At 48.1% G+C, this 57512-nt stretch carries 57 protein-coding genes and 1 pseudogene (1 of these 58 running past the window's edge); 38 read left to right on the top strand and 20 right to left on the bottom strand.

From position 1 onward, the window contains the following. Positions 1-262: 262 nt before the first annotated feature. Both ACXAFQ_RS03050 and ACXAFQ_RS03045 read right to left on the bottom strand, forming a co-directional pair. Positions 263-736 (bottom strand): low molecular weight protein-tyrosine-phosphatase, encoded by a 474-nt coding sequence (locus ACXAFQ_RS03050; RefSeq protein WP_474818103.1) that lies wholly within the window; start codon positions 734-736, stop codon positions 263-265. 170 nt (positions 737-906) lie between these two features. Next, positions 907-1596, bottom strand: a complete 690-nt coding sequence (locus tag ACXAFQ_RS03045; protein WP_474818101.1) for an SDR family NAD(P)-dependent oxidoreductase — start codon at positions 1594-1596, stop codon at positions 907-909. A 216-nt stretch (positions 1597-1812) separates the two neighbouring features. Between ACXAFQ_RS03045 and gdhA the strand changes: the two genes are divergently transcribed. Next, positions 1813-3159, top strand: coding sequence for an NADP-specific glutamate dehydrogenase (gene gdhA / locus ACXAFQ_RS03040; RefSeq protein WP_474818100.1), 1347 nt, complete (start codon positions 1813-1815; stop codon positions 3157-3159). A gap of 24 nt (positions 3160-3183) precedes the next feature. Here the strand turns inward: gdhA and ACXAFQ_RS03035 are convergent, their stop codons facing one another. Then, a complete protein-coding gene (locus ACXAFQ_RS03035; protein ID WP_474818099.1) occupies positions 3184-5124 on the bottom strand; it encodes a winged helix-turn-helix domain-containing protein in 1941 nt (646 codons plus the stop codon). Between the two features lie 136 nt (positions 5125-5260). Here ACXAFQ_RS03035 and ACXAFQ_RS03030 point away from each other — a divergent pair, with 136 nt between their 5' ends. After that, complete coding sequence (locus ACXAFQ_RS03030; RefSeq protein WP_474818098.1) at positions 5261-6358, top strand: serine hydrolase domain-containing protein; 1098 nt, start codon at positions 5261-5263, stop codon at positions 6356-6358. A gap of 83 nt (positions 6359-6441) precedes the next feature. Then, complete coding sequence (locus tag ACXAFQ_RS03025) at positions 6442-6729, top strand: hypothetical protein (protein ID WP_474818097.1); 288 nt, start codon at positions 6442-6444, stop codon at positions 6727-6729. 17 nt (positions 6730-6746) lie between these two features. On the opposite strand, the gene ACXAFQ_RS03020 is transcribed toward ACXAFQ_RS03025, so the two are convergent. Continuing rightward, entirely contained in the window at positions 6747-7718 is a 972-nt protein-coding gene (locus tag ACXAFQ_RS03020; protein ID WP_474818405.1) for a Gfo/Idh/MocA family protein, read from the bottom strand. A gap of 31 nt (positions 7719-7749) precedes the next feature. Further along, positions 7750-8577, bottom strand: coding sequence for a LytR/AlgR family response regulator transcription factor (locus ACXAFQ_RS03015; protein ID WP_474818096.1), 828 nt, complete (start codon positions 8575-8577; stop codon positions 7750-7752). A gap of 167 nt (positions 8578-8744) precedes the next feature. On the opposite strand from ACXAFQ_RS03015, the gene ACXAFQ_RS03010 reads away from it, so the two are divergent. Further along, positions 8745-9905, top strand: a complete 1161-nt coding sequence (locus tag ACXAFQ_RS03010; RefSeq protein ID WP_474818095.1) for an acyltransferase family protein — start codon at positions 8745-8747, stop codon at positions 9903-9905. A 67-nt stretch (positions 9906-9972) separates the two neighbouring features. Then, positions 9973-10689: a dipeptidase PepE gene (pepE, locus tag ACXAFQ_RS03005; protein WP_474818094.1), complete on the top strand. Its 717-nt coding sequence runs from the start codon at positions 9973-9975 to the stop codon at positions 10687-10689. On the opposite strand, the gene bioD is transcribed toward pepE, so the two are convergent. The 4 genes from bioD to bioB are packed head-to-tail and all read right to left on the bottom strand — an operon-like array spanning position 10666 to position 14488. Continuing rightward, positions 10666-11343, bottom strand: a complete 678-nt coding sequence (gene bioD / locus ACXAFQ_RS03000) for a dethiobiotin synthase (protein ID WP_474818093.1) — start codon at positions 11341-11343, stop codon at positions 10666-10668. The two genes, pepE and bioD, sit on opposite strands and share 24 nt — an antisense overlap. Further along, on the bottom strand, positions 11344-12222 hold the full coding sequence (locus ACXAFQ_RS02995) for a methyltransferase domain-containing protein (protein WP_474818092.1): 879 nt from the start codon (positions 12220-12222) through the stop codon (positions 11344-11346). It abuts the gene before it with no gap. Then, on the bottom strand, positions 12219-13376 hold the full coding sequence (locus ACXAFQ_RS02990; protein WP_474818090.1) for an aminotransferase class I/II-fold pyridoxal phosphate-dependent enzyme: 1158 nt from the start codon (positions 13374-13376) through the stop codon (positions 12219-12221). The genes ACXAFQ_RS02995 and ACXAFQ_RS02990 overlap by 4 nt, the downstream gene beginning before the upstream one ends. Beyond that, complete coding sequence (gene bioB / locus ACXAFQ_RS02985; RefSeq protein WP_474818089.1) at positions 13376-14488, bottom strand: biotin synthase BioB; 1113 nt, start codon at positions 14486-14488, stop codon at positions 13376-13378. The genes ACXAFQ_RS02990 and bioB overlap by 1 nt, the downstream gene beginning before the upstream one ends. A 98-nt stretch (positions 14489-14586) precedes the next feature. On the opposite strand from bioB, the gene bioA reads away from it, so the two are divergent. Both bioA and ACXAFQ_RS02975 read left to right on the top strand, forming a co-directional pair. Then, a complete protein-coding gene (gene bioA / locus ACXAFQ_RS02980) occupies positions 14587-15858 on the top strand; it encodes an adenosylmethionine--8-amino-7-oxononanoate transaminase (RefSeq protein ID WP_474818088.1) in 1272 nt (423 codons plus the stop codon). Positions 15859-15867: 9 nt separating this feature from the next. Continuing rightward, positions 15868-16398 carry a DUF2937 family protein gene (locus ACXAFQ_RS02975; RefSeq protein WP_474818087.1) on the top strand — a complete coding sequence of 177 codons (531 nt, stop codon included), beginning with the start codon at positions 15868-15870 and terminating at the stop codon, positions 16396-16398. Positions 16399-16440: 42 nt separating this feature from the next. On the opposite strand, the gene ACXAFQ_RS02970 is transcribed toward ACXAFQ_RS02975, so the two are convergent. Together ACXAFQ_RS02970 and ACXAFQ_RS02965 are read right to left on the bottom strand one after the other, a co-directional pair. Then, positions 16441-17988: a DHA2 family efflux MFS transporter permease subunit gene (locus ACXAFQ_RS02970; protein ID WP_474818086.1), complete on the bottom strand. Its 1548-nt coding sequence runs from the start codon at positions 17986-17988 to the stop codon at positions 16441-16443. Positions 17989-18000: 12 nt separating this feature from the next. Further along, the gene (locus ACXAFQ_RS02965; RefSeq protein ID WP_474818085.1) at positions 18001-19101 is read right to left on the bottom strand and encodes an HlyD family secretion protein; all 1101 of its coding nucleotides are present in this window, start codon (positions 19099-19101) and stop codon (positions 18001-18003) included. Between the two features lie 142 nt (positions 19102-19243). On the opposite strand from ACXAFQ_RS02965, the gene ACXAFQ_RS02960 reads away from it, so the two are divergent. The 3 genes from ACXAFQ_RS02960 to ACXAFQ_RS02950 all read left to right on the top strand — a co-directional run bounded on the left by ACXAFQ_RS02960 (position 19244) and on the right by ACXAFQ_RS02950 (position 20920). Then, positions 19244-19891, top strand: a complete 648-nt coding sequence (locus tag ACXAFQ_RS02960; RefSeq protein ID WP_474818084.1) for a TetR/AcrR family transcriptional regulator — start codon at positions 19244-19246, stop codon at positions 19889-19891. 176 nt (positions 19892-20067) lie between these two features. Next, a complete protein-coding gene (locus tag ACXAFQ_RS02955) occupies positions 20068-20472 on the top strand; it encodes a DUF1801 domain-containing protein (protein WP_474818083.1) in 405 nt (134 codons plus the stop codon). 160 nt (positions 20473-20632) lie between these two features. After that, positions 20633-20920: a hypothetical protein gene (locus tag ACXAFQ_RS02950; protein ID WP_474818082.1), complete on the top strand. Its 288-nt coding sequence runs from the start codon at positions 20633-20635 to the stop codon at positions 20918-20920. Between the two features lie 258 nt (positions 20921-21178). Here the strand turns inward: ACXAFQ_RS02950 and ACXAFQ_RS02945 are convergent, their stop codons facing one another. The 4 genes from ACXAFQ_RS02945 to ACXAFQ_RS02930 form a co-directional block, all read right to left on the bottom strand. Continuing rightward, entirely contained in the window at positions 21179-21646 is a 468-nt protein-coding gene (locus ACXAFQ_RS02945) for an NADAR family protein (protein ID WP_474818081.1), read from the bottom strand. Between the two features lie 157 nt (positions 21647-21803). Beyond that, the gene (eat, locus tag ACXAFQ_RS02940; protein ID WP_474818080.1) at positions 21804-23207 is read right to left on the bottom strand and encodes an ethanolamine permease; all 1404 of its coding nucleotides are present in this window, start codon (positions 23205-23207) and stop codon (positions 21804-21806) included. Between the two features lie 12 nt (positions 23208-23219). Continuing rightward, positions 23220-24059 (bottom strand): ethanolamine ammonia-lyase subunit EutC, encoded by an 840-nt coding sequence (gene eutC / locus ACXAFQ_RS02935; RefSeq protein WP_474818079.1) that lies wholly within the window; start codon positions 24057-24059, stop codon positions 23220-23222. Next, positions 24059-25462, bottom strand: coding sequence for an ethanolamine ammonia-lyase subunit EutB (locus ACXAFQ_RS02930; protein WP_474818078.1), 1404 nt, complete (start codon positions 25460-25462; stop codon positions 24059-24061). Before ACXAFQ_RS02930 ends, eutC begins: the two co-directional genes overlap by 1 nt. Positions 25463-25676: 214 nt before the next feature. Between ACXAFQ_RS02930 and ACXAFQ_RS02925 the strand changes: the two genes are divergently transcribed. After that, a complete protein-coding gene (locus ACXAFQ_RS02925) occupies positions 25677-26654 on the top strand; it encodes a helix-turn-helix domain-containing protein (protein WP_474818077.1) in 978 nt (325 codons plus the stop codon). 48 nt (positions 26655-26702) lie between these two features. Here ACXAFQ_RS02925 and ACXAFQ_RS02920 read toward each other — a convergent pair whose 3' ends face one another. Continuing rightward, positions 26703-27011 (bottom strand): putative quinol monooxygenase, encoded by a 309-nt coding sequence (locus ACXAFQ_RS02920; RefSeq protein ID WP_474818076.1) that lies wholly within the window; start codon positions 27009-27011, stop codon positions 26703-26705. Then, positions 27008-27223 (bottom strand): DUF2798 domain-containing protein, encoded by a 216-nt coding sequence (locus ACXAFQ_RS02915; protein ID WP_474818075.1) that lies wholly within the window; start codon positions 27221-27223, stop codon positions 27008-27010. The genes ACXAFQ_RS02920 and ACXAFQ_RS02915 overlap by 4 nt, the downstream gene beginning before the upstream one ends. A gap of 92 nt (positions 27224-27315) precedes the next feature. On the opposite strand from ACXAFQ_RS02915, the gene ACXAFQ_RS02910 reads away from it, so the two are divergent. From ACXAFQ_RS02910 to ACXAFQ_RS02815, 20 genes and pseudogenes are all read left to right on the top strand, one after another. Then, entirely contained in the window at positions 27316-28167 is an 852-nt protein-coding gene (locus ACXAFQ_RS02910) for a LysR family transcriptional regulator (protein ID WP_474818074.1), read from the top strand. A gap of 81 nt (positions 28168-28248) precedes the next feature. Further along, positions 28249-28971, top strand: a complete 723-nt coding sequence (locus ACXAFQ_RS02905) for a 3-keto-disaccharide hydrolase (protein ID WP_474818073.1) — start codon at positions 28249-28251, stop codon at positions 28969-28971. Between the two features lie 133 nt (positions 28972-29104). Next, complete coding sequence (locus tag ACXAFQ_RS02900; protein ID WP_474818072.1) at positions 29105-29653, top strand: MFS transporter; 549 nt, start codon at positions 29105-29107, stop codon at positions 29651-29653. 79 nt (positions 29654-29732) lie between these two features. Next, a complete protein-coding gene (locus ACXAFQ_RS02895) occupies positions 29733-31745 on the top strand; it encodes a PAS domain-containing hybrid sensor histidine kinase/response regulator (RefSeq protein WP_474818071.1) in 2013 nt (670 codons plus the stop codon). A 303-nt stretch (positions 31746-32048) separates the two neighbouring features. Further along, a complete protein-coding gene (locus ACXAFQ_RS02890; RefSeq protein WP_474818070.1) occupies positions 32049-33260 on the top strand; it encodes an MFS transporter in 1212 nt (403 codons plus the stop codon). Positions 33261-33526: 266 nt separating this feature from the next. After that, complete coding sequence (locus ACXAFQ_RS02885; protein ID WP_474818069.1) at positions 33527-34252, top strand: gluconate 2-dehydrogenase subunit 3 family protein; 726 nt, start codon at positions 33527-33529, stop codon at positions 34250-34252. Positions 34253-34265: 13 nt separating this feature from the next. Continuing rightward, entirely contained in the window at positions 34266-36032 is a 1767-nt protein-coding gene (locus ACXAFQ_RS02880) for a GMC family oxidoreductase (protein ID WP_474818068.1), read from the top strand. Between the two features lies 1 nt (position 36033). After that, positions 36034-37350, top strand: coding sequence for a c-type cytochrome (locus ACXAFQ_RS02875; protein WP_474818067.1), 1317 nt, complete (start codon positions 36034-36036; stop codon positions 37348-37350). 368 nt (positions 37351-37718) lie between these two features. After that, positions 37719-39488 carry a purine-cytosine permease family protein gene (locus tag ACXAFQ_RS02870; RefSeq protein WP_474818066.1) on the top strand — a complete coding sequence of 590 codons (1770 nt, stop codon included), beginning with the start codon at positions 37719-37721 and terminating at the stop codon, positions 39486-39488. A 262-nt stretch (positions 39489-39750) separates the two neighbouring features. Continuing rightward, a complete protein-coding gene (gene ylqF / locus ACXAFQ_RS02865; RefSeq protein WP_474818065.1) occupies positions 39751-40767 on the top strand; it encodes a ribosome biogenesis GTPase YlqF in 1017 nt (338 codons plus the stop codon). Between the two features lie 104 nt (positions 40768-40871). After that, positions 40872-41234 (top strand): hypothetical protein, encoded by a 363-nt coding sequence (locus ACXAFQ_RS02860; protein ID WP_474818064.1) that lies wholly within the window; start codon positions 40872-40874, stop codon positions 41232-41234. A 5-nt stretch (positions 41235-41239) separates the two neighbouring features. After that, complete coding sequence (locus tag ACXAFQ_RS02855; RefSeq protein WP_474818063.1) at positions 41240-41650, top strand: hypothetical protein; 411 nt, start codon at positions 41240-41242, stop codon at positions 41648-41650. A gap of 121 nt (positions 41651-41771) precedes the next feature. Continuing rightward, a complete protein-coding gene (locus ACXAFQ_RS02850) occupies positions 41772-42068 on the top strand; it encodes a hypothetical protein (RefSeq protein ID WP_474818062.1) in 297 nt (98 codons plus the stop codon). Positions 42069-42280: 212 nt separating this feature from the next. Further along, positions 42281-42594, top strand: a pseudogene (locus tag ACXAFQ_RS02845) (family 43 glycosylhydrolase); the annotation flags it as partial. A gap of 116 nt (positions 42595-42710) precedes the next feature. Beyond that, positions 42711-44045, top strand: a complete 1335-nt coding sequence (locus tag ACXAFQ_RS02840; protein ID WP_474818061.1) for a hypothetical protein — start codon at positions 42711-42713, stop codon at positions 44043-44045. A 143-nt stretch (positions 44046-44188) separates the two neighbouring features. After that, positions 44189-44920: a hypothetical protein gene (locus ACXAFQ_RS02835; RefSeq protein WP_474818060.1), complete on the top strand. Its 732-nt coding sequence runs from the start codon at positions 44189-44191 to the stop codon at positions 44918-44920. Positions 44921-45039: 119 nt separating this feature from the next. After that, a complete protein-coding gene (locus tag ACXAFQ_RS02830; RefSeq protein ID WP_474818059.1) occupies positions 45040-45324 on the top strand; it encodes a hypothetical protein in 285 nt (94 codons plus the stop codon). Positions 45325-45488: 164 nt separating this feature from the next. Beyond that, positions 45489-45830, top strand: coding sequence for a hypothetical protein (locus ACXAFQ_RS02825; protein ID WP_474818058.1), 342 nt, complete (start codon positions 45489-45491; stop codon positions 45828-45830). Between the two features lie 30 nt (positions 45831-45860). Then, positions 45861-46034: a hypothetical protein gene (locus ACXAFQ_RS02820; RefSeq protein WP_474818057.1), complete on the top strand. Its 174-nt coding sequence runs from the start codon at positions 45861-45863 to the stop codon at positions 46032-46034. 200 nt (positions 46035-46234) lie between these two features. After that, positions 46235-46501 (top strand): hypothetical protein, encoded by a 267-nt coding sequence (locus tag ACXAFQ_RS02815; RefSeq protein WP_474818056.1) that lies wholly within the window; start codon positions 46235-46237, stop codon positions 46499-46501. A gap of 44 nt (positions 46502-46545) precedes the next feature. Here the strand turns inward: ACXAFQ_RS02815 and ACXAFQ_RS02810 are convergent, their stop codons facing one another. Beyond that, positions 46546-47676 (bottom strand): peptidase C39 family protein, encoded by a 1131-nt coding sequence (locus ACXAFQ_RS02810; RefSeq protein WP_474818054.1) that lies wholly within the window; start codon positions 47674-47676, stop codon positions 46546-46548. Beyond that, positions 47673-49121, bottom strand: a complete 1449-nt coding sequence (locus ACXAFQ_RS02805; RefSeq protein ID WP_474818053.1) for a RimK family protein — start codon at positions 49119-49121, stop codon at positions 47673-47675. Before ACXAFQ_RS02805 ends, ACXAFQ_RS02810 begins: the two co-directional genes overlap by 4 nt. A gap of 289 nt (positions 49122-49410) precedes the next feature. Here ACXAFQ_RS02805 and ACXAFQ_RS02800 point away from each other — a divergent pair, with 289 nt between their 5' ends. Beyond that, positions 49411-50385, top strand: a complete 975-nt coding sequence (locus tag ACXAFQ_RS02800) for a calcium/sodium antiporter (protein WP_474818051.1) — start codon at positions 49411-49413, stop codon at positions 50383-50385. A 12-nt stretch (positions 50386-50397) separates the two neighbouring features. On the opposite strand, the gene ACXAFQ_RS02795 is transcribed toward ACXAFQ_RS02800, so the two are convergent. After that, a complete protein-coding gene (locus tag ACXAFQ_RS02795; protein ID WP_474818050.1) occupies positions 50398-50769 on the bottom strand; it encodes a hypothetical protein in 372 nt (123 codons plus the stop codon). Between the two features lie 279 nt (positions 50770-51048). Between ACXAFQ_RS02795 and asnS the strand changes: the two genes are divergently transcribed. The 6 genes from asnS to ACXAFQ_RS02765 all read left to right on the top strand — a co-directional run. Then, a complete protein-coding gene (gene asnS / locus ACXAFQ_RS02790; RefSeq protein WP_474818049.1) occupies positions 51049-52446 on the top strand; it encodes an asparagine--tRNA ligase in 1398 nt (465 codons plus the stop codon). A 153-nt stretch (positions 52447-52599) separates the two neighbouring features. Beyond that, on the top strand, positions 52600-53730 hold the full coding sequence (locus ACXAFQ_RS02785; RefSeq protein WP_474818048.1) for a paraquat-inducible protein A: 1131 nt from the start codon (positions 52600-52602) through the stop codon (positions 53728-53730). A 2-nt stretch (positions 53731-53732) separates the two neighbouring features. Then, positions 53733-55385 carry an intermembrane transport protein PqiB gene (pqiB, locus tag ACXAFQ_RS02780; protein ID WP_474818047.1) on the top strand — a complete coding sequence of 551 codons (1653 nt, stop codon included), beginning with the start codon at positions 53733-53735 and terminating at the stop codon, positions 55383-55385. After that, positions 55375-55938 carry a PqiC family protein gene (locus tag ACXAFQ_RS02775; RefSeq protein ID WP_474818046.1) on the top strand — a complete coding sequence of 188 codons (564 nt, stop codon included), beginning with the start codon at positions 55375-55377 and terminating at the stop codon, positions 55936-55938. Before pqiB ends, ACXAFQ_RS02775 begins: the two co-directional genes overlap by 11 nt. 23 nt (positions 55939-55961) lie before the next feature. Then, positions 55962-57059 (top strand): GGDEF domain-containing protein, encoded by a 1098-nt coding sequence (locus ACXAFQ_RS02770; protein ID WP_474818045.1) that lies wholly within the window; start codon positions 55962-55964, stop codon positions 57057-57059. A 108-nt stretch (positions 57060-57167) separates the two neighbouring features. Next, a protein-coding gene (locus tag ACXAFQ_RS02765; protein WP_474818044.1) for an efflux RND transporter periplasmic adaptor subunit crosses the window boundary here: on the top strand, positions 57168-57512 show its start. It continues 801 nt past the right edge of the window; 345 of the gene's 1146 nt are visible here — the first part of the coding sequence; its start codon is at positions 57168-57170; the stop codon falls past the right edge of the window.

Genomic DNA, 57512 nt, shown 5'->3' with positions numbered 1-57512 from the left:
TGTGGGTGTTGCAGGATTTGTGTATGCGGTTCATCAGGAAAGGATGCGAAATGCACTGTTGAACCTGACCGTACTTTATTGCGAAACGCAAGTTTTTGACCACATTTCGGCTTTATAGTGAACACCTGCGCGGAGTCTATCACATTTAAACCGCGACTATAGGCTTCATTATGCAAAAATCGTGGAGTTTTTTGGCCTGATCGTTGTCGTTGCTGTGCGGTGCCCTCGATGTAACCAAAGTGGCACCAGCAACAAACCATCGTTATTTTCTGAGATGAGCAATAAAACCGTCGGAGGCCTTTTCTATAAGGTCAAGTACTAACTCAAACCCTTTCTTGCCGCCATAATAAGGATCGGGCACTTCTTTGTCGTCACCCGGTGCAAAGTCGAGGAAATAGTGGATGCGGTCTTGATTAACCCCATTGCTAATTTCCATAAGGTTTTCGTAGTTGCTCTCGTCCATGGCCATGATGTAGTCGTATTGTTCGAAATCCGACTCTTCCACTCGACGACACTTTAAGCCTTTAAACGAGTAACCACGTTCCTCTCCCGTCGCAATTGAACGCTTATCCGGCGCCTTGCCAATATGATAACCATGGGTACCGGCTGAATCGATGACCATGTCTAATCCCGCCAATTTAGCCTTGTGACGGAATACCGCCTCGGCGGTAGGAGAACGACAAATATTGCCCAGACAAACGAACAACACAGAGGGTTTATTGGCTTTATTACTCATTTCACTTTTTCAACTTATCGGGCGCTACCGCGGACAACAACCGCCACAGGCAGGAAAACTACTTCAAACAGCCTCTTAGGGTGCCACATTTTACACGTGGCATAAACGCCGTTTAGCTTTTTTTCAAAATGCAGACCTGCCTTAAGTATAAGCAAATATGCCAGTTAGCTTTACCACTCGAGTGCTTCTTTATCACGGAAAAATTGGCCATGAGGTCCGTTTTCTTCAAGTTGCCCTAACCAGATAGCCGTTTCAGCCCCTTTTTCTGGTGTTCGCGGTGCACTACTTCCGCCCATACGCGTATGCACCCAACCTGGACACATGGCGTTTATTTTTACGTTTTTATCACTGTCGATGTGATTCGCTAAGTTGAGCGTAAGTGCATTAAGCGCAGCCTTACTCACTGCATAGGCGAGCGGCCCCTGCATGCTTTCAGAAAATGCACCGTAACCTGAAGACACGTTAACAATGCGGCCGAAATTGTTTTCTAACATACCGGGCAGCACTTGTTGAATAAGTGCAAACGGGCCATTTACATGCACCTGCATCGACTGCGCTATCGCCGCAGGGTCAAGCTCCTCCCACGCACCATCTTCCATAATGCCAGCATTATTCACTAACACATCGATATTGCCATACACCGCCATGGCACGGTTCATATGTTCTTTTACCGAGGCAGTATTGCTTAAATCTAATTCTACAACCTGAATATCCTTACCGACGATGTCTTTTTTGACGTCTTCGCCATCTTCCTCTCGTCGACAGCCGAGTAGCACCTTATAGCCTTGTTTAGCAAAACCACGAACAATTTCCAAACCAATGCCTCGGTTGCCGCCGGTAACCAGTACCGTTTTAGTCATAATGCCTCCTGTGATTTTCTGCATGATAAAGGAAGGTTCAATTTTGGTACGCAATGGCCGACTCCTGGTTCACCTCCTCACCGACTTCTGTACGCAAGACTGTACGGTTGATGACAGGAAATTAATGATCAGGTCACTCATCCAGAAGGTAGAAACGCTAAAGCTTCAAAGGGGAAGCAAAACATTTTCATGGATAAAAAATCGTAAAGAGGTGATATGAGTCACACATCTAATCAAGACCAATTACTCGAATGGCTGAACGGTCAGTATGCAGAACAAACCGAATATCTACAGGCTGTTGATGAAATCGTGAACGACATCATGCCTGTGGCAAATGTGCACGACGATTATAAAAAGTGCGATGCGGTGAGACGGCTGTGCGTACCCGAGCGAATCATTCAATTTAGCGTGCAATGGATGAATGATAACAACGAGATAGAGATCCATCGTGGCTGGCGTGTTCAACACAACGGGCTGATTGGTCCATACAAAGGTGGATTACGCTTTCACCCCACCGTGAATGAATCTATTTTAAAATTTCTTGCCTTCGAACAAACATTTAAAAACGCCCTTACAGGTCTTCCCATGGGTGGCGCAAAAGGAGGCTCAGACTTTAACCCAAAAGGTCGCAGTACTAACGAAATTATGCGGTTCTGCCAAGCGTTTATGGGCGAGCTACAACGCCACATTGGCTCGCATACCGACGTACCAGCGGGAGATATCAATGTAAGTAGCAGGGAAATTGGCTTTCTTTACGGTGAATATCGGCGTATCCATAATCAATTTGAAGGCACCCTCACTGGCAAGGACATATCCTTCGGCGGCAGCTATGTGCGCACTGAGGCAACAGGTTTCGGCCTGATTTACATGCTTGAAGCTGTATTGGCTGAACACGATGAGCAACTTGAAGGCAAACGTGTTGGTGTTAGTGGTGCCGGTAATGTGGCGCTGCATGCTGCGCTTAAAGCGGTAAACAAAAATGCGATTGTTGTAAGCTTATCGAACAGTCGCGGCTGCTTGATTAAAGAGGACGGTTTTAGCGAAAGTGATATTCGCTGGGCAATTGAAAACAACGTTAGTTATAACAATATGCTTACCGCTCTGGCAGATGAATGCGGCGTAGACGCGGTTTGGCAGGAGAACAAGAAGCCGTGGGCACAACCTATGGATATTTGTTTACCTTGCGCCACGCAAAATGAACTCGATGAAAATGACGCTATACAACTGAAAAATAACGCTGTGAAATACGTGCTCGAAGGTGCCAATATGCCCTGTACCAGCGAAGCCCAGAGAGTTTTTGCTGACGCCCGCATTCCATTTGTACCGGGCAAGGCCTCTAACGCTGGCGGGGTGGCACTTTCTGGCCTTGAAATGGCACAAAACGCCACATTCAGTAGAGATTCCTGGGAAACCTTAGACAACGAATTACAATCCATCATGCAGCACATCCACCAACAGTGTGTGGAAGAAGGTAAAGACGGCGACTTCATTCATTATGCTAAAGGGGCCAACATTGCCGCCTTCAGACGCCTCGCTGATGCCATGGTGGCACAAGGTGTTTAGATTGGTTGAAGTTATGCACCTTTGCTAGTCTAACTTAATTATTCTTGCTCGCGCCGTAACCGGAGACTCAAATAGCAGTTGGTTTGCATTCGCATCAATCAACTGCTGTGCGTCATCGGGCAATGTAGCAAGTAGCGTACTCACACGTTGACCGTCGAAAGCATAAACCCTATCACCCGCCTGATAAATCAATGTATTCCCTGACGGAAAATACCGCCCATGACTTTGGGCAAAAGTAGGATGCTGATAACGGTTTTCTCCCCAATATACGGTGTCATCGACGCTGAAAACCAGAGCATCATTGCGGTCCAGCCTGGCGTAATAATTGACGCCAGTTTCAGTGATACGTTGGGACATTTGGCTCTGCAAATCGAAAACTTCGAACCAGGATTGATTATTCTTTTTGGTGGCTAACAGTAAGCGTTCGCCGTCTTCATACCAGTCAAGTACGGAAGTGAACCAATCTGGCATCGTTATTGTTTGTAATGCTTGAGTTCGGGTATCAAATACATGCAGGTTCTGCCCCTGTGCAAATGCGAGTCGTCTGCCACTTTTGTCCCAAACCGGTGCCCTATTCACAGGCAGGTTTTCCGGATTGGGGAAAACCTGTAAGGTCTTGCCGTTGGCAGCAATCATCACCTGTTGCACACCACTGCGGGCAGATACATATGCCAGCAGCCTCCCGTTTGCAGAAATACGACCTAAGTGATCCTCGCCCGTTGAATTTATTACCCGCTGCTCACGCTGGCTATCCATATCTATGAGAACCAGGTCGCGGTCCTGTTCAGTCACTGTCATGGCGATATTGCCAGATTGTGGTGCTGCTACAGGATTAAAAATTCGCATAAAGCTGTCGATGGGTAGTTTTGTAAATTCACCATCCAGTGAGAGCAAATACAACTTATTGAGATGATGTACCACAAGCTGAGATTTGTCGTACCAGTTGATTTCAGTAAAGCCTAATGGCAACGAGGCAAAGGGCTCGCTAAGTTTGCCACTATCAACCTCAAACATCCTAAACTCAATGGTGTTTCTCTCGCTCTCGCCAGCAATTGCAAATCGTTTGTTGTCGTTCGTCAGTGCAAAGCGATAAGGGGTAAAACTATCCGAACTTCGCAGAATTGGGGATGTCGCCTTCGTCACCAAATCTAGCTCATACAACGCTGTTTCCGGAGGACGATTTAATGGCACACTTTCGGCCATAAAATACATCACATTTCCGGCAGGAAATATTCGCCACACAGACATCGATTTAGCGTGCTGATACAGCGGCATCGCCTGTCCGGTTGTGATGTCCACCTTACCAATTCTGTCCCCCGAGTCGTCTCGGACTAGGTAATACAGTGTTAAGCCATCTGCCGCCCAGGCCAATCCCTGATAATTGAGGTTTTTGGTCAGCGAAAGCATTTCTTTACCCGTCTGACAATCAATCACCACGATTTGCGAGCCACGTTCCGACTGCCTGATAAACGCAAGGGACTTTTCATCTTGGGTGTATGCCGGATAGAAATCATAGCTATCGGATGATGTGATGGCCGTGAGTCGGCCAGTAAAAGTGGGCTCTGTAGGCTTCCCCACGAAGCCAATAGTTAACAAAAGTACAGCGACGGCAACAACAAAAATCGGCAGCCAGGGCTTGGAGCTAGACGTCATTTTCCGTTCAGGGGTAGCTTCCAGGGAATAACCCCGTTTGGGATGCGTTTTAATGAATACGGGATTTTTGGCATCGTCAGAAAGCGCTTTTCTTAACTGGGCAATACAGCGCTGTAAAACCCCCGGATTGAATACACCACGTGGCCATACCGCATTATACAAAGCCTCTTGCGACACCACGGTATGAGCATGCTCTGCAAGGTAAACCAGTACCGCCATGGCTTTAGGTTCAACCGTACAGACCTCATCGCCAGACGAAATTTCGCCTCGAGTCGGGTCTACGCATACTCCCTGTAAATAAAACCTTTCCACACAACCTCAATAAAATAAACCGTTGATAAATAGGCACATCATAAAAACATCAGAGAAAAAACAGTGTTCCAATATCGCTGTTCATTCACTGTGATGGGATAACCGCCGACGTTATTCACCAATAAGGAAAACAAAAATGAGGTTAATGAAATTAAGTGTGATTGTCACGGTTGTATTCAGCGCCAAGCTACTCGCATGCGCTTTACCTGGTGTAGAAAAAGCCGCCGCGCAGTATGCAAAGCATAACGCTCCTGGGTTTGTGTTTTTAGTAACGCAGAACAATATCGTAGTTTGTAAAAAAGCGGTTGGCTTAGCCAACATTGAACTTGGTGTGCCAGTTAACACCAACACGGTTTTCGAAATTGGCTCACTGACCAAGCTGTTTACTTCCACTGGGATTTTACTGCTGGAGCAACAGGGGAAACTGAACCGAAACGACCCGGTTAGTCGCTATATTCCGGGGATCACATCACAAAAGTCACCAGTAACAATTGCGCATCTGCTTTCCCATACATCGGGCCTTTTCGACCCAATCAATGAACCTGAATTTCTTGCTACGCGAATCAATGATGATACAACCCTCGACAGCCTGATCCAGGAATTTAAAAATGGTCGATGGGAATACGAACCGGGTCAACACGTTATTTATAGTAATGTTGGTTACAGCATGCTCGCCTCTATCATTGAAAAAGCATCTGAAATCCCATACGAAGAGGCTCTTCAGAAGATGATCTTTCGCCCGCTAAACATGCAACACACCCACCAGGCGAGCTTTCAGATTGTCAAAGGTAAGGCCACCGGATATACATTTGATGACGACACACCACGACAACACGATTTTCTAAACTGGCGCTGGGCGTTTGGTGCAGCCGATTTACTCTCGACAGTAGACGACCTGAATACTTTTAATTCTGCATTAATGCAGGGAAAACTTCTTAACGCAGAACAGCTTTCCGCTCTCACCCGCCCTATTGCGCTAAATGACGGTTCCCAGGTTCCTGGTTCATATAATTACTCAATAGAAAAAGTGGGTGGGAAGCGCGCGCTGAGAATGAATGGCTCGACCATGGGCTATTCCAGCCATAGTGCTTATCTGCCAGACAGCAAAACCTTTGTTGTTGTGCTGAGCAACAGCGATGGTATTAATGGTGGCGGTTGGAGTGCGCCTGAAGTGATTACCAATAGCATAATCGCCGCTATTTCGTTTGATGAAAGCACAAAGCCCGAAAAATAAAGGTGCGTAAAGGTTCTGCAAATCAATAAACCTCCGCTCACGCAATGAGTCGAAACGTTGATTTTATTTTCACGGAATTTCTTATGTTCAGAAAGAAACTGAAAGTTAGCGTGCTTCTTGTTACTGCCACAGCGGCCGCACTCGCACAGGCAGCAGAGAATCGTAAACAACCACAAATCCCGCAGGAAGCTTATGATGCCTGTGCCTCGGCTAGCGAACAGGATAGCTGTGCGATGTCCGGCCGGGATGGTGAAACCGTAGAAGGCGTGTGCATGGCACCACCGCCCGATGCAGACAGTGATGAACTGGCTTGCCGCCCAAACAACATGGGCGGCGGTGACAGACGCCCACCGCCACGGGATGATGATTAAGCGCTTAACGCAAAAGCCTATTGCTTAACAATCTGCTCCATCACCCGGTTAGTTCGTGCTGCGGACTCGCCGGTTGAATCGCATTCAGTACCGTTAATTAAATTGCCAACAATGGCGGTGATCAGCGGCTGCTGGATGTGCTTAGGAAGTTTGAACTCGAGTACTAATGGTTCACTGCCAGTTTTGTGCAAGGTCGCCACGCCTTTTCCAAACACAGGGAATTCAATCACCCCTTCACTGCCGATGATCTGAACGCGATCACACTCGGCACTTTGGGCGGCACTGAAACACCAGTTACCACTGCCGAGCACACCATTATCAAACTGCCAGCAGGCAGTAACGCTGTCTTCCGCATTATACAACCCGCCCTGATTGGCGCTCAGACCGCTGGCTGTTGCAATGGGGCCGAGCAGGAAATCCAGCAGATCGAGTTGGTGAGACGCTAAATCATAAAAATAGCCGCCTCCGGCAACCTCAGGGTTTACCCGCCAGGGTTTATCGATGTTATTGAGTACCTTTGGGCGCACCGACTGCATTAGGCTCACATGTACCTGTCGCACGTCGCCGATTTCCCCATTATCCAACCATTTTTTCAGCTGCAGAAAATTCGGCAAATAGCGGCGATAGTAAGCCACGAACAATGGCAGGTCTGCCTGTTTACAAGCAGCAATCATTGCCTCACATTCCTGATAAGTTCGCGCCATAGGCTTTTCCACGTACACAGGTTTTCCCGCTGCAGCTGCTTTTAAGGCATAAGACAAATGACCATTCGGAGGTGTGGCGATATAAATCGCATTGATATCGGGGTCGTTAATCAATGCGTCGGCATCGTCGTACCATTTGGGCACATTGTGTCGTTGCGCATAATCCTGCGCGAGTTCGCCAGTTCGACGCATCACAGCGACCAGCTCACTATTTTCAATCAACTGCATGGCGGGGGCGCTTTTCACTTCGCATACGTCACCTACACCAATAATGCCCCACTTCACTTTATCCAAAATTTGCTGTCCTTATTTATCGTTATGATGCTCTGAATTGTTGCTTAAACGCATCTTTATAGCGTCGTGATAACATCAGTTTGTGGCCATTTTTCAGGGTAATCTCACCATCGCCACTTTGCAGGTAACTGATATTGTCGATAGCGTGATGTTTCACAGCATAACTGCGATGTATTCGGCTGAACCCAGCTTGTTGCAATTTTTCAACGGTGCGGGCTAAAGTGCCGCGCAGTGGATAAATCCGCCCTTCACTGTGAAGGTTCACATAATTGCCTGCTGATTCCATCCACTCAATATCGCTGACCTTTACCAGAAACTCTTTGTCTAACTTTTTGACCAGCAAATGCTCAGGTATTTTGTATTCCGTTTCTTGCTTTTTAATTTTAGGCGTGGATTCGTTGCTTATTAAATTAGCCTCTCCCTTCAGGCGGCTATAGATAAACTGATAAATCTGGAAGATAACGAAAAAGTTGATGTAGCCCCACATGTCCTTACGATATTCATAAAAAAACTCTGACCAGAAACGACCAAACTGATAATCCCCGTTTTGCCATCCGTAAACCAGCTCGCGGAATCCTACCATCAATAAAACATGCAGCAGTGAAAATACCAGCGAAGCAATAAAATGAAGCACCAGTTGCCGTGAGATCCCAGTGAACCTGGGAGGCATCATACTGAACCAGTAAATCAGCAGCGGCGCGACCATAAAAACGGCCAGCGCACTGGTGTATTCCCAGGTGAAGGGTTCCCACAGCGCAATATCAGCTGCACCGGCACGGTTGTGTTCGGTCCACACCGACAGTGCATTAATCGTATTGGGAATGAGTAAATAGGCGGCTAATATCAGCATTAACCACCACGTCCTGTGGTTGTTGAAGCGCTCAAAAGTCATTGTTAAAAATCTTATCCCTCATAGCCACCGCTTATCCCTCAGGCCTTTCCTTCCGGCATCTGGCGATTGGCTGACAGTCATAAATTACGCATTTTATAACCCTGACTTTACCCTGAGGAGCAGGTATGACTCAAATACAAACTGGCCGTCGCTTTGACATCGATGCGCTGCGAACCCTGGCTTTTCTGGTGTTAATCCTATATCACACTGGGATGTACTACGTGGAAGACTGGGGCTGGCACATCAAAAGCCCGGCGACTTATGCTGGGTTACAGGATGTAATGTTGCTGGTGAACCAGTGGCGCATGTGTCTGCTATTTATGATCAGTGGTATAACGCTGGCACTGATACAAGAAAAGTACCGGCCGCTTACGTTAGCAGGATTGCGAACCAAACGTCTGATCATCCCGCTGATATTTGCTATGTATATCATTGTTCCGCCACAGCTGTTTTACCAGCTGCAACTCAGCGGCGGTTATCAGCAAAATTATCTTACTTTCTGGCGGCTCTATATTAACGCGCCAGCCGACTTTTTCCCTGAATTGCAAAGTGACATCGGCCTGTTAACCTGGAATCACCTGTGGTATCTGCCTTATTTGTGGACCTATACCATCGTTATGCTTGCCGTAGGGGGCGGCCTGAAAGCGCTGGCACAATCACCCATCATGGCGCGACTGAATTTATGGCAGATTTTCACTCTTATTGTCATTTTGCAGACCGCAACCTGGCTGTGTTACGGCCATTATTTTCCCACTACTCACGACCTGATTAACGACTGGTATTCGCACAGTAAATATCTGCTCGCGCTATGCGTTGGCTTCATGTTGATAATGCATCGTAGCTGGTGGCAACAATGCATCGATAATCGCTATACGCTGCTCGGTATTGCGATGGGAGGCTACCTATTCGTGCTGACGGATCATCACGGTTTATTGCCCATGACGGAGAACGCCTGGTCTGACTGGGTACAGGGGGCTTATTCAGTTGTCTACTTTATTAATCGTTATGCCTGGCTTTTTGCGATACTCGGATTCGGCGGCCGCTATCTTAATCGTCCGTCTAGACTATTAACTTACGCCAACAAGGCGGTATTGCCCTGGTATATTTTTCACCAGACACTCATTATTATTTTTGCCATGTGGCTGCGCCCGCTGGTCCTTAACGATGCAGTAGAATTCATCCTGTTAATTTCCGCCACAATGGCGGGTTGCGCCATAGGCTATGAACTCGTGCGCAGAACCCGGCTAACCCGCCTGCTCTTCGGCTTAAAATCCACTTCGCCATAACTGGGGTAAACTTCTGCATCATCATCACGTATGATGTGCGGCCAATAATGACAAGCAAGGAGTAACCATGTCTGCCCATGTACTAATGCTGAGCAGTTCCCGGGTAGGGAATGAAGAATACCTTGAGCACGCCAAACCGTTGATGCTTGAACACTTAGGTGATATCCGCGACGTACTGTTCGTTCCGTATGCCGGTGTGACCATGAGCTTTGATGAATACACCGATAAGGTGCAGGCGGCGCTGCCAGACTTTAACGTGACCGGCCTACATACCTTTGATCACCCAGAACAGGCAGTGATGGAAGCGCAGAAAAACCGCACGGCGATTCTGGTGGGAGGCGGTAACACCTTTAATCTGCTGAGCTGTCTGTATCGCTATGGCCTGATTGAAACCATTTGTACGGCCATTAACGCGGGCACACCGTATATTGGCTGGAGTGCCGGTTCGAACATTTGCGGGGCCACTATTCGCACGACCAACGATATGCCCATTATTGAACCGCCGTCCTTCAATGCACTAGCATTACTTCCCTGCCAGTTGAATCCGCACTATTCCGATTATCATCCGCCGGGCTTTAACGGTGAAACCCGTGATCAACGACTGGCGGAATTCACCACGCTGAATCCTGATACGCCGGTACTGGCGATCCGTGAAGGCACCGCGCTGGTGTTGTCAGGCGGCAAGCTGATGTTTAAAGGTGAGCACGGTGGCTTTGTCTTTGTTGATAAAGATAAAACCCCGATTAATGACGGTGACGATTTATCTCAGTTCATGCACCAGTGAGTGTAATACCGCTACGGTGTCGTCACCGGCACCGTAAGGGATTTCTGCCAGCATAGGTGCTGGCATAGCGGCTTTGAGGGTCGCCAGATTTTCCTGGTACACCGGCATGTCTGGGCTCAGCTGATTGGCTATCCAGCCACTGATGTTGAGTCCATCGTGCTGAATCGCTTCGCAGGTAAGCATGGCATGGTTTAAACAACCAAGACGCATCCCCACCACCACAATCACATCCAGCTTTAGAGATTTCACCACATCAGGCATCCACAAATCATTGCCAAGAGGTAAGCGCCAGCCGCCCGCACCTTCCATGAGCAGAAAATCCGGTTGTTTATCTTGTAAATGGGTAAATCCAGCAATCAGGGCTTCCGAGGTAATCGTTTGGTCAACCTGAGCCGCAGCAATATGTGGTGCGATGGGTGGCAGTAGCGCAATGGGATTCACTTCGTTAAGCGAAACCGGCAGTGACGAAGCGGCATGCAGCGAGCGCGCATCTTCGTTGCTCATTTCGCCATCCACCCACTCACAGCCAGCAGACACGGGCTTGTAGCCGACAGATTGTAAACCCGCTTCGGCAGCGGCCTTCAGTAACAATGAAGACACAAAGGTTTTACCGACCTCAGTATCTGTGCCGGTAATGAAATAAGACGTGGTCATTTATTTTTCCAGAGAAAGATGAAGAACGTGATAGGTCAGTGAAAGCTGGCCGTCGGCATTTCTTGAAAAAGCAGCATCCAGCGCTTGCAACTGAGCGCGGGTCATTGGAGAAGTGTCGCGGGTATTCAGAGATAGTCCTGCACCAGCTTTGGTGATGGACCGCAGCAGCGCGCGAATATCATCGAAGCAATCTGTGTAGGTTGTCACTTCAGAATGTACCGTTCTGAGTCCTGCCAGCCCCGCGGCTTTTTCCCACACCAGCGCACTGGGCAGTGTATTGACGCTGGCGGTTAATCCAGTATCGCTACGCGCTTGTGCCAGCTCTTGAAACGAACCCGCCACCATAATAGCAAGTTGGCTACGACCACCGGATCTCAGCACTCTTACCACTTCGGAAATAGCCTGTTGTGGTGACTCGCTCCACTGTAATGCCATGGAAGAAAACACGCCGCCAAACTCACCGGCTTCAAAAGGCAACGCATCAGCATCGCCTTCACAAAACATAATGGTGGGATAATCCTGGCGGGCTTTTTCAAGCATAGCGGGGGCGATATCAAGGCCGGTTACCGCTAAACCGCTCGCCGCCAATCGCGCGCTCTCACGGCCAGTGCCACAGCCAATGTCGAGGACGCAGCCGCTGTCAAGGACGCAATGAGCATCAAGAACGCTGCCAACATCAGGGGAATTTCGGCTGGTGTCTGCTAGTTGCAAAAGTAAGGCTTCACGGGCATCACGAGCAATCTGCGCCTGAATATCTGCAACATCATTGTATGTAGACGCGGCACGACTGAACCGGGTAGCAATGGCCTGCTTTTCAATACCCGTTTGCATTTCAACGTGCTTGTCCAAATGCGTGGCGACAACATGTTGACTGCTCACACCGACTCCATGGCCAGCATCAACGCATCCACCAGCACATCAATGTCTTTTTCACTGTGCGAAGCACTAAGCGTAATGCGCAAACGGTCGGACCCTTTCGGCACGGTGGGATATCGAATGGCAGGCACCCAAATGCCACGCTGTTTTAACGCATCAGACAATGCCAACGCTTTGTGTGGGTCGCCGCAAATTACCGGCTGTATGGCGCTTTGCGATTCAGTCAGGGTTAGCCCCTGCTTTGCCGCCACGGTGCGGAAATGCGCAATGTTGTCTGACAGTCTGCTTCGCTCTTCGCCGCCAGCGACTACGGTTAGTGAATACAAGGTCGCAATAGCCTGAGAAGCCGGCATTGCCGTGGAATAAATATAGTGTCGAGCGGTATTTACCAGATAATCGATAAACGCCTGACTGCCGGCCACAAACGCGCCCGCCGTACCAACGGCTTTACCGAAGGTGCCCATGAGCACAGGCACATCCTGTTGGGATAACTGGTGAAGTTCTGCTGTGCCGAAACCATTTTCCCCCAGCACGCCGAAACCGTGTGCATCGTCCAGCATCAGCCAAGCGCCTTTGTCAGCACACTGTTTTACCAGCGTGTCCACTGGCGCACTGTCACCGTCCATGCTGAAAACCCCCTCGCTGGCGATCAGGGTATCGCCCTCGCAGCCATCCATCAGCACTTGAAGGTGCGCAGTGTCGTTATGACGAAAACGTTTGAAAGACGCCTTGCTTGCCAGTACGCCATCAATGAAGGATGCGTGCATGTATTTGTCGGCAATAGCGTTTCCGCCATTCGAAAAAAGGGCCTGGCAAATCGCCTGGTTCGCCGCAAAACCGGAATTAAACAATAACACCGCTTCGCGCTGCAGATGCTCTTCCAGATAACCTTCCAGCGCCGAATGGGCCTGAGTGTAACCGGTGACCAGCGGCGATGCACCGCTGCCACCACCAAACTGCGCCAGTCCTTCTACCCAGCTTTGCAGCACGCCGGGGTGCTGGCGCATGCCAAGGTAGTCGTTGCTGGCGAAGTTCAAGTAGTGCTCACCGTTCACGCAAATCACGCCGTCTTTTTCATATTCAACAATATGACGACGACGCAGATACCCCGCTTCCTGCTTCTCTTTCAGCGCGGTATCAATATATTCAAATGCCATCAGGCCTCCGTGGCTGCCGGGGTTTTCGCTGCGGTCTTCGGTGCAGTGGCATCATAGAATAAATCTGCCGGTGCCGACTGCGATGCGATCTCTTCCTGAAGTGCCTGTTCATGGGCTTCATCAGAGAATTCGCGGGTACGCTCGGCATTAATACCCAGCTTACGGAACAAGAGTACGTCTTCGTGGGTATCCGGGTTTGAAGTGGTCAGCAGTTTACAGCCATAGAAAATTGAGTTTGCACCGGCCATAAAGCACAGGGCCTGCATTTGCTCATTCATATTCTCACGACCGGCAGACAAACGTACGTGTGACGCTGGCATCATGATCCGCGCTACAGCGATGGTGCGGATAAATTCGAACGGCTCTAAGTCGTCCACTTTATCCAGCGGTGTACCTTCTACTTTCACCAGCATATTAATAGGTACACTTTGCGGCTGTTCTGGCAAATTAGCCAGTTGCATCAGCAGGCTTGCACGATCGTCGGCAGACTCGCCCATGCCAACAATGCCACCAGAACATACGTTCATACCGGCATCGCGCACATTCTGCAGCGTATTTAAGCGGTCGTCGTAGGTGCGTGTGGTAATGATGTCGCCATAGAATTCCGGCGAGGTATCCAGGTTGTGGTTGTAGTAATCCAGACCTGCCTGCTTCAGTGCGATGGCCTGCTCACGGGTAAGCATGCCCAATGTCATACATGTTTCCAGCCCAAGCTTTTTCACCTCAGACACCATCTGGGTTACATACGGCATATCGCGGTCGCGAGGGTTACGCCAAGCTGCACCCATACAGAAACGCGTGGAGCCAGTGGCTTTGGCCTCTTTGGCGCGCTCGATAACTTTTTCAATTTCGAGCAGACGTTCTTTCTCCAGACCGGTATCATAGCGTGCGCTTTGCGGGCAGTATTTACAGTCTTCCGGGCACGCGCCGGTTTTAATCGATAGCAGCGTGCTCACCTGAACCTCGTTCGGATCGAAATGCTGACGATGTACGGTCTGGGCTTTAAACAGCAGATCATTAAATGGTAATGCGAAAAGTGCCAGAACTTCCTTACGGGTCCAATCGTGGCGAATGTCTGTCTGAGTGTGTGGTGCGGTCGACGCGATGGCCATGCCCTATCCTTTACTAATGAGAAATGCTGGCTTAGTCTATTCGCAGCAATCGAGTTGTCAACTCTGACCATCTTCAAACCTTTACTAACGGCTACATTTTGAGCAATATTGAATTTGATCGCCAGCATGTCTGGCACCCTTATACCTCTGCCATCTCCCCACTCCCCTGCTTTGAAGTGACCGGCGCTAGCGGGGTGGAAATCCAGCTTGCCAGCGGCGAGACGTTAATCGATGGCATGTCGAGCTGGTGGGCTGCCATTCATGGTTATAACCACCCAGCATTGAATGACGCTGCCAAAGCGCAAATCGACAAATTCTCCCATGTCATGTTTGGGGGTCTCACCCACGACCCGGCGGTGTCTTTGTGCCGGCAATTACTGGATATGGCACCGGATGGTATGAATCGGGTGTTTCTCGCTGATTCAGGCTCAGTGTCGGTAGAGGTGGCGCTTAAAATGGCCCTGCAATACTGGGCCTGTCAGGGTCGTCCAGAAAAACACCGCATTCTTACGCCGCGTAATGGCTATCATGGCGATACCTTTGCTGCCATGTCGGTGTGCGATCCGGTAAACGGCATGCACAGTTTATTCTCCGGTGTGCTGAGTAAACAGGTATTCGCCCCGGCTCCGCAAACCCGTTTCGATCAAACCTTTAGTGAAGACGACATTCTGCCGCTGCAGGAATTGTTTGAGCGTCATCATCATGAACTCGCCGCGCTGATTATTGAACCTGTTGTTCAGGGTGCAGGCGGCATGCGTATTTATCATCCCGAATACCTCAAGCGCTGCCGACAACTCTGCGATGCTTACGATGTGCTTCTGATCTGCGATGAAATTGCCACCGGGTTTGGCCGCACCGGCAAATTGTTCGGCTGCGACCATGCCCATATCAGCCCGGATATCATGTGCGTGGGCAAAGCGCTCACTGGCGGTTATATGACGCTGGCGGCCACAATGTGCTCAGAAGATGTTGCACAGGGCGTATGTCAGGGTGAACCGGGCGTGTTCATGCACGGGCCCACTTACATGGGTAACCCGCTGGCCTGTGCGGTAGCGAATGCCAGCCTGACGTTGATCAATGAAGGACACTGGCAACAACAGGTTGCTGGTATCGAAAAGCAACTGCAAGCCAGCCTTCCTCGTTGTAAGGAACTACCCGCCGTGGCAGATGTGCGCGTGCTGGGTGCCATCGGCGTGGTGGAAACCAAACAGCCGGTAAACATGGCGCATCTGCAGAAGTCATTCGTCGAAAAAGGGATCTGGATCCGCCCCTTCGGTAAACTGGTTTACATCATGCCACCGTACATAATCAGTGAATCTCAATTAAAGCGGCTGACCGACGGCATATATGACACTCTCGCCAGCCTGTAAGGACAAACTATGCATGTACTGGCACGGGTTATCGACAAGTTATTATTTGCAGCGCTGTTTATTGCCGCGCTGCAGGTGCCTATTCTTGCCGATCACTACCGTCAGTACCTCGCCGGATACTTCGATGCCACCCGTGAGCAGGTAGCTGAATTAGAAGTTCTTGCCAGACAGTTCAACTACCCATCGGTAGACGCGCTGATTGACAGTTTGAAACAGAATGCCGACGCAGTAGTACGGGAAGATGCCGCCAATAAATCCGATTTATTGGTACGACTGGCGGAAGCCGATGAAGGCCTCACCAAACTGAACAACGGCAATTATTTCCAGCAGGCCAGCTACATGTTTGCGCCTAGCCGTCAGGACACCCTTGTTCGGGTGCTAGATAATTTCGCCCCGTCTATACCGCTTACCCCAACCGCCATTGTGTTTAGTCTGGCTACTGCGATTTTGATTAACCTGCTGGTCATTTGTCCCTTCTGGGCCTGCCGCCATGGTTATCACTGGTATCGGGATAGGAAGCAGCGGGTCAGGTTTGGGTAAAAGCGTAAGCCTGAAAATCAGGCTTACTTTTCAACTTCGTTGTTAATGCTCAGCAGGCGCTTTACCCGGTGCAGGTTTCCGAATAAATAACATCAGTGGAATTGCCAGAATATAAACAATGCCTAACCACAGAAACAGGTCGTTAAACGACAACACATAAGCCTGTGTTGAAACCCGCTGTGCCAGTTGTTTAACCGCAGCCGCCGCAGGATCGCTTACCATGCCGGTAAACTGCATTTGAGACTGATAAAGTGTATCGACCACCACGTCCCGTGTAGAGTTTATGGCACCAATCAACTGCTCCCAATGATAATCGAAGCGAACATCGCGGATGGTATCCATGGTTGCCAACCCTACCGCACCACCAAGATTTCGCATTACGTTGAACAACCCAGACGCATTGCTGATTTCATGCTGCGGAAGTGTTCCCATGGCGATACGTGTCACCGTTAATATGCACACCAGTAAACCGGCACCGCGCACAATTTGCGGCAAGAAGAAAGCATCAAAGCCCGCATCCGCCGTTAGTGTGCTGTTGAGTATAGCGCCCAGGCCGACCATAAACAGGCCATAAGTTAACAGTAGCCTTGGGTCAATTTTATCAGACAGCTTACCCATAACCGGCGCGCTGAGGAACATGGTCGCCCCGGTGACAAACATAATTTCGCCAATTTGAAGGCTATTAAACTGTCGCACCGTACCGAAAAACATGGGCATCAGATAAACCAGACCATACAGCGCCACCCCAACCAAAAAGCCCAACCAGGTGCCAAGGGCAAAGTTACGATTACGGAATACTTTAAGGTCAACGATGGGCATCTCTACCGTGAGGGTACGCCAGAAAAATGCGATGGCTCCCAACACACATAGCGTGCTCATAAAGATAATTTCATGGCTAGCAAACCAGTCTTCACCCGGTCCTTCTTCAAGGACAAATTCCAGCGAGCCCAGAAACAGCGCCATAAAACCGAGCCCCATGAAATCTATCTTTTTAAACAACGAGAAATCCGGTTTGTCGATATCAAGATACATCCACACCAGCACCGCCGCCACGATACCGGGAACGATATTCATCAGGAATAGCCAGTGCCAACTGAGCGAGATAGTAATGTAACCCCCCAGAGTCGGACCAATAGACGGCGCGGTAGTAGCAATCATGCCGATGAGCGCCTGTATCACTCCCATCATCCGTGGCGGCCACAGGCGAAAACTCAACGCATAGGCAATGGGGATCATAGCACCACCAACAAACCCCTGAATCGCGCGTAGCACAATCAACTGATCGATAGTTTGTGCCATGGCGCACCCCAGGCTTGCCAATGTAAAAGCGCTACAGCTGATCACAAAGGTAAGCCGGGTTGAAAGCCAACGGGTGAGCATGCCGCTAAGCGGGATCATTACCACTTCGGCAATGAGATACGCGGTTTGTACCCAGGAAATTTCATCTGGCGTGGCCGACACGCCAGCCTGAATTTCATTCAGCGAACTGGCCACAATCTGAATATCGAGAATGGCCATAAACATGCCGAGAATGGCAGCAAAGAATCCGAGCCGATGTTTAAAATCTGGCAAATCCTGTTGTGTAGACATAAATCCGCTCTGTTACTGCAATGAGGTAAGCGAACTGTTGTAAGGTGTATCACTTTCCGTCAAATAGGAAATTTGCTTGTGAAATGTCCGGGTATCTACCCCTGGTACCACTGATAATCCGGGGCGTAGCAATGGCAACGATGCTTCTGGCCCGGTCACACGTATACGTACCGGCACGCGCTGAACAATCTTATTGAAATTGCCGGTGGCGTTATCAGCAGGTAACAAACTGAATTCTGTGCCCGACGCTGGCGCGAGGGATTCAACAACACCGGTAAACTGAATATCTGGCGCAGCATCTACGTGCAAGGTAACGGGCTGTCCTGCTGACATATTACCGATTTGTGTTTCTTTAAAATTGGCAACCACGTAGACGTCCGGCAGCGGAACCACATAAAGTAAAGTTTGGGCAGGCTGCGCCGCACTGCCAACCCGGGCGCCGAGATTGCCAACAATGCCGTCAACCGGTGCCACAATACGGGTTTTCTCCAACTGATTACGTGCATAGTCTCGCTGTGCCACAAGCACATTCAGCTGCGCCTTTGCGCTATCAAACTGCACATTCAACACGTCAATCATTTGCTCTGCTGCCGCTTTGCTGGCAATGGCCTGATCGACCTGTGCTTTTGCCACCAACATGGCAGCTTCCGCATTCTGTACCTGCTGTCTGGAATCAAACGATTGCTTCTCCAGCACTTTAAACCGGTTCAGTTCCAACTCGCTGCGATTCAGTTCAGCGTTGGCCGCATCGATACTGGCCTGTGCTTCTGCAATGGTTTTGTCCTGCAGGTTTATCTGGGCTTTCGCATTCGCAATTGCCGCACGCCCCACTGCTAGCTGCGCCTCCGCTTCACTTACCTGCGCCAGATAATCCCCTTCATCTAACTGGATCATCACGGTTCCCGCTTTTACGTGCTGGTTTTCATGTACCAACACAGCTTTTATGCGCGCCGATATTTCCGGACGAATGGCGATGCTGTCAGCCTTAACGTAAGCATTATCAGTTTCCTCGATAAAGCGTCCGTCTTCATACCAGTACCACGCTTCGTTTGCGATAAACGAAACGGCGATTAACCCGGCAAGTGACAAAATGAGTGTTTTAACTGACGGCATTTTCTTCTCTACATCTGCAATTAAAAAGTGTAACGTATATTACACTACATTTTTATTGGCGACCAGACTTCGGTGATAGGTCGTTGATTACTTATTTGATAGACTCCCGTTTCGAAATTAATAAAGGTATTCCATAGCAGTTATGCCAAAATCAGAAAACTTGCCTGACGACTCCTACACGCCCCGGGAAAAAGGGCTACAGCGCCGGAATAAAATTCTGGACGCAGCGGAAGCCTCCTTCATTGAGAACGGTTATGAAGCCACCAGCCTGCAGGAAATTATGTCGAAGGCAGGCGGTTCCCTAGCCACCCTCTATAGAATGTTCGGAAATAAAGAAGGCTTATTTAAAGCCATCATTGAACGGGCAACGGAAAATTTAACTGACTCGGTATTACCACTTGATGCCGACGATCAAGAGCCTGAAAAGGTACTCAATGCACTGGGCATCGCGTTTATTAATGTTCTCACCTCGCCTTATGTCGGTGCGATTCACCGGCTTTTGATTTCAGAATCAGCCCGATACCCCCAACTGAGAGAAATTTTCATGCAGACCGCGCCAGAGCGAAACTTGCGCCGGGTTGAAGATTATCTAAGAAAGTTGAACCAGCGCGGTTATCTGGAAATTAACGACTGTAAAATTGCGGCAGAACAGCTTGTCAGTTTGTTCAAGGGCACTATGCACCTGCGCTCGGTGCTGGGTGAAGAAGTTATTTTGTCTGAAGATGAAAAAGCCCACTACGTTGAAAGCGCAGTATCGTTGTTTTTGAATGGGTGTAGGGCTGATAAGTGAATTACGGTTGAAAGGAGTAAATTACAGAAACACTCAAATAAAATATCGGAAACTGGCACATAATCATGTGTGAGGTATAGTTATCCAGATAATCATGTCGGGAATTCAAGGATGAGTAAGACTACGTGTTACTGTGAATTCTCTATAAGAAGATGTTATGTGAACAGGAGGTTCCAGTGAACAAGGTAGTCAAAGAACGCTTCGCTGAATATCCGGAAAATGCTCGTTTTAGGCTAGAGGAGCTAAGAAATATAGTCTTTCAAATCGCATCTGATTTGGATCTGGGTGAAGTCGATGAAACTCTAAAGTGGGGTGAACCCAGCTATAGTGTAAAAACAGGCAGTCCGCTAAGAATGGACTGGAAGCTGAAATCTCCTAATAATTATTACCTGTTCTTTAATTGCCAAACTAAGTTAGTCGATACATTTAGAGAATTGCATGGTGAAGAACTAGTGTTTCAGGGAAACCGAGCAATAGTTCTGTCGTTATCGCAAGTGTTACCAGAAGCAGCAATCAAGTCCTGTTTAGAGTTAGCTTTAACCTATCAGCAGCGTAAACATTTGCCTCTTTTGGGCGTGTGAAAAATTCACATTACAAAGCGTTCAAGAGGGACAGTCAACGCGTGGCAACTTTGGCTTAAATCTTGGCAATTGTGTTTAAAGTGGTAAATTGAGGTTTGGTGGTAGCGCGTTGCTGCCCCTTAACGCCGCGTTATGCTCTTATTTTTAAATGGATTTTATTATGAACTCAGGCATTAAAATGGATATTTTGTTCGCTGGGTTGTTGCTTATTCCTATTGTGGTATCAGCAGTACCTTACATACAAAATAAACTGGTCTCTTACACAAAAAATATGCAATCTACGGCTTATGCATTGCCAATATCTGTTTATTTGATTTATAACATTTCGGCTGAAAGCAATATCGCTGGAATCTTCGGTCTATGTATTGGTTACTCACTTTTCTTTTTTACCTATGCATTAGCTATTTCTCTACTGGCTAATGCTAGAAAAAACAAAAAGCATGGTTAATTGGATGTTTTGTTCAATTTGGTAGAACACAATAAACTGCTGTAGTCGATGCTGGGCCACTACTAATTTCAGAGGCATACTTAGCAATTGCCAACAGCAAGCCATCAGTATCCAGCATCAAGCTGAAAGCAAGCGGTAGCTCTGAAGAAAGTAAGTGTAAAAACGTACAACAAAAAATTTAAGTCGCTCGCGGGCGAGCTGGGACACAAACTGAAACGACAGAGTTGGTCGCTTTTTCTTTACCTTCTTCAAGTCGAGCTATACTTCAGACTCTCGAAGTTTATCGCGAATATCCATCCAGGCTTTACCCATGTGATTTAATCCTCGTTGGTCGCGGCCAATTCCCCAGAAATAATCGTATTGTGACGTTTCCACGATCAGCTTGTCTTCGGAAGCCATTAACGCCTCCCGCACCTCTTCGTACATTTGTACCTTGGTGTACAGTGCGCGCTTCATCAAGACTGGGGCGAGTGTTTTGTAATCTGCAATTTTAAATCGATACCAGGCTTTGCCATACGCGAAAGCACGCTCGCCAGTAGCCATTGTCGCTACGGTAATGGCCTGCTTATCGCTTCGTAGTGTCTTAGCCTGGAGATAATGCTCGCAGGTCAGCCAGTTTTGCTGTTCTAGTACAATCGGGTGTGATGAGCAGGTTGACAGTGGGTCGTCCAAATCAAAACGGGAAAACTGACGTGCGCTTTCCATCTCGTTATTCGTATTAAACAAAATCAGTCCGTTACAATGCAGAAGTTAAAACCAGTATAAAGAAAACCAGCCCGGATAACATTTTCAAATCAGCAGTAAAAAGACGGTCAGTACTCGCAAAGTACTGACCGGTTCTTTATCGCGTTCTCTTAGAAAGCATTAAGATTAATGCAATACCCTAAGATGCCTCTAGGTCGGATTCGGCCTGCGCCAGCATGTTGAATTCCTCCTCCGGTGTTTTCGCCACCAGTCGGTTTTTGCTGTAGAGGAAAAAATACAGGCTGCCCACAACAAACAGGATGAGCGTGTAATTAAATGCGCGAGGATCAAAGGCATACACCCCGGTCAATGCCACTATGGAAAGTAATAGCGCGATAGCCGACGTCACAATGCCTCCCGGCGTTTTGTAAGGTCGAGCCAATTCAGGCTGTTTTACCCGTAGCAAAATATGACTTAGCGCCATTAGTGCATAGGATACTGTTGCGCCAACAACCGCCATGGCAAGGATTAAGTCTCCCTCGCCGGTGAGTGAAACCAGAAAACCAAATATACCAGGCACTATTAATGCTCGCGACGGCACTTTGCGTTCACTGGTCACCGACAGGCTTTGCGGTAAGTAGCCTGCTCGGGATAAAGCAAACACGAGACGGCTGTAACCATAAATAATCGAGAAAAACGATGCGATAAGTCCCGCCAGTCCCAATACATTAACCACAGTCGCAAGCGTACTGTTTCCAGTTGCCTTCAGTGCATCGACCAGCGGTACGGCGCTGCCTCCAATAGCTTCTGCACCCGCTGCGCCAGCTAACAGAAAGACCACCAGTAATGCAGTAAACAGCAGAAAGATCATTGCACCGATAATGCCCTTAGGAACATCTTTCGCGGGGTTCTTCGCTTCTTCAGCAGCCAGCGGTACCCCTTCTACCGCCAGAAACAGCCACATGGCAAACGGCAACGCCGCCCAAACACCGTACCATCCAAGTGGCATAAATTCCGTTGCTCCGGCCGCCCCCGTCACGGCTATATCGAACAGATTAGTCGTATCGAAGCTACCCACCAGTGCGATGCCGGTGGCAATGATGGCAAAAACCGCAAGGCCACTAATCACCATCATCACTTTCAGGGCTTCGCCCACACCCGCAAGGTGAATACCAATAAAAGCGAGATAGAAAATGGCGTAAACCCAAGGGCCGTTAAACCCAAGTAGCTCCTCTACCGCTGCACCAATGAAAATCACAATAGCGGCCGGTGCCAGCGCGTACTCGATAAGTACAGCCAATCCAGTAAGGTAGCCACCCACCGGCCCCATTGCCTGACGGGCAAAACTGTAACCGCCACCCGCGGCAGGTATGGCTGCAGACATTTCTGCCAGCGATAGTACCAGCGTAAAATACATCAACGCCATCAACACGCCGGCAATGGCAAAGCCGCCCCAGCCCGCTTCAGCGATACCAAAATTCCAACCTGCAAAATCACCGGAAATGACGTATGACACACCCAGGCCTGCCAGCAGGATCCAACCTGCGGTGCCTCGTTTTAGCTGGCGTTTTGCTAGATATTCCTGATTGAGTTGTTCAGACATATGGTTCCCCAATTATTGTTGTTCTGATTTGTCTTCGAGCGGGCGGATGAGAAATGAACGGGATGTTGAATCAAGTTCAAGCACATCATCCTCGCTGCGATCTTTAAGCTTTACGCCAGATAGCTTTCGCTGCCTGGATTCATCAAGCAGATAAAACGCTTTGCGCGCGGCATCTACCGGTTTGAGGCCCGCCGGGCGCACATTTGAAATACAGTTACGCATAGCATCGTTAAGCCCTTTGCGCGGCCCCCAGGTCATGTACAAACCGAGGCTGTCGGGCGAGCTCAGGCCGGGGCGCTCTCCCACCAGCACCAACACGATAGAGGCGTTCAGTAGTTCACCGACCTCATCACCAATGGCAACCCGGCCTTGTTCAACAACGGTGAGCGGAGCCAGGGTCCAATCGTCTTTACTGTTATCCAGCTGCTCACACAGCGCAGAAATAAATGGTAGTGTGTTCTGCGCCACCGCGGTGGAGGACAGCCCGTCGACAACCACCAATGCAAGATCGAAAGACGGTGCCGGTGAGTCGAAACACTGACGTAATCGCTCAGCCGAATCTTCATTAAGCAATCGCCCTAAATCCGGGCGTTGCAAATAGGCCATTCTGTCTTCAGCCTGGGAATGCAGGCGGATGGGAGCATCGAATCCCTCATCGATAAATGCTTGCTCAAGGGCATCGAGATCCAGCGGAAAGTGCACTGCATCCCGCGCCTGAGCGTGAGAGAGCTGAAACGCAAGTAATTGTTCGGTAGGCAGGCTCACACCTGCGCGTCCCAGGCCAATGCGGGCATCAGTAAAGCTGCGAAGTTGCTGCCACGGATTCTCAGTAATAAAATTAGGCTTTTTCATCAACGGCCTCCGGACTTACGTGAAGGTGCGGCAAGAGAATGGCGAAAGGCATCTGGCATACTGTCTGCCAGAATTGCCTGACCGGCATTTTTCATAATCTGCATTTTCTCCAGCCACTCTGCGAATTGTGGTGAAGGCTTGAGCCCCAGCACGCGACGGGCATACAGCGCATCGTGGAATGAAGTAGTCTGATAATTCAGCATAATGTCGTCGGAGCCGGGTATACCCATCACAAAATGACATCCCGCGACACCCAGTAAGGTAAGCAGGTTATCCATATCGTTCTGATCAGCCTCAGCATGATTGGTGTAACACACGTCGCAACCCATAGGCACGCCGAGTAACTTGCCGCAGAAATGGTCTTCCAGACCCGCCCGGATGATTTCCTTGCCGTCGAACAGGTATTCAGGGCCGATAAACCCCACCACCGTATTCACCAATAGCGGATCAAAATGGCGGGCTACCGCGTAAGCACGTGCTTCGCAGGTTTGCTGATCCAGGCCGTGATGCGCATCGGCCGACAGTGAACTTCCCTGCCCGGTTTCAAAATACATCACGTTGTTGCCGAGAGTGCCACGGTTTAGCGAGTGCGCTGCCTGCTGAGCTTCTGCCAGCGTATTTAAATTAAACCCGAAGGTGCTGTTAGTGCCCTCTGTTCCACCAATGGACTGGAAAACCAGATCAACTGGGGCGCCCTGCTCAATACACTCAATGGTATTAGTAACGTGAGTAAGTACACAGGACTGCGTGGGGATTTGATAACTCTGAATGACATCATCCATCAGTTTCATCAGCTTAATGGCCTGCGTCACATTGTCTGTGGCCGGATTGACGCCAATCACCGCATCACCATTCCCGTAAAGTAAGCCATCAAGCATACAGGCGGCTATACCGTTAACATCGTCGGTAGGGTGATTGGGTTGCAACCGCGTTGACATATGACCAGGCAAGCCAATTTGATTACGAAACGCCGTGAGCACACGGCATTTCTTGGCCACCAGTATCAGGTCCTGGTTGCGCATTATTTTGCTTACCGCCGCGGCCATTTCCGGCGTGATCCCCGCTCGAACATCGCTCAGCACTTCTGTTGTGGCTTCATCGCTTAACAGCCAGTTCCTAAAGTCCCCCACCGTCAAGTGTGAAATCGGTGCAAAAGCTTCAGCATCATGAGTGTCAATGATGAGCCGAGTCACTTCGTCTTCTTCATATGGCACCAGCGCGTCGTTCAGAAACTGCTTTAGCGGTACCTCTGCCAGGCACATCTGAGCAATAACACGCTCTTCCGCCGAACGGGCAATAACGCCAGCGAGTCGATCGCCGGAACGTGCCGGGGTGGCTTTTGCCATCAATTCAGCCAGATTTTTGAAGGTGAATGTATGATCACCAAGGGTATAACGGTACACGTCATATTCTCCTTACTGTAACGAAAGATGGACCAATGAAAATTATTGGCTTGCACCTGACACACAGATTTTGTTCTAATTCTTAATACTGAATGCAGCGAGAGCTGTACCACGCCAATATCAAATTTTGGCAATATTTTAAAAATCACTACCTATCAGGATGTTAGAAGTGAGACAACAGGGAAAATGCGTACTCCAATGAGGTTTTAAGCCGATGAAGCCGTCAGATAACGATCACGTCGCACCATCTAAGTGCATCTACACGGCCAGGGATGCACAAGAACAGGCAGAAAATCTGGTCAACTGGCAGCAGCGCTATGATCAGATCAGTGCGGGGGCTTTTTCGGGCGTCATCGAGGAATTACCGTTTGAGGATCTTCAGGTGTTCAAGGAAACCACCAGCCAGTCACTTCGACAGCAATGCAAAGTAAGAGCGGATGCCATCTGGCTTGGTCTGCCGGTACGTTCTTCGCAGGACCTCCTTCCCCGCATCAATGGACTTGAAGTTAGTGATAATCAACTCATGTGTCAGCCGGGTGCGGTTGATTTTGAACTGGTTACACCGGATGAATTTCAGATTTATGGTGTGGTGATATCAACCTCGACACTGCGAAAGGCTGCGGAAACACTCGGAGTTACAGTGCCGGATATATCGGCTGAACAAGCGAAGGTCTGTCTTACACAGGATCAGGAGCTGCGCCTTTCTCAGCATATTGACCTGTTGCTCGCGTTGCAGGTCCAGAAAGATAATCACTCAATCCCTGTAGCAATACAAACCGAAAGATTCATTCAGACGCTGCTGGAAGTACTGACCATTCCCCACTACGACAAATCAGCCCCGCGGAGCTACGAGCAACGAAAGCGAGTGATTGAAACCGTAAAAGCCTATATCGAAGCAAACCCTGACAAAGCCATGACTATAACAGAACTCTGTGAAGCTGCTCATGTGAGTCGGCGTACGTTGCAATACAGCTTTGAATCGCAACTTGGGATGAGCCCCCTTCAGTTTATAAAAACGAGTCGCCTTAACCAGGTGCACCGTGACCTGCTTAACGCAAAAACAGGCGCCAAAATTTCAGACATCGCAATTCAAAGGGGATTCTGGCATCCCGGACAGTTCGGCCGGGATTATCAGAAGTTGTTTGGCGAAGTGCCTTCAAAAACCCTCGCTCGTTCGGTGAGAAGAACTTAGCTATCTCGCTGTAACAATAACTCGTTTAAATCGTCCGAATTCAGCATACTAAGCCGGCTCGACAGGGACTAGCCGGGACACCGCAGGGGGCTTATCGAGAATGCGCTCATACAGCTCGAATACCTGCTTTGTGTATGTTTGTTGATAGTGAAATTGCAATGCCGCTTCACTTTCAAATATTTCTATCAGTACATATTCGCCATTTTCCCGGTCTTCGAAAACGTCAAATTGAATGCATCCCGCTTCTTTCCAGGTTGGGGCTAATATTCCACGAATAGCTGACAGCCCTTCAGCATAACATTCTGGTTTGGGCGTTATTCTTGCCACGATGTGCAGTTTGCTTTCAGCAGATTTCATGATGCACCTCTCATGATTTTGGCCGTTAAGACACGCACCAGCGGATTAATCAGCCACGCCGCCACAAACGCCGCGGGCCATGCGTTAACAAATGCCAGCGACCAGGAATGCAAAAACGTAGCACTGAGCCCGAGATTAATGTAAGTGACCCAGCCTGACATCATGCCCGACAAACAAAATGAAAAAATGCCGGTAAAAACTAAACGTTCCATAGTGATTCTCCTTTGTGAAGTCATTGCAATTGTACGTAAGCCGAATCACCATAGAATATCGATTTGGGAAAGCTAAACATGAAGGATTTACTGTGCTGGACGATTTACTGTTATTTGCAGAAATAGTAGAAAGAGGCAGTTTTGCGAAGGCAGCGGAGGATCTCAAACTCTCCCCTTCAACATTGTCAAAACGTATCACAGCACTGGAAAACAAACTGGGCAAGCCGTTGATGAAACGCTCAGCGCGGGGCATTCAATTAACCGCTTTCGGTTTGCAGTTGCACAATGATTATGCCACCAGCCTGCAAGTTATCCGCGATGGCGTGACACGAAGCAGTGATCAAACATCCCACTCTTTGACGATGCTTTGCCCGCAGAACCTAATGGTCGACGAACTGTTTTCAACGCTCAGTGACTTTCATAAAACCCATCCGAAAGTCACTTTTAACATCGAGCCAGGCAATGCAAATCACTTGCTGAGTCAAAAACAGTTTGATTTGGCCATAAGAGTGGGTGAACTGACCGACTCCGCATATTTCCACAAACGGCTTGGTAGTATTGCAGTACGCGTTGTAGGCTCAGCAACACACAAGAAGCAGCATTTGTTTCTGCCCTATACTTCGGCTCAACTTGCTGGCCTGACAGCTGTTGATTCGGCTTTAGCGGAATATGGCCAGGTTTCTTATGTTGGCGACATCACCTTGGCCAGGAAATTTGTAGCGGCTGGGCATGGAGCAGCGCTTCTGCCAATGACAGAGATCCAACATTTGGGTTCAGGATCCGAAACCAGGGTCTGCTATTTATCGGATGTGCTATTCACCCGCCCCATCTCAGCGCTTTGGCCGTTTAACCCCTTGCCCAAACTTTCACGAGATTTAGTTGAAATACTTCAAGAGTATTGCGAAAAAGCGCCAGTACTTTGCGGAAAATCCATTGCACTTTAACAATCGACAATTGAGCTTACCCTAATAGCCTGGTTTTACTAATTGTGGCATTCTTGTTAAAAATTTGATTAAGGTAACAATATGATGTCCCGTGCTTCCTGGTTCGGCGTAGCAGCAACCCTCACAGTTTCTGCTTCCAGCTTTAACGCCTTTGGCGAAATCAATGCCCTTTCCCCTACTGAAGAAGCGCAAGGCTGGCAGCTGTTATTCGATGGCAATACAACAAAAGGATGGCATCCGTTTCAGCATCCTGATGCAAAATCCGCCTGGGAAGTACAGGACGGCGTATTAACTGTGAACCTGAAAGCCAGCGATGTTCAACACGGTGATTTGGCAACCGACAAAGTCTTTGAAAACTACGAGCTGCAGTTTGAATGGAAATCACCGGTAGAGGGCAATAGCGGTGTGTTTATTAATGTGCAGGAAACACCTGAACATCCTATTGCCTGGCAAACTGGCCCTGAGTACCAGCTATTAGGCACTGCTCATAAAGATAACGACGACCCGGCTAAGCGTTCCGGGGATATTTTTGGATACACCTCTCCACTGACAACGGCAAAAGTGCACAGCGACGGTCAATGGAATCACTCGGTGATCAAACAGAACAACGGCAAAGTTGAGTTCTACCTGAATGGTACCCTCACCGCTTCAGTCGACTTCAAAAGTAGTGAATGGAAAAATTGGCTGGCGCAATCCCGTTTTAAAGAACTGCCTCAATTCAGCGCGTCTAGCAAAGGCCATATCGTGCTACAGGAATGGACCTCCCCCATTTATTTCCGCAACATTAAGATACGAGAGTTATAGAATTTATTAAAGGTAGTACTACATAGTATGATGCCGACAGAACTTCGCCGGATAAATCAGCCAGCATCATCGTCCTTGCAGGCTTAAAAGCGAGCAACAAACTGGCCCGGCTTTCGCGTTACCGCGAGGCGCCGTGTTAGCCATCGGCACCATTTGTTTTTGTTTCTTTCTTGCAGAAGGCGCTGTGCTCGACTGGAGCAGTCTGTTCCTCACTGAATACCGGTCGTTGCCAATCAATCTTGGTGGCCTCGGGTTTGCCGCCTTTTCCATTGCGATGACCGCCGGCAGGTTCACTGGTGATACCGTGGTGTCGAAATTTGGCGGGGTTCGTGTGGTGATTGCAGGCACGCTGACTTCCGCAATTGGTCTTGTAATACTGCTGGCGATGCCTTATTCAGTTACATCAATTGCGGGCTATTTCTTGATTGGCCTAGGTGCAGCAAATGTGGTGCCGGTGATGTTCACCGCCATTGCTAACCAGACTGCCATGCCCCAGAGTACCGCCGTGCCCGCCGTATCCACTCTCGGATTTTCCGGAGTGCTTTTAGGGCCTGCGAGTATCGGCTTAATTGCTGAGCATTCTAGCCTGCCCACCGCGCTTTTACTGCTAATTCCGCTGCTTGTACTGGTACTGGTGTTAAGCAGATTTGTCCCTTATCAGAAATATCAGGTTCACGGCTAAATAAGTGATGAAATATGTCGCACACTATTGCGTTCTGCACTAGGATAGAATTCTAATAAGCAGAAAAATTGAGAGATGCTTGAAAAACTCAAGTGCAGAACTCCCGGTTAGTCGTATTCCAGAATTACTAACACCACACAGTGCTGAAAGCCAACTTCAAGTCTCTAGCGAGGCATTAGCATGTCTTCTCAAACAACAGCGTCTTTATGAAGCAGCCCTCTCCCATAACCCTGATCCCGTTTATACCTTTGATCTTGAAGGACGTTTCACCTACGTGAACAATGCGTTACTGGATATCTGGGGAATAACGTGGGAACAAGCCATTGGCAAAAGCCTGTATGAGTTAAATTATGAAAAGTGGCAAGCTGACATGCACATGCGTGAGATTAAACAGGTTATCACGACGAAAAAGCCACTGAGAGGTGATGTGCCCTATCATGGTATGCATGGTCTACGGGTGTATGAATATAAATTTGTCCCTGTATTTGATGCCGACTGCAATGTGGAAGCGATTACTGGTTCAACCCGGGATATTACAGAGCGCTATGAGGCAGAAAAAATAGCAAGGGAGGCAGAGTCACGACAGCGCCTGGCTCTTGAGGCATCACACAGTTTTGGTATCTGGAACTGGGATATCAAAAATAACCTCTTTGTTTGTGACCAGCGTTTGGGTGAAATTTTCAACCTGACACCTGAAGAGGCTGAGCAAGGCGTACCGATTGAGCGTCCACAGGAATCTATCCATCCGGATGATATCGATGACGTTAATAAGAGGATTCAGGAAAGTATTACCAACGGCAAGTTCTACGATCACCGCTATCGAGTCTTACAGCAAGACGGCAGTATCCGGTGGGGGGCGTTTCGTGGCAAAGCTATCTATGACGATAACGGCGAGGCTGTTAGTTTCCCTGGCGTTGGCGTAGACATCACGGCAGAACAGAATGCACTGAACGCGCTGCAGGAAGCCGACAGACGTAAAGATGAATTTCTGGCAACGCTGGCACACGAACTTCGAAATCCGCTCGCGCCAATCCGCAATTCACTGGAAATTATCCGGACGGATTCTTTTTCATCAAACCAGAAACAGGAAGCGTTCAGACTGGTCGAACGTCAGGTTTTACAAATGGTGCGCCTGGTTGATGATTTGATGGATGTCTCCCGCATTACCCGTGGGAAAATTCGTTTGAACCGGGCTTCATTAAATATCTGTGAAGCTGTTCAGGATGCCATCGAAACAGCCCAGCCATTGATAGATGAAAACCAGCATACCGTTACTGTTAGTCTCCCTGACGGGGCGTGGGTTTATGGAGACCACATCCGGCTCGCGCAGATATTCACTAACATTCTTAACAATGCGGCAAAATACACCCCGGATGGCGGTAAAATTAAAATTGAGGTAATTGCAACCGGCAGTACCATAGTTGTGAAAATCAGCGACAACGGCGTTGGTATCCCGCAGGAAAAGCTACCTGATATATTTGATATGTTTTCACAGATTGAAGGTGTGCTGGAGCGCTCTCAGGGCGGGCTGGGAATTGGTCTGACATTGGTTAAGCGACTTGTGGAGCTCCACGACGGTGATATTACGGTACAGAGTGACAGCAACGGAACCTGTTTTACCGTCTCCTTTCCGCAGGTAGCTGCTGATAATCAAATCGCCCCCCATTCTCCGGTTTTTGATACGAAGTCACCGGATGCTGCTGAATCCTCGCTTTCTGTGCTTATTGCTGACGATAATCAGGACGCCGCTATCACGATGGGATGGATACTCGAAGCCAAGGGTTGCGATGTCATCGTTGTTGAAGATGGTCCTTCAGCGCTGGCAGCGGTAGAGCAGCTGACGCCGGATTTATTTTTACTGGATATTGGTATGCCGGGTATGAATGGCTATGATTTATGCATCGCGCTTCAAAAAATACCTGCGCTGAAAAATGCGACATTTGTGGCACAAACGGGATGGGGTCAGCCAGACCACATTCAACGCTCCAAAGAATCTGGTTTTCATCACCATCTTGTCAAACCCCTTAACGTGAATGATCTGGTGCCTTTGATTGAGCAGATTAAGCAATCTAAATTAGAAAACCAAGCTTAAGACTAACCTAACGGTTCATTAGCATCACCTATTGTTATGAATTTGCTAATAAAATTCTTTTTCAGGTTAAATCTGAACTATTTTCTGCGCTCGTCGTAACGACGACATATGAAAATTACTTTTCGAAAACACATACTCTAAAATAATAATTCCAAAAAAATCGTATTCTGTCGCATTAACGGGTATGTGTGAGAGTAAGCCTGCTTCTGACTGCAGTCAGTGCTTGTTTTATTAGCGTTGACGATGCCGCCAGCTTTCATTATTTCGCAAGGTCTGTCGTGACCATTTTCACGGAATTTATTTATGTCGCATAAAAAAGAATACAGTCTGCTCGCAGTTACTTTCTGGCTCGCATTTGGCGGATTCGCCATTGGTGCCAGCGAATTTGCTGCAATGGGCTTGCTCCCCTACTTCGCTAATGATTTCAATATTTCTGAGGATGTAGCTGGCACAGCAATCAGTGCCTATGCCCTTGGTGTTGTGGTTGGTGCACCGCTAATCACCGTTTTCTGTTCCCGTTTTCCACGAAAATATATGCTGGTGGCACTGATGCTGGCTTACACCTGTGGCAATCTTTTAACAGCTTTCGCCACAGACATTACCTTCATGAACCTTGCGCGCTTCATCAGCGGGCTACCCCACGGCGCCTACTTTGGCATTGCTATGTTGTTTGCTGCCGACATTGCCGGACGAGCAAAAAGGGCAGAAGCTGTAAGTCATATTTTATTGGGATTAGCCATCGCAAACGTAATCGGTGTACCTGTTATTAACGCGATTGGACAATACCTGGGCTGGCGAAGCGGATTTTATCTGATCACTGCGCTGGCGGCGATAACCTTCATTATGATTTGGAAGACAGCACCTTACAGAGGCTGGAACAGAGACGCTAATCCGCTGACAGAACTGGGGGCACTGAAAAACAAAAATGTGCTTCTGGTACTGCTAATGAGTGCCATCGGTTTTGGTGGCATGTTCTCCGTTTATTCATTTGCCAGTGCTACTTATCTGGAAAACATCGGTAACCCGGAATGGGGCGTCAACATTATTCTGTTGTGTTATGGACTCGGAATCACGCTGGGTAATTATCTTGCGGGTAAAGTTGCCGGTGGGCGATTACTTATTGCCGCATTAGGCTTTCAATTGGTACTGGGCATCGCCGGCGGCGTGTATGCGGTATCTGTACATAATGGCCTGCTGATGGGGCTAGCGCTATTTCTGGTAGGTTTTGGTGGCGGTATGACAGTACCACTGCAAACCCGCTTAATGGATGTTGCCGGCAACGCCCAGTCTCTGGCCGGTGCTGCAAATCAGGCCGCATTCAACGTTGCCAATGCAATTGGCCCTTGGCTCGCCGGCATGGCGGTAACAGGCACACGTTTGGGCTGGGCGGCTTGTGGCTATGTTGCCATCGCGCTTTCACTGGCGGGTGTTGTGATATGGATTGCACTTTACTACACCGACCCGTTCAGAAAGCAAAAACAGCCTGCCACTGCAAAAGCTGCCGCATCATCCTAACCAGGTAGCAGCAACACAGGATTAGTTATTCATCTACAAAATCTGTTAGTTGACTGCAAGTGCATGAAATAAAAAATCCAAAACCTCTAATTTGACATAAAAGTTTCAAAACCACCCTGATAGGCGGGATAAACTCAAATTTCCCTTTGCGAAAATTGCAGCCTTCCCGCTATCTACTCTATTTTCACACCAGACTTTGTGCTGAATCTCTGCGTCGCGACTGGTTGCACTGCAGTGGCTTGGCCTTTTGTCCGTAAGGAGACATTATGGATCGTCGGGACGCACTCCTCTCTATGGGGAAAGTTGCGGCTGTAGTATCACTGTCCAGCGCTAATGCGAAAGAACTCAAAAGTTTTCCTGATAAAACCCAGCAAAGTAGCGATCACCTTCCCCACCCCGCTGATACCTCGCGCTGGCATGTACTCACTGATGAAGGTGACAGAAACGCTCTCGCAGCTGTGTTCGACCGCCTTATCCCCGCTGATGAACATGGCCCGTCAGCTTCTCAGTCAGGTGCGTTACGCTTTCTGGATAGTCAACTTGCCGGCGACTACGGCGCTGGAAAAGCCCTTTATCTCGATAAGCCACTGAAGCCTGAAAACGAAGAAGCCATCATGGGCTCTCCGCAATTTCTCTCTACGCCGAGAGAACGCTACGCATCAGGGATTCGCGCGTTGCGTAATTATGTTGCCAGAACCGAAGGAAAAGATATCGCAGAACTGGAGCATGCGCGTTTAGATATTGTACTTACACAACTTGAAGCTGGTGAAATTTCGCTGGATAACGGTGTGCATGGACAAGCCTTTTTCGAGCTGATGCTACAGAACGTGAGGGAAAGTTATCTTGCTGATCCTGTGTATGGTGGAAACCAGGCAATGGCAGGCTGGAAGATGATTGGATTTCCGGGCGCCCGGTATGACTATCGAAAGTATGTTGATAAACGAAATCAGGATTTGCAGTTAATCCCTGTAAGCCTGATCCCCGGCGAATAATCTGGAGGATCGCATGAATAACAGAGCAAAAGCAGATGTCGTTATCGTGGGAATGGGCTGGGCAGGTTCCATTATGGCCGAAGAACTTACCCGCGCCGGGCTCAGTGTTGTAGGTATCGAACGCGGAGCCTGGCGCGACACCTCTACCGATTTTCCCCCGGCCGTCGATCCTGATGAGCTGAAATGGCACACCCGGCGAGAACTACTTCAGCCAATGAGTGTTGAGACAACAACATTCCGCAACAACCCTAGCCAGACAGCGGCGCCGGTTCGCAACTGGTCAGCGTACCAGTTTGGCTGGAACGTAGGTGGTGCAGGAACCCACTGGGCAGGCATGAGCTGGCGTTTCCTGCCGTGGGATTTTGAAGTCGCTTCAAAGACCCGTGAACGCTATGGTGAAAAGTACACGCAGGGATTGCAGTTGCAGGATTGGGGCGTTACCTACAACGACATGCAGCCATTTTATGATCGATTCGAACGGATTGCCGGCACTTCTGGTAAAGCGGGTAACATTAATGGCGCTAAACAAACCGGCGGCAATATTTTCGAAGGACCGCGGTCAAGGGATTATCCGACGCCTCCACTCAAAGATTCTCACTGGATGGACAAATTCCGCAGCACCACTCAGAAAATGGGCTATCACCCTTTTACCGTTCCGGCAGGAAATTTGTCAGAAGCTTATACTAATGATCTGGGAGTTACGATGGGGCCCTGCACCTATTGTGGTTTCTGTGATTTCCACGGCTGCGGCAACTTTTCAAAGTCGTCTCCACAAGCGTGTATTCTGCCGGTTCTGATGCGCCGGAAGAATTTTACATTACTGACCGAAACTGAAGTCCTTCATGCTGTTAAACATGATGACGGCAAAATGGCACGGGGAGTAAGCTTCATTACCCGTGATGGTGAGGTTGGCTTTCAACCCGCTGACGTGGTGTGTATTACGGCGTACCAGATGGATAATGTGAGGTTGATGCTGCTGTCAAAAATTGGCAAACCTTACGATGTAAAAACCGGGGAAGGCACGGTTGGGCGCAACTACAACTATCAAACCGGCTCTACAGTTAAGGCTTTTTTCCCTGATCAGAAAATGAATCCGTTTATCGGAGCGGGTGCGCTCGGCGTGCAGATAGATGACTTCAACGGGGACAATTTTGATCACAGTGGACTTGGCTTTATCGGCGGTGCAGGCGTCATGGGCTATAGCACCGACGGCCGCCCGATTGCGCATATGGATGAATTGCCAAAAGGGACTAAACGCTGGGGCTCCGAGTGGAAGAAAGCGTATTCACAACACTACCAAACCTCCGCGACTATTTTTTGCCAGGGCACGTCGATGCCGGTTCAGCAGGCATACCTGGACCTCGACACAAACTATCAGGACCGCCACGGCCAGCCATTAATGAGGGTGACTTTTGACTGGAATAAAAATGATACGCAGATGATAAAACACGTCACCGACAAAGCCAGAGAAATTATGGTCGAAGCCGGTGGTCAGCATATTGAGGTTAATAAGCAGACAGATACCAGCTGGAATCCTTACATGCAGCGCAGCTCTCATACCTGTGGCGGTGCGGTAATGGGCGCAGATCCCGCTACATCAGCAGTCAATACTCATCTGCAAAGCTGGGACGTTCCTAACGTGTTTGTAGTTGGAGCATCAGCCTTTCCGAATAATGGTGGCTACAACCCTACTCTTACTGTCGGAGCATTGGCCGTGAAAGCGGCCAGAGCTATTCACGAACAATATATGCAACGAACCGGCAAATTAATAGGGGCCTGATATGTCTTCAAAACTAAAAGGAATAGGCGCTGTTATGGTGGTAATTGCTGCCGTTTCGGGAATATTGCTTTATAACGCGCTGGATACGAGCGCGTCTGACGTGGCTGATAATACAACACCACTTAAAGATGTAGTATTCGATGACAAGGCGTTAATTTCCCGGGGCGAATATGTGATGCGCACCGGGGATTGTGTGGCTTGCCACACTGAATCAAACGGTGACTTTGCCGGAGGTTACGAAATCGCCACAAATTTTGGCTCACTGACAAGTTCGAATATTACTCCCGACCCCCAAACGGGCATTGGTGATATGACAGAGCGGGATTTTTATAATGCGATACGTCAGGGTATTGGCTCACACGGGTTACTTTATCCGGCGATGCCTTTTACTGCCTACCGCAAAATGTCTGACGACGACATGCATGCACTCTGGGCATATATGTCCACCATTACACCTGTCCGTCACGAAATTAACGAAACCGAAGGAATGAGTTTCCCTTTCAATATTCGTCTGGCCATGGCTGGCTGGGACCTGCTGTTTTTCGAAAACGAAGGATTCGCCCATAATCCAAATCAGTCTGAGGCGTATAACAGAGGTGCTTATTTATCAGAGGGCCCTGCCCACTGCGGAACGTGCCATACACCGCGAAATCTGCTTGGCGCGGAACAGAACGACCAGTATTTTCAAGGCTACAATATGGGCGACTGGTATGCGCCGGATATCACACCTAATCCTGGCACGCTGGTTGGTGGCAGTGCAGATGAATTAGCTGCTTATCTGCACACCGGTACTAACGGCCATGCAGTAGCGGCAGGTCCCATGGCGGAAGCCATCGAATTCTCTTTGCAGTACCTCAGGGGCGACGATATTGACTCGCTTGTTACATATCTTCAGGCCCAAGCACCTTCCGGAAAGCCACCTTCTGGAAAGTCAGTTTCTGAAAGCGCACCGTCACTCACCACATCCGGCGGGGAACTAACCTATGAGATAAACTGCGCGGCATGCCATGGTGTTGAAGGTGAAGGTATAAAAGGAATGGTGCCCTCTTTCATACATAATGGCAGCATACTGAATGATGACCCGACCAATCTGCTGCATGCCATGTTATTAGGGGCTCGCGCCCCATCTACAGAGATGAAACCCACTGCGGCAGGCATGCCGTCCTTCGCCTGGAAAATGAATAACCGTGAAATAGCAGATATTCTCAACTACATTCGCAATAGCTGGGGTAACGCTGCTATTCCGGTAACGGAATCATCGGTTGCCGACGTGCGAGAAAAGCTCAAAGCCCGGAATAAACTGGTTCAGGCTGAATAATAGTATAAGGCGAGGTTAGCACACCTCGCCTTAGCTTTCTGGTTTTCTATGGTGTTCGAATGAACCGTGAAGCGTTCATTCAGAACAGAAGATTTGTGCAATTAAGGGCTACGCCTGATTTCGGCAAATATATTTCAAAATTAAATCTAAGCGAAATAGTATTTTCATCCGTAACAAAGAGAAGTATATTAACAAAATTAAAACAACGCCTGATTTCGTGTGCAGCAAAAGTGTAATATTCCTGCGTTTGCATTAGTCTGCTTAACGATTTATGCCGTATCGCATGGTCGATGAAAACGTTGGATAACTTTTCTGCTGTAAAGTGAAATATAAAAGGTCACCACTACAAGGAAAAGTACAAGTAAGTTATGTCCAAAACTATCAGTACTGCAAAACCTAAACGCCCAGGTCATCTCAGAGGCGCTATTCCGCCCGCCGCTCACTATGTACGGGAATGGCGTTACTTCGCCGGCCTCTTCGGTGGTGAGCACATCGCGGCCACCGAATTTGTTATCGGTATTACCTTTGTCACCATGGGCGTAGGCACCATGGAACTGCTGATGGGGCTGCTAATCGGTAATTTGCTGGCGGTAATCAGCTGGACACTGGTAACCACCCCCATTGCCGTTGAAACCCGGCGAACTTTATTCAGCTATCTTGAACAGATAACAGGTCCTTATTTCAGTAAAATATACAACACCGCTATTTTGCTGTTTTACGGATCCCTCGCGGCTGCAATGATAACCGTCTCAGCCTATGCAGTCCGGTTTGCGTTAGATTTGCCCGTACAGCTCGAAGCTTACCCCACCTCCTTTGCTTTTATCGTAGTTACCCTTTTATTAAGTGCTGTTGTTGTTTTTGTTGCCGCTCGCGGTTTTGAGGCAATGGCAAATTTCGCTACGATTTGTGCGCCATGGATGCTGACCTGCTTTGTTTGTGGTGCCGCAATCGCACTACCTTCACTGAGCCTGAATGTCACGGGTGGCAGCGGCATTTCAGGTTTCGACGAGTTTATTATGATCGCCAAAGAGACAATCTGGACGGGCACAACCCCCGAAGGCGAAGCCGGTATTTCAATGTGGGAAGTGGCCGCATTTGCGTGGGCCAATGGCGCAATGGTGCATCTTGGCCTCATTGATATGGCCACATTCCGTTTTGCACACCGCAAATGGTATGGCGTTTTTTCCGGTATTGGTATGTTCCTCGGCCACTATTTAGGCTGGATTTGCGCGGGGCTGATGGGGGCCGGAGCTGCAATCATCCTCGGTAAGTCTCTGGTGAATCTGGATTCTGCTGACGTGGCGTTTCATACACTGGGGTACATTGGTTTACTCGCGGTAATCTGTGCGGGCTGGACTACTGCCAACGCCTGTTTATACCGTGCAGGCCTCGCTGCCAATTCACTTATGCCGAAAACCTCAAGAAGCAAGGTTACCGCTATTACTGGTGCCGTTATTGCTGTCGCCGCCTGTTTCCCCTTCGTCGCACAGTCAGTAATGCCACTCACGGTGTACGGTGCAATTCTTTTATGCCCTATTGGTGCCATTACGATTGCAGAGCACTATATATTACCCAGGATGGGGTTAACCCGTTACTGGTCCCGGTATCTGGGTCAGCCTCTTAACTATGCTGCCCTGATTGTCTGGGGTATCTCGCTTGCTTTTGCTGTAGCAATGGTACTTACCGATGCGATGAGCTTTTATTACATATTCCTTCCCGAATACCTTATCGCGCTGGTGTTATACCCGCCCATTGCACGGATGTTGGGGGCGAAGGATTCTTACCCAGTGGATGAAACCCGACAAGCAGAACGAGACAAACTGTTGGTTGATTTTGAATTGAACAGACTGGCCGAAAGTGCCGAAGCAACGGTTGAAGAGCTGGACCCTGAACAGTTGCACACTGCCCGGACAGCAAAAATGCTACTCATAGGTGCCGGAGCAATTCTCGTATTTATGGTAATGGGCGCGGTGCGACTGGTTTATACCTCACCTGACGTGCTCACAATGAGCGTGATGAAGCAGGATTACTTCTACACCGCAATAGCTTTAACCCTTGCTTACTTCATACTGGCACTGGTCGCCATGCGTGTAAGTGACGGTACAGATGACAGTAGTGATGGCGCTGAGAAAGCGTAGCTAAGCTGCTGTTGTTTATAAAAATGAATTAGCTCTTTCGCTCAGGGCTAATTCATTTTTTCTTCGTCACGTCTGATAATCCATTTTTAGCCTGATAATAACAACACAATACTTCACCATCAGTTTTCTGCTGAAAAACACCTTTTCCCGGTTATCTGAGTGCGATAAAGAAAGCATTAAGTGAATGCTGCGTGAATTCCCCGAGCAAATTTTTCTCAATAAAGTAAACTACCGCCATTAAAGATTGACAGGAAAGAACACCGTGGCGTTACACTGGTTTCCGGGGCATATGCACAAGGCCCTTAAAGAAATTAAAGAATCACTCAGTGATGTAGATGTGCTGATTGAAGTACTGGATGCCCGTATTCCCTATTCCAGTGAAAACCCGGAAATTGCGAAAATCCGTGGTGATAAACCTGCGCTAAAAATTCTGAATAAGTTTGATTTAGCCGACCCTGAATTAGTGGCCGAATGGCAAGCGCACCTTGAAAGCGAACGTGGTGTGCGCACCATTACTACCTCTACAGATAATCCTGGTAACGCCAAACATATTGCTAGCATTGTGAAAGACATGTTTCCGCAGAAAGCCGGGCCAGGCAAAGCCATTCACGCCATGATCACCGGTATTCCTAACGTGGGAAAATCGACGCTGATCAATATTCTGGCAGACCGCACTATCGCCAAAACCGGTAACGAACCGGCGGTAACCAAAATGCAGCAGCGCATTAATTTGGGTAACGGTATTATTCTGTTCGATACCCCTGGCGTACTGTGGCCGAAACAAGAAAACCCGAACTCCATTTATCGCCTTGCGGCATCTGGCGCGGTAAAAAATACCGCCATGGAATTTGATGATGTGGGTTTCTATGCTGCCGATTATTTGATTAAAGCTTATCCGGAAGAAATGAAAGCCCGTTTCAAGCTGGACGAATTACCCGATACCGAAATTGAATTTCTGGAAGCAGCAGCGCGTACTCGTGGCGCTATCATGGCTGGTGGCCGTGTGAATCTTCACAAAATTTGCGAAATTCTGCTCACCGAATTGCAAGCCGGTAAACTGGGGCGCATCACTCTGGAAACCCCTGCGATGCTGGAAAAAGAAAAAATTGAGATGTCAGAAGCGGCCGCTAAAAAAGCGGCCGATAAGGCTAAACGCAAGGAAAAATTCAAACAGGGTTCCGCCACGCCAGAGCGGCAGGATCGTAAAGAGCGTCGCAACGAAAAACGGGAAGAACAAAGCAAGCGAATGAAAAAGCAGAATCGGCAGCGTCAACGCTAAGCGCCGATTTTTAGCTGACACAATTTTTGACTCAATTACTGTAATAAAATCGCAAACGGGCAGACTATAGGATTCAGGCTGCCTTTTATTTACGAGGGAACGTTATGAGAAACTGGGAAGATTTATCGCTGTTGCAAAAATTGGCGGTGGGACTGGGCATTCTTGCCATTGGCATTCTCGCACCGGAAATAGCCATGCTGGTGCAGTTTGGCGGTATAGAAGTCGCATTCGCTTTCCTGCTGTTTTTCTTTAAACCAGCGCTGGTGTGGCTTGACCATTATTATCGTATTGCACAGGGAGCTTTAACGTTCGCTATAATCATGTTAAAACACAGTGCCAGCGCACGGCCTGCTGTTTTCGGCTGCCAGGCTGTATTCTGCGTGGCAGCGCTTATGCTTACCGGCTCTGTTGTGTTCGCTTCCGGCTTTTTCATGCCGGGATTGCTGTTTAACAACCTGCTGGTGTAACAGCCATGCCACGTATAGTAAATGTAACTGGTGTGCTGGTTTATGGTGCCGCACTTATCGTTCCCGCGTTATATTATCTCCAGCTCAAAATTACAGCAGACGCTGGCGGCTTTTTAAGTCGCTACAGCCCGTTGATTGTGGCTATCCTGCTGACAGTTATCGAAGTAATTGAAAAGCGTAATAAGCCCCTTCTGGATCCGCAGTTTTGGCGTACCCTTTTCTGGTTGCTTACTATCGCCTTTACCGCCGCTTATTTGTTTTCCGGATATATGATTTTCAGCGTATCCAGTAATGAAGTGCTTCTCAGGTTTATCGCTGTGCTCTGCTGGCTGGTTATCGCTATGCCTGCCATGACCTCTCTTTACCGGTATTCAGATCCATATGCAGCACGATGGACAGAAAATACTTCAGCTTGATACCTCTGTACATATATCGTACTGTTTGATGTCGCGCTGCAAATCAGAATGCCGTTAACCGACCCTCGCCTGTTTTGTAGCTTTATTGCAGTTGCGCAATTGCGTAACAGGGAGAAAATCCATGACCCGAATTCTGAAATCTTTAACCGTTACTTTACAAAAAGGTGTCGTGCATGCCGATGGTGAGCTGGTTATCACTGAGGATAGTTTCCAGTTTACGCCGTATAACCAGAGCTTTGCTCCTGGCCCTTACCGGTTTCCGAAAACCGATATTACCTCAGTAGAAGGAACTACAGCCAGAGGGGGGGGCCTAATCCCACTATCGCAGGAAGCAGTGAAAATTACATTGAAAGACGGGCAATGTTTTGAATTTATTCTCGCCGATCCAGGCAACCTGATAGAAGTTCTTTCCCACTAAAGTTTCACATCGTAAACCCACAGCTGAATTATAACGGTGAGATAGTGTGCGCTCATGTCTGTCGTGCTAGTTTACATTACTTTAAAACATGACATTTAACAGGGAAAGTGATGACACCGTTTCTGTATGCTGTCTTGGGCACCCTACTTTTTGGCAGCGCCTTCTCAACTATGGCTGCCGCTATGCCCCCATCGATAATCCCATTGTTGTGCAGCGCAACCGATGATCGCTATGCAATGGGATTACTCTGGGCAGATGAAAACGCGGATTTATTAAACCCTGCTAGCTGGCAAAAAAAACAGAAACCTGTATTTACCACTTGCGCTGAGTTAGGCCGCTACGGACCAGGTCACAACAGTTTGTTAAAGCTGAAGACGGCGTAACCGATCTGATGATTTACCATAGCCGCGACTATCAAAAGTTACGAGGTTCAGCCCTTTCCGACCCTAATCGCCATGCACGTGCTCGCGTCATTTTTTGGGATGCGGAAGGCTTTCCCGTATTCCGGCAAAATGAAAGCGATTAGCCTATTTAGGCTGTCAGTTTCATATTTAACCTAAATTACCGGAATGCCTCGCTTCCGGCATCTCTCTGTGTTTTGCTCACCTTTACATTCTGATAACAAGAAAACGTGAGCCTTTCGTGACTGCCAAACAAGCACTTATCCTGATAAACATATTTATTCTGTTTACGCTCTTATCCCCTGCAGCTGAAGCGTCTATCGGTAAAACATTCCCATCAGAGAGGAAGGTGATAAACGATCCGGTAACCGGAGTGAAAATCGCCTTCCTCACCAGTCAACCGGTTGGCGATTCGAAAATTTATCCCACTCATGCCCAATGGACTGCCGATGGGAAATGGTTAGTGTTTCGCTCGAATCGTGTGCCTGGCGAAGCTATGGCAGTCAATGAAGAAAATGGCGTTTTGGTACAGGTAAGTGAAGGCGGCTACTTCGGCATGCTGGTGAACGCCAGAAAAACGGACAAACTGTACCTGATGCGTGATCCTTCTTTCAGCGCGGATAAACAACCTCGATATGGAAGCAGCGATAACGATAAACAAATCGTTGAGGTGGATATGGCGGCCTTACTGCGTGATGCCACCAAAGCGAAGGTGAAAGATAAAAGCCATTATCAGCGTGTGGTGGGCGCAGTCCCAGCGAGCATGGGTGCCGGTGGCGACATGGCACTAGATGCCGCCGAGGACATCATTTATTTTCGAATTGGCCGTGAAGAAGCCGCCCGGCACCTACCCGATGATGTGGAACTGGAAGAAAACTTTGGTCCACGAAATATGGGCGCAGGTCCTACTGGTATTGCGAGCATGGATTTACGCACCGGGAAAATAGATATAGTGGTCGCACTGCCCTTCCAGCTCGGTCATATTCAAACCAACCCATGGGTCAGTCGGGAATTGGTATTCTGTTGGGAAACCGGTGGTAAATCACCACAACGCATGTGGACCATGAAAGTAGGCGGCGAAGTGAAAGCCCTATACCCGGAAGCCAATTATGAATGGGTAACGCACGAAGCCGTGATCAGCAAAGATGAAGTGGCTTTTGCAATTATGGGGCACCGTGAAGTAGGCACCGATGATGAATGGGGTCCATCGGCCAGCCGACAAAAACCCACTGGGCTCGGTATCGTTAACCTTCGAACCAATGAAATGCGTATTGCAGGTCAAACCCGAAGTGGCAGCGGTTTATGGCATGTCCATGGCTCTTCTGACGGACGATGGGCAGTAGGTGATGATTTTAGCCGCAGCCTGTATTTGATCGATCGCACAACCGATGAAATGATGCTGCTCAGCAGTGGCCATAAACCCACGGCAAGAGACCACACTCATCCCACGTTCAGCGCTGACGGCACCAAAATTCAAATTCAGTCTGCTATGTTGTCTGATGATAACCGCAGCATGAATATTGCGGTGATTTATTTGCCTCAACGTTTATTAAAAAGACAATATAAGGCAATATAAGGCAGTTAAAAGGCTGGACTGATGCACGATAAAATGTGCTGCATAAAAGACAACACACCGTGTTTTCGACACGCGAACCGTTTATTATCTGATCATTGTTTATTTTCATCAGGGACAAGATGATGGGTTTTACGCAAACCTCAATGACCGTTTCAGCTGTTTTTTTGCTATTGACTAATTATGCCCTCGCCACTTCACTGGCAAACCGGGATGTCAACGCACTTCACTACGATGGGCCTATCACTAAAGAAAACAATCAGAAAGTTTTCAACGATTTTGACAACGCTATCGACAAACCTGATTTATTGATCATCAACAGTGGTGGAGGCGATGTTACTCAGGGTATGGCCCTCGGAAAATGGGTGAATGAACATAATTTGAATGTGGAGGTATCTGTAGTCTGTGCGTCTTCTTGTGCAAATTATGTCTTTCCGGCTGCCAACAAGAAGTTCTTAAGAAAAGACTCGGTTCTTCTTTGGCACGGCAGTGCTTGGCAGCAAGATTGGGCAGGCAGTGAAGATATCGAAGGCTTCGATATTATAATCAATGCAATGCGCAAGCAGGAAACCCAATTTTACGCTGATTTAGAAATTGATAATCTTTTCACAGTTTACGGGCAGCACGTTAAAGCACTTAAAGAGCGTTTCCTGAACTTTTTTGGTTACGGGCCACAGGGGTTTGATTACTCGGTAGATGACATGTCCCGCTTTGGTATCAAAAATGTCATCCTGAAAGACGGTGAATGGAATTGGCGGCATTATCGGGCTGACAAGAAGGGTGAGGTCACCCGCATCCAGTTGCAGGACGATTATCGCTTTACGCTACGCCGCTTTGTCGTAGATGATGCCACGACATCCTCTAGAAACTTGCGATAAATCTTATTTTATCGCGGTTATACTGCGATTTACCCTAAAGTAGATAGCCGTAGACTTGATCATAGCCCCATCTCCTACGATAATTGGTTAAAATTCGTTCCAATTACCTGGAGATTCCCATGGATTTAGGGAAAAACATCACCACAGCCACCGGATGGGTGCTCACGTTATCAGGTCTCATTGGTGCAACAGTTGCACTAACAATGAGTGTCTATCATACATTCTGGACGCCAGCGGACTATCAGGTAGCAACCAGCGATAGTTTCATTTCAATATCGTATGGTGGCATCTCCCCGCTATTAGCCGGTTTGTTCCCGCTTATTCTTTCTCTTTTAGTCATGAGCATTGGCCACCTGTTTCTCAAGGCTGCTCGAAAAAGCCCAGTGCGCCGCGCGAGTCGCTAATGTATTAAGGTTCCTTCAGCGTTAAAATCAGGTTTCAGGTATATAAGCAAAGAACTACGATTTTAATTCCATACTGTCATTCGTCTATGAATTGTTGATATTTCACTCGGCAACAATAGACTGGCACTATGAAAAACGAACACAATGTCGGGCAGGGAATGCGAATGACTACACGCCAATTTACGGATCATCAACGTAGAAATGACGCCACTAGCAAACAAAGTGCTGGTGAGCCTTCATTTGCCAACAAAGTGTCTGCGAATAAATCTCCACGTTTACGCTCTACCCGCGAAGCCAGTAACGACGATTTCGCCTGCTCGGAGCAAACACGTACGTTCAGAATGACCCGTTTTGGCGCGCAAGAAGGTTCAGTGGAAGAAATACTTCAGCTGATTGAACAAGAAAAAAATGCAGGTAAATCCGGCAAGTTTTCATTATTTCGCTCTGCCCTGTTGGTTGGCGCCTTACTATTTGTCGGGTACTTATTTTCAGGCTTGATGAGTTAATCTGGATATTATAAGTGCAGGAGTAGTGAAATGACTCGATTCGCAAAAGTGGTTTCAGCAATTCTTGTTGTCGCAACGGCAAGTGTCGTAGCGAAAGGATTTAACGACGATAATCAACAGACTACGGCACAAAAAATGTGCGGCAATGATGATATCGCCCGGGTGGATACAAAAGGCTTTGCTTGCCAACATACTGCTGAATAAACCCTTCCTTCCCTTTTTTCAATTTATCGTTCTCAACTGCACTTCATCGATATCCTATTAGACTAAAGACTATAGGCATCAATGTTGCAATTTCCTCTGGTGTAAGGCGTTCCTTTATTCTGGGTCACAAAGCAGGTAGTTGTTGTAGGACCCCATAAATAAAGGCTTAAACAACTAACCAGACGAAAAATAGGTTTACTATGTTAAATGAGAATACGTTATTAATTGGCCAAGTGTTGCAAATTCGAGACAAGATTCTGGCTAAACGTCATGTTATCCCTAGTTCATTGCAAAACGAATGGCTGCGTTTGAAAGAGCGCACTGCAGCATTCGACATTAAACGCGCATTCAACACTGCCCGCAAAGGCACCACCTTTACCAAGCCAGCGTTAAGCAATCAGTCTTTAAGTGATTTAGCGGCATTGGTTTCTTCATTGCGGTCATTTAACGCAAAAATTAGTCACTAGTTTTTGCGCTGCCCCTGAGGACAGCGCTTATTTAGCTTTTGATGTCAGGCTTGCCTGACGATGACAATTGCTCGTACCTTCCGGCGGCCATAGCTTACCAAGCGAGTGAAATCTTCCCGTGCCACGGGGATATGCTGATACTCCACAGCTTGGCCTTCGAACGCTTCCGGATCGGGGTCGTGAATGTAAAAGCACCGTTGATCCGATGCTGTTAGCGTTACCCAGTGCGGCGCTTTTTTCTTGTCAAAGGCATAAGTGCTGATGAGGCACATTACCGCAGCACCCTCTTCCAGCAAAGCGTCTACAGATTCCATTTTCCATTCTGAAATGGTCACGGGGATCTGCTTGCGCTCGGCTTCGTCCAGAAAGCCTTGTTCCACCACTTCTACAATGGCCTTCTTGTGCGCTGTACGCACGCCATCGGTAAACAGCGGAAAAGCACGGTTAACCCAAACTTCACTACTAAAACCTTCGTCGACGGCCGCCAGAGCCAAACCCACAGGATGGCAACCGCCATGGCCTGAAGTCATGAAAATGGTGGTGGCTCGACGCCATAATGCCAACTCTTTTTCCTGCGACAACACATAGTTTTTATCCAATGCTGCCATGGCCATCATTAATGATGCCGGGCCACAGGTAAATTCCGTTGTCTGTTGGTACCAAGGGTACACATCGACTTCTGTGGTACTGGAAGGAAAATTAAGCACCTTCTGCATACGAATGGCATCAGATTTATCTTCGTAGTACTCGTTATACATACCAAATTGGGTAAAACCTAAACGCTGGTACAGTGCAATGGCGCCCTTGTTGTCCTCAGACACTTCCAGACGCATAAAGCGCTTTCCCCGCGACAGCGCCCTGACCTCCAGTTCAGCAATCAGTGATTGCGCCACCTGTTGTCCACGGGCTTCAGGCAGAACCGCAATAGAGTACAGTCGCGTTAGCATGGTGCCCCGCCTTAACAGTAGCAAGGTATAGCCAAGCAGCACGCCGTCCCGCTCTGCCACCAGCAGTTCAGCATGGGTGGCAGTGAGATAAAAACGCATTCTCCTGCGGCTTAACCGGTCGTGGGCAAAACAGCGTTGTTCTATGTCGCACAACTGCGGTAAATCGCCAGCGTCAGCTGAGCGCACACTCAGTATCGCTGGAAGCGGTAAAGCACGTTCTGCGCTCATCGACCGCGTAACTCCAATCTGTTAGCAAATTCCTGCATGATTAACTGATACAGTTCTTTGCCGAGGTATTTATCTTCAACACCCGAGTCGATACTTGGATTGTCGTTCACTTCAATCACGTAAACTTTGTTGCCTGATTGCTTAATGTCTACACCATAGAGGCCATCACCCACGACCTTTGCTGCTTTAATTGCAGCTTGAAGCACAGCTTTGGGCACTTCAAAGGTCGGCATGGTTTTAAAGCCACCAGAGCTGAATCGGTCACCCTCGTGGTGATAAATCTGCCAATGGTTGCGCGCCATGAAATACTGACAGGCATAAATAGGCTTGCCACCTAACACACCAATTCGCCAGTCGAATTCAGTAAACACATATTCCTGTACCAGCACCAACGCTGATGCTTCCAGCATTTCTACCAGTCGCGTTTTCAGTGCCTCGGCACTTTCCACTTTGTACACACCCCGCGAGAATGAACTCTCTGGTAGTTTAAGTACCAGCGGCAAGCCCAGCTTGCTGATAAGCTCTGCACAGGTTTCGTCATTACTGTTTGACACCATTTCGCTTTGCGGTGCTGGTACTTGCTGATACGCGAACGCATCTTGCAAGTACACCTTATTACAGCAGCGCAATATGGACTGAGTGTCGTCAATCACAATCAGTCCTTCACGTTCTGCCGCACGGGCAAGACGATAAGTGTGATGGTCGATGGCCGTGGTTTCACGAATGAACAGTGCATCGTAATGCCCAACCGCTTCAGGCGTCAGACTGGTAACCACTTCCGCATTAAAACCAACCTTCTCGGCAGCTTTCACGAAATTGCGAATTGCTTTGTCGTCAGACGGTGGCGTCGGCTCATCCGGGTTAACCAAAATGGCCATGTCCCAGCGCATTTTTTTGCCTTTGCGATCGCTACGCCATTCCTGTTCGGTAAATTGTCGCAACCCATCAATACACGCTTGTTTTTCGTCGTCAGATAAATCAACAAAGCCCCGCGGTTGTATTTCCATAAAACCAATGTTGTCTGCCGCAATATGCAGCGCAACAGTAAGCACCGGGCACGGAAATGCCTCAAACGCTACTTTTGCCAAAGCAGCTAAACGTTGATCCTTGGTTTTACCAAACAGTACAAAGAACGACTCAATGCCTTCAGCGCCGGACCACTGAAATTTTTCCGGCAACGGCAGCCGCGCGCTACCTTCATCAACAATGCGTAAATCATTGATGGTTTTCACCGACGGCAATACGCGGTGCTGACGGGCTTGAGCTAATAACGAGCAATAATAACCCTGACTCAAATAACGTGATGTATCGCACAGGTTGATTACCCGGGTTTTCGGCTCGTTGCGTTTCGGAAATTCTTCCAGATATTGCTGAAAGGTCAGAATTGTCTGCTCAGGAATGTCAAAACCGCTGATGTCATCAACTACGATTAAAGTCTTGTGCATGAAATGCTTCTTTTTTCCTAAAGAAAAGTGATTTGCTGCCACTTCTAAACTTGTTCAGAGGTGGCAGATATTGAAGCGCAGTGTAGAGGAAACCGGCTGATTCACCAGAGATTTCAGCACGGCTTTTTTTTATCGTAACCATGAGATTTTGTGATAGCGTTGCTGGAAAAGATTTCTGGCCCATTTTGCGCGTTCAACCGTTTAAAATGTTTAACGAAGTCGCCATATAATGGCAGTTCTAAGATCAGTTATTTCGTTTGCCTGAAAGAGACGGACCCAAGGAGAAAATATGCTTTTAGCCATTGCTGCTATTATTGTTGGCCTGCCAGTTTTACTGTGGAGTGCCGGTAAATTTGTCGGTGGCGCAGCAGGTATTGCCCGTCATTTCGGCCTTTCGCCGCTATTAATTGGTATGCTGATCATCGGCTTCGGCACCTCAGCCCCCGAGATCATTGTTTCTATTTTCGCCGCTATTCAAGGTAATTCGGGTATTGCACTGGGTAACGCATACGGTTCGAACATTGCCAATATTGCACTTATTCTTGGTCTCACCGCGGTTATCAGCCCCATTGCCGTCAGTTCAGACATCATCAAACGTGAACTCCCTATCCTGCTCGGCCTTACCTTTTTTGCAAGCTGGCAACTGATTGACTTTTATATCTCCACTGACGATGCATTCTCGTTATTAGGTTTATTTATTCTGCTAATGGGCTGGAGCATCTGGGCTGCAACCAAAGGCGATAAAGACAAACTGGCAGAAGGTTACGACGGCGAAATCCCCGGCGAAGAAATCAGCGTAAAGACCAATGCAATTTGGCTGTTTACGGGCTTGTTATTGTTAGTAGCCAGCTCTCGTATTCTGGTGTGGGGTGCCGTTGAAATCGCCACCGATTTTGGCGTTAGCGATACGATTATCGGTTTAACCATTATCGCAGTAGGTACATCGTTACCTGAACTGGCATCTTCACTGATGGCAATTCGCAAAGGCGAACATGATATGGCGCTGGGCAACGTTATCGGCTCGAACATGTTCAATACTCTCGCGGTAGTGGGTATTGCCGGTACCATTCAGCCTATGCAAGTAGAACCAAGCTTTTTGTATCGCGATGTACTCATTATGCTGGTGTTGTCGGTTGCCCTGTTTATATTCTGTATCGGCCTCAAAGGTCGTCAGGGCCGCTTGAACCGATTAGAAGGTGGTGTATTTGTATTGGGTTACGTGGCGTATACCTGGTACTTGGTACAATCGGCTTTTGTAAGCTAAACAGGTATTTTATCAGGCTACGGTTACATTCAAGGTAACCAGGCTCACCACTGAAATACCTGCAAGAATAAACAAATTCACGCCGTAATTGTCGGCCTCACGACGATTGCGGCGCGAACGCAGTAACATGGTGAGCAACGCCATGCCCAGGCAAATCTGTAACAGCACAACCAGCATGTCTACGTGTTCATCTGACCAGGTAGTTCGCCCTTCTATTCCCCAGTAGGTCTGTAAACCCGTCACCATTTCCGGGCGGGCAAAATGAAACACGATCAAAGCGCCAATTAGCACCAGCCAACTCATAAAGTTAACGGTAACAATAAAACGGTAAAATCCGTCTTTGTCTCTGGGAATGACCCGTCTGTCTTGGTGACCTGAATTCATGCAAATTGGCTCTGTGGGCTGAAAGTTAGCTGGTATCCCGTTTCTGAATGAGTATACTAGCGGTTCGTTTATACGTAGGAAATGACACAACAGAGTCATGCCTTATTCTGAAGGCTGGCATGTCACTGCACTATCTAAGTTTTTTCGTTGCCTTTCGCAGCGCTTGGTTTTGTATTTACTATCGGCAATTCTGCTGTGTCTTTAACACTTTTCGGCTCAACTACAATGACAGACCGAAAAAGTATATTTATTTTAAACAGGTAAGATGGAGACATTCAAATGACGCATGCGCCCGTTGTCGACGTGCTTGAAGGTAAGTACGCAGTTGGCGAAACGGTGACGGTTAAAGGTTGGGTGCGTACTCGCCGCGACTCGAAAGCCGGACTTTCTTTTATTGCTCTGCACGATGGCAGCTGCTTTAATCCCGTACAGGTAATCGCGTTAAATTCTCTGTCAAATTATGCTGATATTCAGCGCTTAACCGCAGGCTGCTCATTGTCTGTTGTTGGCGAAGTAAAACCTTCTCAAGGTCAGGGCCAGGCAGTAGAACTGGAAGCGAAAAGCGTAGAAATTCTGGGTTGGGTTGAAAACCCCGATACCTATCCGATGGCGGCAAAACGCCACTCTATCGAATATCTTCGTGAGTATGCGCATCTTCGCCCTCGTACCAATGTGATAGGTGCGGTTACCCGTATTCGTAACTGTTTGTCACAAGCCATTCACCGTTTCTTCCACGAGCGTGGCTATTTCTGGATCAGTACCCCTATCCTTACTGCATCCGATACAGAAGGCGCAGGTGAAATGTTCAGAGTATCTACGTTAGATATGATGAACCTGCCACGCACCGACAAAGGCGATATCGACTACAAAGAAGATTTCTTTGGTAAAGAAACCTACCTTACGGTTTCTGGTCAGTTGAACGTTGAAACTTACTGTGCCGCTATGTCAAAAGTGTACACCTTTGGCCCGACATTCCGTGCTGAAAACAGTAACACTTCTCGACATCTAGCGGAGTTCTGGATGATTGAGCCAGAAGTGGCTTTCGCGGAATTAAGCGATGTGGCGCAACTGGCAGAAGACATGCTGAAATACGTGTGTAAAGCTGTGCTTGAAGAGCGTGCTGACGACATGGCATTTTTCGCCGAGCGCATCAGCAAAGATGCTATCAGCCGCCTGGAAAAACTGATCAGTACTGATTTCGTTCGTATGGATTACACCGATGCGATTGATATTCTGAAGGCCAGTGGCAAAGAATTTGAATTCCCTGTTGAGTGGGGTGTAGATTTATCATCTGAGCACGAGCGTTATCTGGCCGAAGAACACGTTGGCGCGCCAATCATTATGCAAAATTATCCGAAGGATATTAAAGCCTTCTATATGCGCATTAATGATGATGGCAAAACGGTTGCAGCGATGGATATTTTGGCACCAGGCATTGGTGAAATTATTGGTGGTTCTCAGCGTGAAGAACGTCTGGATGTATTCGACCAACGTTTGGAAGAAATGGGCCTCGATAAAGAAGACTACAGCTGGTACCGCGATCTACGCCGCTATGGCACCGTACCGCACTCAGGTTTCGGTTTAGGCTTTGAGCGCCTGGTTGCCTACGTAACCGGCATGCAAAACGTACGTGATGTTATTCCATTCCCGCGCACGCCGGGTAATGCAAATTACTGATCACAAAACGCATAAAGAATTAATAATAAGGCGGCCGAAAGGCCGCCTTATGTTTTTCTGAGGCAGATGACATCCGGTTACACATTAATACCGTAAACATGAATAAAATCATGCTATTGTATACTAATCGTTTATTGAGTCTCAGCGTTCTTTATGCATACCGAATCGTCACAGACAATACAGTGTGAACAATGCCTGACAGTGGTGGCGCTGCCAGCACTGGCGCACAGGCAGCGCGCCGTCTGTCCGAACTGCGGTCATACGCTGCTCACCTACAGGCGGCATCAGAACGACAATGTGTTTGCGTTAGCTTTCAGTGCGCTCGTATTTCTTGCCCTGTCTTTACCCTTTAATTTTCTATCTTTTCGCTCCAGTGGCATTCAGCATCAAATTGCATTGCCGGATAGCTTCATTACTTTGTTCAACGAAGACTATATGTCGTTAGCCATCATTACTGGGGCAGCGACGGTTATTTTTCCTGGCTTGGTATTGCTGGGCATGCTTGTGCTGAGTCACTGTCGTCACCGGGATATTCATAGACCTTTCGTCAGACATATCTTTTTTTGGGTAAAAGCCTTACTGCCCTGGAGCATGGCTGAGATATTTCTGGTGGGCACGCTGGTCAGCTTAATCAAAATATCGTCCATGGCAGATATCTCTATTGGATTGTCGTTTTACGCATTCATCGGCTTTGCCATTTGTATGACCGCTTGCATTATTCAATTCGACAGCAACCGTTTCGCGCTTTGGCTTTTTGGAGAAGTCCCCTCGCCCAAGCCACTGACACCAGCACGGGCGTCGGTAAGTATTCAGCGTACCTGGGCATTGCTCATTACTGCAACACTACTTTATATTCCGGCGAATCTCTTACCCATCATGCATACTGAAATGTTCGGCAGAGACGAACCGAGTACCATTATCGGTGGCGCAATTACGCTTTGGGAAAGCGGCGATTATCCTGTAGCATTAATCATTATTATTGCTAGCGTATTGATCCCGGTGGCTAAAATTGTCGTTCTAGCCTGGCTGAATTTAACGGTGCAACGTGGGTTAGAGAAGCGCGCCCGCATTCGAACCCGCTTTTATCAGATTATCGAAGGGGTTGGCCGTTGGTCGATGATCGACGTTTTCGTGGTTGCCATTCTTGTCGCCCTGGTGCAACTCGGTAATACATTCTCTATTTATCCAGGGCCTGCAGCTTTGGCCTTTTGCGCCGTAGTTTTCGTTACTATGGTGGCAGCAATGACATTTGATACCCGCCTGATTTGGCAGAACAGGAAGTAAACATGACGAGTGACGCAAAAATAAAATCCACCACTCACATTTCCAAAGTATGGCTGATACCGCTTTTCGCCATCGTTATCGGTGGATGGATGGTGTGGTATCAGTGGAAAAACCAAGGCCCGTTAATCACTATCGAACTGAAATCTGCCAGCGGCATCGAAGTTAACAAAACCCCCATTAAAGTGCGTGATTTAGAAGTGGGCCAGGTAAAAAAAATCGATCTTAAACCAGATTTAGACGGCGTATTAGTAACCGCACGTATCGATGCCAGTGCCGAACGACTTCTTACTGAAAACTCTGAATTCTGGGTTGTAGCGCCACGGATCAGCTTCTCTGAAGTATCCGGTTTGAATACTTTGCTATCGGGTGCTTACATTGCCATGACGGCAGATGATTCAGGTAAGAGTAAAAGCCATTTTGTGGCCCTTGAGCGTCCTCCCGCCACACCACCAGGTACACCTGGTTTGCATGTTACGCTTACCAGTAATGACAACTTTGCGTACAAGCCAGGCGACCCGATTATCTACAAAGGTTTTAAAGTCGGTGAATTTGAAGATGCAGAATTTGACATAGAAGAGCGGGTTTTACACTACGGTGCATTTATTCGTGCGCCCTATCACAAACTGATCACGCAAAATACGCGATTCTGGAATGTCAGTGGCGTTAAACTTCACCTACGCTCGAACGGAGTTAAAGTTGAAACCGGCTCTCTGGAAACCCTGTTAGCAAATGGTGTGACATTCGGTATACCGCGCGGCGCATCATCCGGCGGCGATGTGGACGAGAATGCAAAATTTAAGATATTCCAGGATGATGCTGCTGCGTCCAATGCCCGATATAAATTGTATGCAAAGTACCTACTGTTAATCGACGAAACTGTGCGGGGGCTCACCGAAGGGGCACCGGTAGAATATCGTGGCATCGAAATTGGTGAAGTTGCGCGCATCAATCCTCCGGATTTAATTGATGGCAATATCCTCGACCAGAACTACCCGATCCCTGTCGTTATTCGCATCTATCCCGGTAAAGTCCGTCAACAGGATACCGAAGAAGGTTTGCAGGCAGTGAAAGACACCATGCATACCTGGATTGGCCGCGACTTGCGGGCAACACTACGTATGGGGAATGTGATCACGGGCGGGTTGTATGTCGACCTGCAGCACGACAATAATGCTTCAGCTCTGGCGATAAACACCATTAATGATATTGAAGTTATTCCTACGGTATCGAATGAATTTACCCAGCTAACGCAAAAAGCCGACGCCATCCTCGACAAAATGAATAACCTCCCGCTGGAGAAAATGATTGTTGAAGTGACAAACGTGATTGATGACATTAAGGCTGCGTCAAACCGGGTAGAAGAAGCAAGCAGTGATTTCGACGATTTAATGGGCGATATCGACGCCAAAGCATTGAATGAAAACCTGAATGAAATGCTAACGAAAGTGTCTGCGCTTTTAGACAACTATTCCGATGGCGGGCGCAGTGCCGGGGAAATAACTGAAACAGCAAATGCGCTGCAAGAGACGTTGCGCAACATTCAGCCATTGCTGTTACAGCTTAATCAGAAACCTAATCGTTTAATTTTCTCCGACGATAACGACAATGACATGCAACCTAAAGCAGCAAATAAAGGAATCTTTGATGAAAATTAGTCGACTGTGTTTTGTTTTCTTTTCCTTAGTGCTGGCAGGATGTAGCAGTTCCTCTACGTCACTCACTTATTATGTGTTGCATTCACCGAACGCAAAAGTCAGCAATCATAATCAACCCACGCAAAAAATCGCTCTGCAGCAACTGGTATTACCGGATTACCTGCAACAACGCTCGCTCACAATGCTAACGGGGCCAGCAACGGTATATGTCTCTAATCAGCACGTGTGGGCTGAACCCTTAGATAAAAGTTTTGTACAGGCTTTAAACGGCGCATTACTTTCTCATAAAAATATCGAGATAATTCCGCCCCACCGCCATGCAAAACAGTCGTCGGTTGCTAAACTTTATGTAAAAATTGATGACTTTATTGCTTCATCCGACGGTATCGTGTTGCTAAAGGGCCAGTTTTGGCTTGATGGCGAAGGCAAATCTGAGAAAATTCAGTATTTTGACTTCCGCCGTCCAATGAAAGGCGACGGATTTGAGCAAGCCGTCGTCACCATGCGTCAACTCGTTAGCGATCTTGCTACGGCGATTTCCGATGAGGTGTAGCGCGCAACAAAAATAGTAGGAATATGCGCAAAACCACCGCCAACAGTTTTTTTAAACGGGGTTGTCATCCCGACTTTGATGAGGAAACGAACCGCCGTATCCTGGTGGTTAACTTGTTTTCTTTCGTTGGCTACACCATCACGCTCGTGTTGGGATTATATGCGTTGTTCAGTGGAACCTGGACACTAGGCTTCAGTTTACTTACCGCTTCTCTCATCTTTTTCCTGGCTAGTCAGATTCAGGTTGCCTATCGCAATAAGGTGGGCCAAGCGGTTTCAGTGTATTTGCTAACCGGTTGTCTAATGGGGCTGGAGACTTACCTGCTGGTCACCGGCGGCCACGATAACACGGGTCCGCTTTGGCTTTATATTCTACCGCCGGTGGCCATGTTTTTCGGTGGTTTTAAACGCGGCTTAATCGTCATGGTGGTATTCACCCTGCTTATTACTATCATTCTTTTTAGCCCTCATGAATCGCTGCTCCTTACGCATTACAGCGGCAGTTTCAAAACTCGCTTGCTACTCTCCTTCTGCACTGTCACGTTTCTTTCTGCATTTTATGAATACAGTCGACAAAACACCTACGAAATGATGCGTATACTCAGTGCGCAATTTGAACAACAAGCATTACATGATACTCTTACTTCTTTACCAAACCGGCGCGGGATCAGTCAGTTACTTGATCAAGAAATTAAACGGCATTATCGAACCCACATTCCGCTCACACTCATCCTTGTAGACGTAGACAAGTTTAAGCAAATTAATGACACCTACGGACATACTAATGGTGATATCGTGTTGCAAAGAACGGCACAGCATTTGCGACAGAATGTGCGCCGACAAGATATTGTCAGTCGCTGGGGAGGCGAGGAATTTCTCATGGTTCTGCCGGAAACTTCAGAACAAAGCGCCGCCATATTGGCAGAGAAAGTGAGAAAAACACTAGAAAACACCGCCGTATGGCTGGAAGAAAGGGAAATTAAAGTAACTGCCAGCTTTGGAATATGTGAAATTAACAGTGATATTTCATTAAACCGGGGACTATCGCTTGCCGATAAGGCATTATATAAAGCAAAACAACTGGGCCGTAACAAGATAGTATGCGCACACGATATGGCCTAATAACATTGCCATAATGTGAAGTCATAAACTGTTACAAACAGTCAATTCAATCGAAGCACAAAGCTATTAAAATAAAATAATAAAGAAATACTGGGGAAAGGAATGTCGATGGAATGGAAAAAAATCGTCCTGCCAATAGCCATACTCGTGGCGGGTTATGCAGGTATGACGCTGATCGCTTCTGCGGGAAATGAGGAAGAATCGTCAGCAGAAATAGATACACGACCTACGGTATCTATCAGTGAGCTTCGGGCAGAAGATTACAAAGTTACTATTACGTCCTACGGCGAAATCACGCCGCTTGAAAGCACTAACTTAGCCGCACAGGTAGCCGGTGAAGTGGTGTCCTGGAATCCAAAATTTGTGCCCGGCGGCCTGGTGAAGCGCGGTGAAATTCTGTTTAGCATTGAAAAAGATGCTTATGAAGCGGCGTTATTGGAAGCCGAAGCCACA

This window comes from Alteromonas sp. ABH2_165 (genome assembly GCF_056159945.1).
The sequence above is the reverse complement of the archived record's forward strand: the minus strand, read 5'-3'. Positions and strand labels throughout refer to the sequence as shown.

Coding starts and splice junctions, on each gene's coding strand:
- ACXAFQ_RS03050 (WP_474818103.1), bottom strand. CDS start 736: ATGAGTAATAAAGCCAATAAACCCTCTGTGTTGTTCGTTTGTCTGGGC.
- ACXAFQ_RS03045 (WP_474818101.1), bottom strand. CDS start 1,596: ATGACTAAAACGGTACTGGTTACCGGCGGCAACCGAGGCATTGGTTTG.
- gdhA (WP_474818100.1), top strand. CDS start 1,813: ATGAGTCACACATCTAATCAAGACCAATTACTCGAATGGCTGAACGGT.
- ACXAFQ_RS03030 (WP_474818098.1), top strand. CDS start 5,261: ATGAGGTTAATGAAATTAAGTGTGATTGTCACGGTTGTATTCAGCGCC.
- ACXAFQ_RS03025 (WP_474818097.1), top strand. CDS start 6,442: ATGTTCAGAAAGAAACTGAAAGTTAGCGTGCTTCTTGTTACTGCCACA.
- ACXAFQ_RS03015 (WP_474818096.1), bottom strand. CDS start 8,577: ATGCTGATATTAGCCGCCTATTTACTCATTCCCAATACGATTAATGCA.
- ACXAFQ_RS03010 (WP_474818095.1), top strand. CDS start 8,745: ATGACTCAAATACAAACTGGCCGTCGCTTTGACATCGATGCGCTGCGA.
- pepE (WP_474818094.1), top strand. CDS start 9,973: ATGTCTGCCCATGTACTAATGCTGAGCAGTTCCCGGGTAGGGAATGAA.
- bioD (WP_474818093.1), bottom strand. CDS start 11,343: ATGACCACGTCTTATTTCATTACCGGCACAGATACTGAGGTCGGTAAA.
- ACXAFQ_RS02990 (WP_474818090.1), bottom strand. CDS start 13,376: ATGGCATTTGAATATATTGATACCGCGCTGAAAGAGAAGCAGGAAGCG.
- bioB (WP_474818089.1), bottom strand. CDS start 14,488: ATGGCCATCGCGTCGACCGCACCACACACTCAGACAGACATTCGCCAC.
- ACXAFQ_RS02975 (WP_474818087.1), top strand. CDS start 15,868: ATGCATGTACTGGCACGGGTTATCGACAAGTTATTATTTGCAGCGCTG.
- ACXAFQ_RS02970 (WP_474818086.1), bottom strand. CDS start 17,988: ATGTCTACACAACAGGATTTGCCAGATTTTAAACATCGGCTCGGATTC.
- ACXAFQ_RS02965 (WP_474818085.1), bottom strand. CDS start 19,101: ATGCCGTCAGTTAAAACACTCATTTTGTCACTTGCCGGGTTAATCGCC.
- ACXAFQ_RS02960 (WP_474818084.1), top strand. CDS start 19,244: ATGCCAAAATCAGAAAACTTGCCTGACGACTCCTACACGCCCCGGGAA.
- ACXAFQ_RS02950 (WP_474818082.1), top strand. CDS start 20,633: ATGAACTCAGGCATTAAAATGGATATTTTGTTCGCTGGGTTGTTGCTT.
- eat (WP_474818080.1), bottom strand. CDS start 23,207: ATGTCTGAACAACTCAATCAGGAATATCTAGCAAAACGCCAGCTAAAA.
- eutC (WP_474818079.1), bottom strand. CDS start 24,059: ATGAAAAAGCCTAATTTTATTACTGAGAATCCGTGGCAGCAACTTCGC.
- ACXAFQ_RS02925 (WP_474818077.1), top strand. CDS start 25,677: ATGAAGCCGTCAGATAACGATCACGTCGCACCATCTAAGTGCATCTAC.
- ACXAFQ_RS02920 (WP_474818076.1), bottom strand. CDS start 27,011: ATGAAATCTGCTGAAAGCAAACTGCACATCGTGGCAAGAATAACGCCC.
- ACXAFQ_RS02915 (WP_474818075.1), bottom strand. CDS start 27,223: ATGGAACGTTTAGTTTTTACCGGCATTTTTTCATTTTGTTTGTCGGGC.
- ACXAFQ_RS02905 (WP_474818073.1), top strand. CDS start 28,249: ATGATGTCCCGTGCTTCCTGGTTCGGCGTAGCAGCAACCCTCACAGTT.
- ACXAFQ_RS02890 (WP_474818070.1), top strand. CDS start 32,049: ATGTCGCATAAAAAAGAATACAGTCTGCTCGCAGTTACTTTCTGGCTC.
- ACXAFQ_RS02885 (WP_474818069.1), top strand. CDS start 33,527: ATGGATCGTCGGGACGCACTCCTCTCTATGGGGAAAGTTGCGGCTGTA.
- ACXAFQ_RS02880 (WP_474818068.1), top strand. CDS start 34,266: ATGAATAACAGAGCAAAAGCAGATGTCGTTATCGTGGGAATGGGCTGG.
- ACXAFQ_RS02875 (WP_474818067.1), top strand. CDS start 36,034: ATGTCTTCAAAACTAAAAGGAATAGGCGCTGTTATGGTGGTAATTGCT.
- ACXAFQ_RS02870 (WP_474818066.1), top strand. CDS start 37,719: ATGTCCAAAACTATCAGTACTGCAAAACCTAAACGCCCAGGTCATCTC.
- ACXAFQ_RS02860 (WP_474818064.1), top strand. CDS start 40,872: ATGAGAAACTGGGAAGATTTATCGCTGTTGCAAAAATTGGCGGTGGGA.
- ACXAFQ_RS02855 (WP_474818063.1), top strand. CDS start 41,240: ATGCCACGTATAGTAAATGTAACTGGTGTGCTGGTTTATGGTGCCGCA.
- ACXAFQ_RS02850 (WP_474818062.1), top strand. CDS start 41,772: ATGACCCGAATTCTGAAATCTTTAACCGTTACTTTACAAAAAGGTGTC.
- ACXAFQ_RS02835 (WP_474818060.1), top strand. CDS start 44,189: ATGACCGTTTCAGCTGTTTTTTTGCTATTGACTAATTATGCCCTCGCC.
- ACXAFQ_RS02830 (WP_474818059.1), top strand. CDS start 45,040: ATGGATTTAGGGAAAAACATCACCACAGCCACCGGATGGGTGCTCACG.
- ACXAFQ_RS02825 (WP_474818058.1), top strand. CDS start 45,489: ATGACTACACGCCAATTTACGGATCATCAACGTAGAAATGACGCCACT.
- ACXAFQ_RS02820 (WP_474818057.1), top strand. CDS start 45,861: ATGACTCGATTCGCAAAAGTGGTTTCAGCAATTCTTGTTGTCGCAACG.
- ACXAFQ_RS02815 (WP_474818056.1), top strand. CDS start 46,235: ATGTTAAATGAGAATACGTTATTAATTGGCCAAGTGTTGCAAATTCGA.
- ACXAFQ_RS02810 (WP_474818054.1), bottom strand. CDS start 47,676: ATGAGCGCAGAACGTGCTTTACCGCTTCCAGCGATACTGAGTGTGCGC.
- ACXAFQ_RS02805 (WP_474818053.1), bottom strand. CDS start 49,121: ATGCACAAGACTTTAATCGTAGTTGATGACATCAGCGGTTTTGACATT.
- ACXAFQ_RS02800 (WP_474818051.1), top strand. CDS start 49,411: ATGCTTTTAGCCATTGCTGCTATTATTGTTGGCCTGCCAGTTTTACTG.
- ACXAFQ_RS02795 (WP_474818050.1), bottom strand. CDS start 50,769: ATGAATTCAGGTCACCAAGACAGACGGGTCATTCCCAGAGACAAAGAC.
- asnS (WP_474818049.1), top strand. CDS start 51,049: ATGACGCATGCGCCCGTTGTCGACGTGCTTGAAGGTAAGTACGCAGTT.
- ACXAFQ_RS02785 (WP_474818048.1), top strand. CDS start 52,600: ATGCATACCGAATCGTCACAGACAATACAGTGTGAACAATGCCTGACA.
- pqiB (WP_474818047.1), top strand. CDS start 53,733: ATGACGAGTGACGCAAAAATAAAATCCACCACTCACATTTCCAAAGTA.
- ACXAFQ_RS02775 (WP_474818046.1), top strand. CDS start 55,375: ATGAAAATTAGTCGACTGTGTTTTGTTTTCTTTTCCTTAGTGCTGGCA.
- ACXAFQ_RS02770 (WP_474818045.1), top strand. CDS start 55,962: ATGCGCAAAACCACCGCCAACAGTTTTTTTAAACGGGGTTGTCATCCC.